General features: G+C 71.9%; 45 protein-coding genes (1 of these 45 running past the window's edge). 23 read left to right on the plus strand and 22 right to left on the minus strand.

The window, feature by feature from the left end; translation table 11 throughout:
* Nucleotides 1-561: 561 nt before the first annotated feature.
* Both ACIRL2_RS39500 and ACIRL2_RS39505 read right to left on the minus strand, forming a co-directional pair.
* Nucleotides 562-1,923, minus strand: a complete 1,362-nt coding sequence (locus tag ACIRL2_RS39500) for a sensor histidine kinase (protein WP_395869260.1) — start codon at nucleotides 1,921-1,923, stop codon at nucleotides 562-564.
* A gap of 143 nt (nucleotides 1,924-2,066) precedes the next feature.
* Nucleotides 2,067-2,744, minus strand: a complete 678-nt coding sequence (locus tag ACIRL2_RS39505; protein ID WP_395869052.1) for a response regulator transcription factor — start codon at nucleotides 2,742-2,744, stop codon at nucleotides 2,067-2,069.
* 87 nt (nucleotides 2,745-2,831) lie between these two features.
* Here ACIRL2_RS39505 and ACIRL2_RS39510 point away from each other — a divergent pair, with 87 nt between their 5' ends.
* On the plus strand, nucleotides 2,832-3,401 hold the full coding sequence (locus tag ACIRL2_RS39510; protein WP_402238917.1) for a hypothetical protein: 570 nt from the start codon (nucleotides 2,832-2,834) through the stop codon (nucleotides 3,399-3,401).
* Nucleotides 3,402-3,434: 33 nt separating this feature from the next.
* On the opposite strand, the gene ACIRL2_RS39515 is transcribed toward ACIRL2_RS39510, so the two are convergent.
* The 5 genes from ACIRL2_RS39515 to ACIRL2_RS39535 form a co-directional block, all read right to left on the minus strand.
* A complete protein-coding gene (locus ACIRL2_RS39515) occupies nucleotides 3,435-3,983 on the minus strand; it encodes a type 1 glutamine amidotransferase domain-containing protein (protein WP_395869262.1) in 549 nt (182 codons plus the stop codon).
* Nucleotides 3,984-4,118: 135 nt separating this feature from the next.
* On the minus strand, nucleotides 4,119-4,793 hold the full coding sequence (locus ACIRL2_RS39520) for a hypothetical protein (RefSeq protein ID WP_395869056.1): 675 nt from the start codon (nucleotides 4,791-4,793) through the stop codon (nucleotides 4,119-4,121).
* A 30-nt stretch (nucleotides 4,794-4,823) separates the two neighbouring features.
* Nucleotides 4,824-5,525, minus strand: coding sequence for a lactate utilization protein C (locus ACIRL2_RS39525; RefSeq protein WP_395869058.1), 702 nt, complete (start codon nucleotides 5,523-5,525; stop codon nucleotides 4,824-4,826).
* Nucleotides 5,522-7,093, minus strand: coding sequence for a lactate utilization protein B (locus ACIRL2_RS39530; protein WP_402238919.1), 1,572 nt, complete (start codon nucleotides 7,091-7,093; stop codon nucleotides 5,522-5,524). Before ACIRL2_RS39530 ends, ACIRL2_RS39525 begins: the two co-directional genes overlap by 4 nt.
* Nucleotides 7,090-7,830 (minus strand): (Fe-S)-binding protein, encoded by a 741-nt coding sequence (locus ACIRL2_RS39535; protein ID WP_402238922.1) that lies wholly within the window; start codon nucleotides 7,828-7,830, stop codon nucleotides 7,090-7,092. Before ACIRL2_RS39535 ends, ACIRL2_RS39530 begins: the two co-directional genes overlap by 4 nt.
* A 253-nt stretch (nucleotides 7,831-8,083) precedes the next feature.
* Here ACIRL2_RS39535 and ACIRL2_RS39540 point away from each other — a divergent pair, with 253 nt between their 5' ends.
* Both ACIRL2_RS39540 and ACIRL2_RS39545 read left to right on the plus strand, forming a co-directional pair.
* The gene (locus tag ACIRL2_RS39540) at nucleotides 8,084-8,827 is read left to right on the plus strand and encodes a FadR/GntR family transcriptional regulator (protein ID WP_402238923.1); all 744 of its coding nucleotides are present in this window, start codon (nucleotides 8,084-8,086) and stop codon (nucleotides 8,825-8,827) included.
* 314 nt (nucleotides 8,828-9,141) lie between these two features.
* Nucleotides 9,142-10,329, plus strand: coding sequence for a phytanoyl-CoA dioxygenase family protein (locus ACIRL2_RS39545; protein WP_402238924.1), 1,188 nt, complete (start codon nucleotides 9,142-9,144; stop codon nucleotides 10,327-10,329).
* Between the two features lie 168 nt (nucleotides 10,330-10,497).
* Here the strand turns inward: ACIRL2_RS39545 and ACIRL2_RS39550 are convergent, their stop codons facing one another.
* Nucleotides 10,498-10,893, minus strand: coding sequence for an STAS domain-containing protein (locus ACIRL2_RS39550; RefSeq protein WP_395869068.1), 396 nt, complete (start codon nucleotides 10,891-10,893; stop codon nucleotides 10,498-10,500).
* A gap of 280 nt (nucleotides 10,894-11,173) precedes the next feature.
* Here ACIRL2_RS39550 and ACIRL2_RS39555 point away from each other — a divergent pair, with 280 nt between their 5' ends.
* Both ACIRL2_RS39555 and ACIRL2_RS39560 read left to right on the plus strand, forming a co-directional pair.
* The gene (locus ACIRL2_RS39555; RefSeq protein ID WP_395869070.1) at nucleotides 11,174-12,904 is read left to right on the plus strand and encodes a PP2C family protein-serine/threonine phosphatase; all 1,731 of its coding nucleotides are present in this window, start codon (nucleotides 11,174-11,176) and stop codon (nucleotides 12,902-12,904) included.
* Nucleotides 12,901-13,896 (plus strand): B12-binding domain-containing protein, encoded by a 996-nt coding sequence (locus ACIRL2_RS39560; RefSeq protein ID WP_402238926.1) that lies wholly within the window; start codon nucleotides 12,901-12,903, stop codon nucleotides 13,894-13,896. The genes ACIRL2_RS39555 and ACIRL2_RS39560 overlap by 4 nt, the downstream gene beginning before the upstream one ends.
* Before the next feature lie 501 nt (nucleotides 13,897-14,397).
* On the opposite strand, the gene ACIRL2_RS39565 is transcribed toward ACIRL2_RS39560, so the two are convergent.
* The 3 genes from ACIRL2_RS39565 to ACIRL2_RS39575 form a co-directional block, all read right to left on the minus strand.
* On the minus strand, nucleotides 14,398-14,778 hold the full coding sequence (locus tag ACIRL2_RS39565; RefSeq protein WP_395869074.1) for an STAS domain-containing protein: 381 nt from the start codon (nucleotides 14,776-14,778) through the stop codon (nucleotides 14,398-14,400).
* 340 nt (nucleotides 14,779-15,118) lie between these two features.
* Nucleotides 15,119-15,793, minus strand: coding sequence for a peptidyl-tRNA hydrolase (locus ACIRL2_RS39570; protein ID WP_402238929.1), 675 nt, complete (start codon nucleotides 15,791-15,793; stop codon nucleotides 15,119-15,121).
* A 179-nt stretch (nucleotides 15,794-15,972) separates the two neighbouring features.
* Complete coding sequence (locus ACIRL2_RS39575; RefSeq protein ID WP_395869078.1) at nucleotides 15,973-16,851, minus strand: alpha/beta hydrolase; 879 nt, start codon at nucleotides 16,849-16,851, stop codon at nucleotides 15,973-15,975.
* 323 nt (nucleotides 16,852-17,174) lie between these two features.
* On the opposite strand from ACIRL2_RS39575, the gene ACIRL2_RS39580 reads away from it, so the two are divergent.
* Nucleotides 17,175-20,687, plus strand: coding sequence for an ATP-binding protein (locus ACIRL2_RS39580; protein WP_395869080.1), 3,513 nt, complete (start codon nucleotides 17,175-17,177; stop codon nucleotides 20,685-20,687).
* A 112-nt stretch (nucleotides 20,688-20,799) separates the two neighbouring features.
* A complete protein-coding gene (locus ACIRL2_RS39585; RefSeq protein WP_395869082.1) occupies nucleotides 20,800-22,062 on the plus strand; it encodes a phytanoyl-CoA dioxygenase family protein in 1,263 nt (420 codons plus the stop codon).
* A gap of 40 nt (nucleotides 22,063-22,102) precedes the next feature.
* Here the strand turns inward: ACIRL2_RS39585 and ACIRL2_RS39590 are convergent, their stop codons facing one another.
* Together ACIRL2_RS39590 and ACIRL2_RS39595 are read right to left on the minus strand one after the other, a co-directional pair.
* Nucleotides 22,103-23,230, minus strand: coding sequence for a hypothetical protein (locus ACIRL2_RS39590; RefSeq protein ID WP_402238930.1), 1,128 nt, complete (start codon nucleotides 23,228-23,230; stop codon nucleotides 22,103-22,105).
* Between the two features lie 201 nt (nucleotides 23,231-23,431).
* Entirely contained in the window at nucleotides 23,432-23,926 is a 495-nt protein-coding gene (locus ACIRL2_RS39595) for a hypothetical protein (RefSeq protein ID WP_395869086.1), read from the minus strand.
* Nucleotides 23,927-24,183: 257 nt separating this feature from the next.
* Between ACIRL2_RS39595 and ACIRL2_RS39600 the strand changes: the two genes are divergently transcribed.
* The 4 genes from ACIRL2_RS39600 (at nucleotide 24,184) to pssA (ending at nucleotide 29,034) form a co-directional block, all read left to right on the plus strand.
* The gene (locus ACIRL2_RS39600) at nucleotides 24,184-25,071 is read left to right on the plus strand and encodes an NAD(P)-dependent oxidoreductase (protein WP_402238933.1); all 888 of its coding nucleotides are present in this window, start codon (nucleotides 24,184-24,186) and stop codon (nucleotides 25,069-25,071) included.
* A 367-nt stretch (nucleotides 25,072-25,438) separates the two neighbouring features.
* Nucleotides 25,439-27,139 (plus strand): amidohydrolase family protein, encoded by a 1,701-nt coding sequence (locus ACIRL2_RS39605; RefSeq protein ID WP_402238935.1) that lies wholly within the window; start codon nucleotides 25,439-25,441, stop codon nucleotides 27,137-27,139.
* Nucleotides 27,140-27,533: 394 nt separating this feature from the next.
* Entirely contained in the window at nucleotides 27,534-28,199 is a 666-nt protein-coding gene (locus tag ACIRL2_RS39610; protein ID WP_395869264.1) for a phosphatidylserine decarboxylase, read from the plus strand.
* On the plus strand, nucleotides 28,186-29,034 hold the full coding sequence (gene pssA, locus ACIRL2_RS39615) for a CDP-diacylglycerol--serine O-phosphatidyltransferase (protein WP_395869092.1): 849 nt from the start codon (nucleotides 28,186-28,188) through the stop codon (nucleotides 29,032-29,034). Before ACIRL2_RS39610 ends, pssA begins: the two co-directional genes overlap by 14 nt.
* 88 nt (nucleotides 29,035-29,122) lie before the next feature.
* Here pssA and ACIRL2_RS39620 read toward each other — a convergent pair whose 3' ends face one another.
* Nucleotides 29,123-31,357, minus strand: a complete 2,235-nt coding sequence (locus tag ACIRL2_RS39620) for an ATP-dependent RecD-like DNA helicase (protein ID WP_395869266.1) — start codon at nucleotides 31,355-31,357, stop codon at nucleotides 29,123-29,125.
* A 181-nt stretch (nucleotides 31,358-31,538) separates the two neighbouring features.
* On the opposite strand from ACIRL2_RS39620, the gene ACIRL2_RS39625 reads away from it, so the two are divergent.
* The 3 genes from ACIRL2_RS39625 to ACIRL2_RS39635 all read left to right on the plus strand — a co-directional run bounded on the left by ACIRL2_RS39625 (nucleotide 31,539) and on the right by ACIRL2_RS39635 (nucleotide 34,846).
* Nucleotides 31,539-31,967, plus strand: coding sequence for an SRPBCC family protein (locus tag ACIRL2_RS39625; RefSeq protein WP_395869094.1), 429 nt, complete (start codon nucleotides 31,539-31,541; stop codon nucleotides 31,965-31,967).
* 177 nt (nucleotides 31,968-32,144) lie between these two features.
* Nucleotides 32,145-33,482: a M16 family metallopeptidase gene (locus tag ACIRL2_RS39630; protein ID WP_395869096.1), complete on the plus strand. Its 1,338-nt coding sequence runs from the start codon at nucleotides 32,145-32,147 to the stop codon at nucleotides 33,480-33,482.
* Nucleotides 33,479-34,846: a M16 family metallopeptidase gene (locus ACIRL2_RS39635; RefSeq protein ID WP_395869098.1), complete on the plus strand. Its 1,368-nt coding sequence runs from the start codon at nucleotides 33,479-33,481 to the stop codon at nucleotides 34,844-34,846. The genes ACIRL2_RS39630 and ACIRL2_RS39635 overlap by 4 nt, the downstream gene beginning before the upstream one ends.
* Before the next feature lie 32 nt (nucleotides 34,847-34,878).
* Here ACIRL2_RS39635 and ACIRL2_RS39640 read toward each other — a convergent pair whose 3' ends face one another.
* Both ACIRL2_RS39640 and ACIRL2_RS39645 read right to left on the minus strand, forming a co-directional pair.
* Nucleotides 34,879-35,550, minus strand: a complete 672-nt coding sequence (locus ACIRL2_RS39640) for a hypothetical protein (protein WP_395869099.1) — start codon at nucleotides 35,548-35,550, stop codon at nucleotides 34,879-34,881.
* A gap of 77 nt (nucleotides 35,551-35,627) precedes the next feature.
* On the minus strand, nucleotides 35,628-36,041 hold the full coding sequence (locus ACIRL2_RS39645; protein ID WP_395869101.1) for an ankyrin repeat domain-containing protein: 414 nt from the start codon (nucleotides 36,039-36,041) through the stop codon (nucleotides 35,628-35,630).
* A gap of 168 nt (nucleotides 36,042-36,209) precedes the next feature.
* Here ACIRL2_RS39645 and ACIRL2_RS39650 point away from each other — a divergent pair, with 168 nt between their 5' ends.
* Both ACIRL2_RS39650 and ACIRL2_RS39655 read left to right on the plus strand, forming a co-directional pair.
* Entirely contained in the window at nucleotides 36,210-37,055 is an 846-nt protein-coding gene (locus tag ACIRL2_RS39650; RefSeq protein ID WP_402238940.1) for an arylamine N-acetyltransferase, read from the plus strand.
* Between the two features lie 4 nt (nucleotides 37,056-37,059).
* A complete protein-coding gene (locus ACIRL2_RS39655) occupies nucleotides 37,060-37,731 on the plus strand; it encodes an O-methyltransferase (protein WP_395869105.1) in 672 nt (223 codons plus the stop codon).
* A gap of 84 nt (nucleotides 37,732-37,815) precedes the next feature.
* On the opposite strand, the gene ACIRL2_RS39660 is transcribed toward ACIRL2_RS39655, so the two are convergent.
* Nucleotides 37,816-40,632, minus strand: a complete 2,817-nt coding sequence (locus ACIRL2_RS39660; protein ID WP_402238942.1) for a DUF6493 family protein — start codon at nucleotides 40,630-40,632, stop codon at nucleotides 37,816-37,818.
* Nucleotides 40,629-42,026, minus strand: a complete 1,398-nt coding sequence (locus tag ACIRL2_RS39665; protein ID WP_402238945.1) for an SWIM zinc finger family protein — start codon at nucleotides 42,024-42,026, stop codon at nucleotides 40,629-40,631. Before ACIRL2_RS39665 ends, ACIRL2_RS39660 begins: the two co-directional genes overlap by 4 nt.
* Nucleotides 42,027-42,512: 486 nt before the next feature.
* Between ACIRL2_RS39665 and ACIRL2_RS39670 the strand changes: the two genes are divergently transcribed.
* Nucleotides 42,513-43,379 carry a helix-turn-helix domain-containing protein gene (locus tag ACIRL2_RS39670; RefSeq protein WP_395869111.1) on the plus strand — a complete coding sequence of 289 codons (867 nt, stop codon included), beginning with the start codon at nucleotides 42,513-42,515 and terminating at the stop codon, nucleotides 43,377-43,379.
* Nucleotides 43,380-43,439: 60 nt separating this feature from the next.
* Here ACIRL2_RS39670 and ACIRL2_RS39675 read toward each other — a convergent pair whose 3' ends face one another.
* The 3 genes from ACIRL2_RS39675 to ACIRL2_RS39685 form a co-directional block, all read right to left on the minus strand.
* Nucleotides 43,440-43,676, minus strand: a complete 237-nt coding sequence (locus ACIRL2_RS39675; protein ID WP_020554482.1) for a DUF397 domain-containing protein — start codon at nucleotides 43,674-43,676, stop codon at nucleotides 43,440-43,442.
* Between the two features lie 419 nt (nucleotides 43,677-44,095).
* The gene (locus ACIRL2_RS39680) at nucleotides 44,096-44,551 is read right to left on the minus strand and encodes an ATP-binding protein (protein WP_402238949.1); all 456 of its coding nucleotides are present in this window, start codon (nucleotides 44,549-44,551) and stop codon (nucleotides 44,096-44,098) included.
* A 385-nt stretch (nucleotides 44,552-44,936) separates the two neighbouring features.
* A complete protein-coding gene (locus ACIRL2_RS39685; RefSeq protein ID WP_395869115.1) occupies nucleotides 44,937-46,007 on the minus strand; it encodes a hypothetical protein in 1,071 nt (356 codons plus the stop codon).
* A gap of 288 nt (nucleotides 46,008-46,295) precedes the next feature.
* Here ACIRL2_RS39685 and ACIRL2_RS39690 point away from each other — a divergent pair, with 288 nt between their 5' ends.
* The 6 genes from ACIRL2_RS39690 to ACIRL2_RS39715 all read left to right on the plus strand — a co-directional run bounded on the left by ACIRL2_RS39690 (nucleotide 46,296) and on the right by ACIRL2_RS39715 (nucleotide 56,682).
* Entirely contained in the window at nucleotides 46,296-47,315 is a 1,020-nt protein-coding gene (locus ACIRL2_RS39690; protein ID WP_402238951.1) for an acyl-CoA dehydrogenase family protein, read from the plus strand.
* Complete coding sequence (locus ACIRL2_RS39695; RefSeq protein ID WP_395869119.1) at nucleotides 47,315-48,472, plus strand: acyl-CoA dehydrogenase family protein; 1,158 nt, start codon at nucleotides 47,315-47,317, stop codon at nucleotides 48,470-48,472. Before ACIRL2_RS39690 ends, ACIRL2_RS39695 begins: the two co-directional genes overlap by 1 nt.
* Before the next feature lie 167 nt (nucleotides 48,473-48,639).
* Entirely contained in the window at nucleotides 48,640-51,078 is a 2,439-nt protein-coding gene (locus ACIRL2_RS39700; RefSeq protein ID WP_395869121.1) for a serine/threonine-protein kinase, read from the plus strand.
* Nucleotides 51,079-51,247: 169 nt separating this feature from the next.
* Nucleotides 51,248-52,861: an extracellular solute-binding protein gene (locus tag ACIRL2_RS39705; protein ID WP_402238955.1), complete on the plus strand. Its 1,614-nt coding sequence runs from the start codon at nucleotides 51,248-51,250 to the stop codon at nucleotides 52,859-52,861.
* Between the two features lie 294 nt (nucleotides 52,862-53,155).
* Nucleotides 53,156-54,319, plus strand: a complete 1,164-nt coding sequence (locus ACIRL2_RS39710; protein WP_402238957.1) for a globin domain-containing protein — start codon at nucleotides 53,156-53,158, stop codon at nucleotides 54,317-54,319.
* 86 nt (nucleotides 54,320-54,405) lie between these two features.
* Nucleotides 54,406-56,682, plus strand: a complete 2,277-nt coding sequence (locus ACIRL2_RS39715; protein WP_395869127.1) for an FdhF/YdeP family oxidoreductase — start codon at nucleotides 54,406-54,408, stop codon at nucleotides 56,680-56,682.
* A gap of 76 nt (nucleotides 56,683-56,758) precedes the next feature.
* Here the strand turns inward: ACIRL2_RS39715 and ACIRL2_RS39720 are convergent, their stop codons facing one another.
* Nucleotides 56,759-57,671, minus strand: partial view of an FAD-dependent oxidoreductase gene (locus tag ACIRL2_RS39720; RefSeq protein ID WP_395869129.1) — the 3' portion only. Its footprint extends 275 nt past the window's final position; only the last 913 of its 1,188 coding nucleotides appear in the window; the start codon falls outside the window, past its right edge; the stop codon is at nucleotides 56,759-56,761.

Below are 57,671 nucleotides of genomic sequence, written 5' to 3' on the forward strand. Positions count from 1 at the left end.
GCGGAGCCGCAGGTGTGGACGGTGTGGCCCGGAGCGAAGCGGAGGGACACACCGTCCCGAGCGAGGCGCCGCTTTTTCTTGGAGGAGCGAAGCGGGGGAAAGAAAAAGCGGCGCCTCGCGAGCCGGCGACGAAGTCGCCCAACAAGCAACCCAACAAAAAAGACCCGACCCGAGAGTTTTCGCTCTCGGGTCGGGTTGCCGTCGTGCCCCGGGTGGGGGTGGGGACACGAGCGGCCGGGGATGCGAGATCCCCGAACGGCTACAGACCCTGGGGGGGATTGGGCTGCGCCTGGGCCATTCGGAAAGGGGGGAGTCCCGTTGGTTCCGAATGGACCGCTGTTCTGAAGGCTAGTGAAAACCGTGGCCGAAGAACACCTGTCCACCCAACCCGATTCGACCCGAGGCAAGGGTTTAAGGCCCACATAAGGTTGGATCAAGGTCCAGGTGCCGGCCGGCACACGCGCCGTGACTCACAGTGAGAAAATCCCCGTTTCGCCACCCACCCGAACGAGCACCGCAGCACCGCAGCGCACCGCAGCACCGCCGCACCGCCGCAACCCCTCACCCCGCCCCCGGCCGCCGTCGCCCGCGCCGGCTCTTGCCCGCCCGCCGGCTGCGCCGAACGACCGACTCCGTCGTACCCCCGCCCAGCCGCACGCTGATCTCCGCGCCGCCCAGTACCGAGCGACCCAATCCCACCTCGCCGCCGGTGGCCTCCGCGAGCCGCCGGACGATGTCCAGGCCGAGCCCGGTCGAGCCGTCACCGCCCTGGCCGTGTCCGCGCCGCAGGGCGCTCACCGGGTCGGCGATCCCGGGCCCTCCGTCGGCCACCAGCAGGATCACCGCGTCCCGGCCCGAGTGCAGGGTCACCGAGAACGGCACGCCCTCCTCGGTGTGCCGGAACACGTTGCCCAACATCGCGTCCAAGCCGGCCGCCAGGTCGCCCCGGGGCACCGGGACCCGCACCGGTTCGGCCGCGCCCACCAGTTGCCACGGTCGGTCCTCGTCCTCGGCCAACGCGGACCAGAAGTCCATGCGCTCGCGCACCACTTCGGCCGCATCGCAGCCCACCGCCTCGATGGACGCGCTCGATCGCCGTGCGGTCCGAATCAGTTCGTCGACCTCGCGCTCCAACTGCGCCACCGCGTTGCGGGTCTGCTCGGCCACCGGGTCCTCGCCCAGCGCCGCCGCGTTCAACCGCAGCGCGGTCAGCGGCGTACGCAGTCGATGCGACAGGTCGGCGGCCATCTCCCGTTCGTTGGCCAACAGTTGCTCGACCCGATCCGCCATCGTGTTGAACGACGTGGCGGCCTCCTGGAGTTCGGAAGGCCCCTGGGGTGTGATCCGCGCCGCCAGGTCGCCGGTACCCAACGAGCGGGCCGCCACGGCCAGCCCCCGGGCCGAGCGCACCACCTGCGCACCGAGCCGGTCGGCGACCACCACCGAGCCGCCGACCAGGACCACGGCCACCCCGGTGAGCACCAGCCAGGCCGTATTCACGCCGTGCTCCAGGTCGTCGTCCGGGACGTACACCTCGATCACGGTGATTCTGCCCTGGTCCAACAACAACGGTTGCAACAGCGCCCACCCGCCGCCCGCGCGGACTCGGAACGAACGGGCCGACTCGCGCGCGGTGGCCACGCTGTGCTCGCTCGCGCGCGGCCGGCCCAGGACCGACCCGTCCGGCAGATGGATCGCGATCCGGCCGCCGGAGCCGGCCGGCACGCTCGCGATGGCCGGCTCCAGCGTCGCCCGGTCGGTGGTGATCACCAGCGCCGGCTGCAGCGCGGCGGCCTGCCGCTCGGCGTCGGTGAAGGTGCGGTCCGCGGCGATCTCCCGGATCACCAGGACCAGCGGGATCAAGAACGCGAGAGCGACCATCGTGGTGACCGCCAACGAGACACGCACAAGCGTGCCCCGCACGCCCTTCGGCGCCCGCGGCGGCTTCACCTCCCGCCCCGCGGCACCACCGACCCGACCCGAGCCACCCGCTCGACCCGGCGCGCCGGCCCGATCCGCCGCATCCTCCCGCCGCCCGGCCTTCCCGCCCCCGCGCGGGCCGGGCCTCACGCCGGCGGCTCCAGTTTCACCCCGACACCCCGCACGGTATGCAGATACCTCGGCTCCCGCGCCTTCTCGCCCAGCTTTCGGCGCAGCCAGGACAGGTGTACGTCGATGGTCTGGTCGTCGCCGTACGACTGGCCCCACACCTCGGCCAGGATCTCCCGGCGCGGCACCACCGTCCCGGCCCGCGCGGCCAGGAACGCCAGCAGGTCGAACTCGCGTCGGGTCAGTTCCAGCTCCCGGTCGTCCAGCCGTGCCTCCCGGCGCCGGACGTCGATGAGCAGACCTCCGACGCTGAACACGTCCGCCGTGGTCCGCCCACGCGCACGGCGCAGCACGGCGGACAACCGCGCGCCCAGGTGTTCCCCGGAGAACGGCTTCGTCACGTAGTCGTCGGCGCCCGCGTTGAGCAGCCGGACCACCTCGGCCTCGTCGTCCCGGGCGGTCGCGATGATCACCGGGACGTCGGATATACCGCGAAGCATCTTCAACGCCTCGGATCCGTCCAAGTCCGGCAGGCCGAGGTCCAGAATGACCACGTCGAACGGGTAAAGGGCTACTTCGCGCAACGCCTCCAGGGCCGTTCCGACGCTGCGCACCGCGTGGGAGGACGACGTGAGGTATCGGATCAGCGCCGAACGTACGAATTGATCGTCCTCGACCACGAGCACCTGTGCCATGGTTCGGAACCGTACCCGTACTCTCCGCCCCGGCCGGCCCGGGAGGGGAAACACCGGGCCGGGAACGCAGGCGAGAGGATAGGGCTCGTGCGGAGGACCATCACGTCGATATCGGTGTGGCTCGCGGTCACCGCGATGGCCGTCGCGCTGTCGTGGTGGGGCGTGCGCAGCGTGCTGCGCGACACCGTGTTCGAGCCGCCGCGGGCGCCGACCCTGGTCGCCGGGGACGAACCGCCGCCGCCGGTGGACACCCCGTCGACGGCGTCCGGCGCGGTGCCGAGTACCGAGGAGCCGGACCTGATCTCCGCCGTCAACCGCACGCCGCCACCGACCTCGTCGTCCCCGTCGCCGTCCGCGTCCTCGGCTCCGCCGTCGCCCAAGGCCGCGACGACACCGGCCGCGCCGCCGGTCCGGCTCCGGGAGGGCCCGCCGGTCGCCGCGGTGCAGAGTTTCGAGGTGCGCGGCGGACGGGCCTCGTTCCGCTACCAGGGCACCACCGCGACCCTGATCGCCGCGACGCCGAACTCGGGGTGGGCGGTCAAGGTGTGGCCGGGCAACCAATGGATCCGGGTCGACTTCGTCAGCCGTGGCCGGACCTCGTCCGTGTTCGTGGTCTGGAACGGGCACGACCCGATCGCGTCGACCTACGAGGCCTGAGCGCCCACCGCCGTGCCCGGGCGGACCCGTGCGCTACCGGCTCTTCCCGGCCCGGGCGAATTCCGTCACCAGCGCCTTGTCGAACGCCGCCAGGTCGTCCGGCTTGCGGGAGCTGATCAGCGTGTTGGTGCCCGCCGTGCACACCACCACCGCCTCGTCGACCCAGAGGGCACCCGCGTTCTCCAAGTCGGTGCGCAGGCTCGGCCAGGAGGTGAGCTGCCGCCCGCGCACGACGTCGGCCTCGACCAGGATCCACAGCGCGTGGCAGATCGCCGCGACCGGCTTGCCCTCCGCGAAGAAGCGCCGGACGAACTCCACCGCCTTGGGCTGGGTCCGCAGGAAATCAGGGTTTGCCACCCCTCCGGGCAGCACGAGCGCGTCGAAGTCGCCCGACCCGACCGCGTCGATCCCGGCGTCCACGTGGAAGGTGTCGCCCCGGTCGTAGTGGTCGAAGCCCTGCGCCTCGCCGGCTTTGGTGGAGATCAGCTTGGGTGATCCGCCGGCCCGTTCCACGGCCTGCCACGGCTCGGTCAGCTCCACCTGCTCGAAGCCCTCGGGGGCGACGAGGAATGCCACGGTCAAGCCCTCGAGCTCGGATGCCATGCGGGCACACCCCTCCGTACGGAACGGTTGCGACGGTCGGGTCTCCGCCTGCCCGACCACCCCGGCCGTAAACCCGGCGCGGCACCGGCGCCGGCAGGACCGGCGAACCCCGTCCTAGAGGTCTTCGAGTACCTCGGCGGCGGTCGCCCGCAGGCCCCGGGCGGCCCGCGTGGCCGTGTTGTACGCCTCGTCGCCGCGCCCGTCGGTGAACGCGTTGGCCGCCTGGATCAGACCCTGGGCGCCCTTGAGCACATCGACCGCCGCCGCGAGCAGTGCTTCGCCGCGCGCGTCCCGGCCGGCCTCGCCCGCCATCGCGGCGAGCTGCCGGGTGAGCACGGTCAGCCGCATGTCCACACCCCGCGCACCGGACAGCGGAGCCGGACGCGGATCGCGCACACTCGGCACACCCTGACGCGGGGTCGACCCGCCCTCCGGCCCCCCGCACAGCGCACACACCTCGCCCAACGCGAGCAGCCCGCGCTCCGGGTGCCTGGGGCACGGCGCCGAGCGCGGCCGCGCGTCGGCCGCGTCCCGGGCCCGACCACGCCGCCTGCGGTTCTCGCAGAACAGACACTTGTCCCGCGCATCCTCGTCGACCGGACCGTACGGATGCTCGTTGCACAAGGTGGTCGGTACGGGCGCGGCCAACTGGCCGAGGAGTCGGCGGGTGTTCGCCAATTGCTCGGCGATCGCGTCGTATGCCTCGGGCGGGCTGGTGTTGCCCAGGAGGTCGACCATCTCCATCAGGTTCTTGGTCGAGCGGACGAGTGCCTTCGTATCAGGTGCCACGCCTATGGACTGTAAATGATCGGCGGGACATCACCGCACGATCAGGACTTCGAGGGTCCTGGGCCCGTGTACACCCTCGACCCGGTCCAGTTCGATGTCGCTGGTCGCGGACGGGCCGGAGATCCAGGTCAGCGGTCGGCCCGGGGTCAGCCGCTCCAACGCCTGCGGCACCGACGCGACCACGTCCCGCGCCCGAACCACGCACAGGTGCCAGTCCGGCACCAGGGTCAGCGCGCGCCGCCCCTGCCCGGGGCCGGCGTCGAGCACGATCGTGCCGGTCTCGGCGATCGCGACGGCCGACGCGGTCAGTACGCCGTCGGCACCGTCCAACTCGGCGGTCGTGAGGTGGTGAGCTTCCGTCGGAGAAAGCGACAGCGGCCTGTTATTTATAGGATCATCTGACAATTCGCCGATCGGGCCGTACGTCCAGCCATCCGGTACACACACCCCCGCCGCCAACCCGGCCGTCCACGCCGCCGGCAGCCCGGCCGGCGTCACCACGCGGTGGGCCCCGCGTCGCTCGACCGCGCCGGCGACGGCATCCGCGAGCCCGCCCTCCGCGACCTCGTGCACGATCGCCCGGTAGTCGCGCAGGTGCTCGACGAACAGTTCGAGCACACCCTCGACCACGTGGGCCCGCGCGTAGTCGCGCGGCACCGGGAACACCTCGTCGCGCGGCACGTCCACCAGCGCCCGCCGTACCCGGGCCAGAATCACCTCGCGCGAACTCATCGCCCCTCCCCCTCGCTCTCGTCCGCCTCGACGCCCGGAGCAACCTCGCCACCCGGAGCGGCCTCGACGCCCGGGATCGCCTCGACGCCCGGCGCCGACGAAGGCACCGGACCCGCCGGACCGCTCCGCTCCCGCACCCACCAGTCCCGGAACGACTCCGCCGGCACCGCCGGGATCGACCGGCTGTCCGTCCAGGCCGCGCCCGGGCCGGGCGCCCGCTTGGGGATCAGCCTGCGCGAGCGGGACGCGGCCCGCTGTACCCGGCGCAGCCGGCCCGGATCGTCCAGCACCCACTCGGCCGCCCGCATCGCCGCCCGCTCGGCGCGGTGGCCGCCGCCTTCGACCACCTGCTCACGCAGATGAACCAGCACCTCGGGGATGTCGATCGCGACCGGGCACACCTCGTAGCACGCGCCGCACAGCGAAGAGGCGTACGGCAGGGACGCCGTCTGCTCGTCCACCCGGTGCCCGGCGATCCCGCGCAGCTGCGGCACCAGGATCGCGCCGATCGGCCCGGGATACACCGACCCGTACGCGTGTCCCCCGGTGCGCTCGTACACCGGGCACACGTTCAGGCAGGCCGAGCACCGGATGCAGCGCAGCGCCTGCCGGCCGGTACGGTCCGCGAGCACGTCGGTGCGGCCGTTGTCGAGCAGGACCAGGTGGAAGTCCTGCGGCCCGTCGCCGGGCGTCACCCCGGTCCACATCGAGGTGTAGGGGTTCATCCGCTCACCGGTCGAACCGCGTGGGAGCAGTTGCAGGAACACCTCGAGATCGGCCCAGGTCGGCACCACCTTCTCGATGCCGACCACCGAGATCAGCGTGTCCGGCAGGGTCAGGCACATCCGCCCGTTGCCTTCCGACTCGACCACCACGAGCGTGCCGGTCTCGGCGACCACGAAGTTCGCGCCGGAGACCGCGACCCGCGCGGACAGGAAGCGCTCGCGCAGGTGGCGGCGCGCGGCCTCGGCGAGCGCGGCCGGGTCGTCGGTCAGGCCGGCCGGCGCGGGGACGCCCCACTCGCCCATCTCGCGCACGAAGATCTCCCGGATCTCGGCCCGGTTGCGGTGGATCGCGGGCACCAGGATGTGCGACGGCAGGTCCTCGCCCAGTTGCACGATCAGTTCGGCCAGATCGGTCTCGTAGGCCCGGATGCCCTCGGCCGCGAGCGCCTCGTTCAGCCCGATCTCCTGGGTGACCATCGACTTGACCTTGACCACCTCGGTCTCGCCGGTGGCCTTGACCAGGTCGGCGACGATCCGGTTCGCCTCGGCCGCGTCGGCGGCCCAGTGCACGGTGCCGCCGGCGGCGGTGACCGCCGCCTCGACCGCGAGCAGGTGTTCGTCGAGTCGGCGCAGCGTCCGGTCCTTGATCGCCGCGCCGGCCGCGCGCAGTTCGGCCCAGTCGTCGAGTTCCTCGACCACCAGGGCCCGCTTGTCACGGATGGTGTGGGTGGCCTTGCGCAGGTTGTGCCGCAGTTGCGCGTCGCCCACGGCGGCCCGGGCGGCCCGGGGGAAGGGGGGCATGCCGACGAACGTGGCGCCCGTCGGCGGGACGGCCTTGCTCATGCCGGCTCCTTCTCGGTCGAGGCGAGGATTTCCGCGAGGTGCAGGACCCGCATCCCGGTGCGCTGACGGTCCATCAGGCCGCCGATGTGCATCAGGCACGAGTTGTCCGCCGCGCACAGCACCTCGGCGCCGGTGCCGGCCGCGTGCCGAACCTTGTCGGTGCCCATCGCCGTGGACACGTCCGGGTTCTTGACCGCGAAGGTGCCGCCGAAGCCGCAGCACTCCTCCTCGCCGGGCAGGCCGAGCAGTTCCAGGCCGCGCACCTCGCGCAGCAGCGCGGTCGGACGGTCGCCGAGCCCCATCAGGCGGCGCGAGTGGCAGGTGGGGTGGTAGGCGACTTTGTGCGGGAAGTACGCGCCGACGTCGGTGACGCCGAGCACGTCCACGATGAACTCGGTGAGGTCGTACACCTTCGGAACCACCGCGGCCACATCGGCCGCGAGGGTGGGGTCCTCGGCCCGGGCGGCGGCGCGCGGGTGGTTGTCCCGGATCATCGCGCCGCACGACCCGGACGGGGTGACCACCGCGTCGTAGCCCGCGAAGGTGTCCGCGAACCGGCGGACCATCGGCTCGACGCGGGTGCCGTATCCGCTGTTCCAGTGCATCTGTCCGCAACAGGTCTGGGCGAGCGGGAAGTCCACCGCGCAGCCCAGCCGCTCCAGAAGACGCACGACGGCCCGGCCCGTGCGGGGGTACAGCGTGTCGTTCACGCAGGTGATGAACAGCCCGACGCGCATGCGGGCGGCCTCCTCGCGGATCGGCGGGTCCGGCTCGAAGCCCTGGGAGGAGTCCGAGGCGGAATCCGACGCCGAGTCCGACGCCGAATCGTGTGGTCTGACCACACTGTGGTGTGCACACGCTAAGGGCATGTCATGCTGTGCCACAAGACACGGGCGGCGTCCCCGAGCCCGAAGCTCCGACGTAACCCGTCGATCCGCCGAAGCCGTCCGAAACCAGTCGAAACCCCCGAAATCGCCGAGGAGCCTCCCAGTGAACGACGGTCCGGACTGGCGCCCGGTCAAGCGCGTGCGCGCGTTCGAGGAGGTCGTCGCGCAGATCGAGGAGCAGATCGCGACCGGCCGACTGCGCGCGGGCGACAAGTTGCCCGGCGAGCGCGCGTTGGCCGCCGCGCTGGGGGTCAGCCGCCCGTCGGTACGCGAGGCGATGCGGGTCCTGGAGGCGATGGGCGTCCTGGTCGCCAACACCGGCAGTGGCCCGGAGGCGGGCGCGATCCTGGCCGGATCCGCCGGGCCGGCGCTGACCGGCGTCCTCGGCCTGCACCTGGGCCTGGCCAACTTCGCGGTGGACGATGTGGTGGAGACCCGACTGCTGATCGAGTCCTGGGCGGTCGAGGCCGCCGCGCGGCACGCGAGCGAGGCCGATCTCGACCGGCTGCGCACGATCGTGGCCGCGATGGACGGTCCGGATGTGTCGGCGGAGCGGTTCAACGAGCAGGACACCGAGTTCCACACCGCGATCGCCGAACTGTCCGGGAACGCGCTGGTCGCCACCTTCATGCGCGCGCTGCGCGACACGGTACGCCGGCACCAGCGCCGCGCCGTCGCCGAACTGGGCCCGGACACCGGGGCGTTGCGCGCGGACCACCGGGCGATCCTGGCCGCGATCGAGGCCCGCGACCCACGCGCGGCGGCCGAGGCGTTGGCCGTGCACCTGCGCCGCGCGTATCCGAACGTGGCCCGGGTGCGTCGGGACGCGAGCCCCGACGAGGGCTGACGGGTCGCCGTACGCCCGCCTCGGAGTGCACGCCTCGTCCCGCGCCCCGTCGGGAGCCGACGCCTCGTCCAGCCTCCGTCCGGGGCCGAGCCGTCCTCGCGCGATCGTCGGCGGCTCGTCCCCGCCCGGTCACCCGGAGCTGACGAATCGTCACCCGCCTTGTGCGTCAAGGTGATTTGCCCGAACGCGGCGGCGCGCCCGGCGCGATCCGCCCGCCTCGGACACTCGTTCGGGCAAACCTCGAAACGCTCTGGTAACCCACCGCGTTCGCCCGGCATACTGCGCGGCAACGTACAGCGCAGGAGGTCGCGAGGATGCTCGGGCACGACCGGATCGACGCGGAGACGTACCACCGGGACATCGTCCCCGGATTGCTCATCGGCGAGCACGGCAGACGGGCCGAGGCGGGCCTGGCCGGGCTCGACCCGATCGGCATGCGGATCGGGGACGGCGCGTGGACGTATCGCCCGCACGACTCCCGGTTGCGGATCGTGGAGGGAATCGACGCGGACGCCGGCTGCGTGATCCGGTTGTCCCCGGACGCGTGGACCGATCTGGTCACCCTGCTGCGCACCGCGGCGGCACTGGCCATCGCGGGCGACGTGGACACCGAACGCGGCAGCCTGGTCGACCTGTTCCGCTGGGAACCGGCGCTGCGGGCGCTCTATCAGGGCATCGAGATCTATCTCCCGCACAGCACCGAGGTGTTCGACCGACAGGGCCGAAAGGTGGACCCGGCCGCCGAACTGACGCTTGATCACTCCGACCGCGAACTCGCCGAACACTTCACGGCTACCGGGGTGATGCGTGTACGCGGGGTGTTCTCCGCCGCCGAGATCGCCACGTTCGAGGCCGAGGTGGACCGGCTCGCGGCCGAGGCCCGCCCGGACGACGACCGGTCCTGGTGGGCGGAGCGCGAGAACGGCGAACCGGTGTTGTGCCGGATCGTCTACGCGAGCGAGCGTTCGGCGCCGATCGGCGCGCTGGCGCGCGATCCGCGCCTGGTCCGCCTGGCCACGCTGATCCACCCGGACCTGGCCGCGTCCACCGACCGGATGGAGGGCATCTCGGTCCTGCTCAAGCCGCCCGGCCGACTCAAGGGCCTGGCGAACATCCCGTGGCACACCGATTGCGGGCTGGGCGGCCACCACATCATGTGCCCGTCGGTGGCGATCGGCATCCAACTGACCGGCTCCAGCGCCGACAACGGCTACCTGGAGGCGATCCCGGGCTCGCACGGCCGCACCTGTCCGCAGCCGAGGGCCGAGGACCTGGCCGACCTGCCCTATCTCGCGGTGCCCACCGATCCGGGTGACGTGACGGTGCACATGGCCGACGTGCTGCACGCCTCCCCCGCTCCGGCCGGCATGGGCGGACGGCGCACGATGTACGTCACCTTCCACCCGCCGACGCTGTTCGAGCACGTCGGTCCGGGCGAGGCGGTCAACGACCTGATCCGCAGTCGAACCGCGAGCGAGTTGGACGCCGGGCTGGGCCGCTGAGCCCGCCCGCGTCGGCTCCGGCGCGGGCGGCCGGGACGGCCGCGAGGGGATCGGCGCGGCCGACCGGGGCAGCCGGGACGGAATCCGCATGCGACACGAACGCGCGTTCGGAGCAACCGACTTCGCCGTCACAGGATGCGCCCGCGGCCGGATCCGCGGCGGCCCCGCTCAGCGGTTCGGCGTAGCGTGCACGGTCGCGCATTCCACCCGGAGGATGCGGTCCAGATGGGTGATCCGCAACACCCGTGCGGGTTGCGGTCCGACGCCGCACACCACGATGTCGCCGTCGCGATCGCGTAGGCGGCGGTAGCCGTACACCAGACTGCCCAGACCGGACGAGTCGATGAACGGCACACCCGTCAGGTCGATCCGCAGGCTGTGCGCGCCCTCGTCGACGAGGCGGTCCACCGCCTGCCGGAACATCGGCGCCGCCGTCATGTCCATGTCGCCGTGCACGGACACCGTGCCGCCCAGGTCGGCCTCCAGCGCGACGTGCACGACGCATGGTCTGGCCGAGAACGATGTGTGATCGACGTCGTCCGGTGGGAGATCGTCAAGGCTCATATGGAGCACTCCACCTGATCAAGTGTCGGTTTCGGTCGCGCGCCGCACGACCGCTCGGTACGGTTCGCACGTCTCGGGAGAAACCCCACATCCGTCCCGAAACAACAAGACCGCATCGGCACCCTACTCGCCGAGTCGGTCCCTCGTGGACCGTCTTCCCCTATAGGTGTGATTCCGCTGGAACCCACACATCGGCGGCCGTCGCGGTCGTACCTTGAAGGTTGCGCGAGGGCCGACGCGAGCCGGCTCGAAACGCACGGACGCAAGGGATTCCGTAGCCATGACCGGACAACGCCCCTCCGGCGACGAGCGGGGCAGCGACACGCAGGAGCCGACCGCCCGTCGACGAACCAACGGCTTCAAACCGCCGGGTGCCCCGGACGAGCCCGCGCCGCCGGCGTGGTCTCCCGCCGAGGTGCTGGACGAGAGCGACACCGGCGTGGTCGTGTTCACAGCCGAGGGCACCGTGCGCTATCTCAACGCCGCGGCCGCACGGCTCCTGCCGGAATGCCTTCCGGGCACCGCCTATCCCACGCTGCCCGCGACCGGGACCGCCTGGCACGGCGAGGTGGACGACCGGCGCGTGCGCGGCCGACGCGCGGTTCTGGGCGACGGCCACTACGTGTGGTACGTCCAGGACACCACCGCCGAACGGCGGCGCGAGGACACCCTGTTGGCCGAGCGCAGGCGCAAGGTCTTCCTCGCCGAGGCGGGCCGGGTGTTATCCGCGACCACCAATCCGCGCCGGCTCACCGATCTGGTCACCACGCTGCCCGCGGGCGAACTGGCCGACTGGGTCGCGCTGTCCGTGCCCAGCATGGAGGACGGCCGGCTGCGCACGACGTACGCACCCGGCTCCGGCACCCCGATCGCCCGGGTGACCAGCAGCCTGGGCACCGCGTGGACGGCGCCGGCGGGAGTGGGTCGGGTACTGCGCACCCGGCGCCAGGAACTGCATCCGCTGATGGACCGCGCGTTGCTGCACCGACTGGTGCCCGACGAGGCGGTCGCGGGCCTGATCGCGGTGGACGCCCGGTGCGCGCTGGTGGTTCCGGTGCCCACCGACGACGACGCGCCCTCCGTGCTGACGTTCGTGCGCTCGGCGACCTCCGACCCGTTCACCGAGGAGGAGATCTCGCTTGCCGTCGACTACGCCGAGCGGGTGGGCGTCGCAGTGCGCACATCGCGCCTGTACGTCGAACAGGACCGGCGCACCATGCTGTTGGCCCAGGCGCTGGTGCCGGGCCCGTTGCCGGAGGTGCCCGGCGCACGCATCGCGGCCCGCTACCGGCCGGTCTCGCTGACCGACGGCCTCGGCGGCGACTTCTACGCAGTGCACCCGACCCCGGTCGACGGTACGTGGGCGTTCTCGGTCGGCGACGTGTGCGGACGCGGCACGCCCGTGGGCATGTTCAGCTCGCGATCGTTGCTGATCCTGCGTACGGCGGCGAGCGCCGGTTGCGCACCCGCGCATCGCATGGCGTTGCTGGACGCGGAGTTGACCCTCGGCGACCCCTCCCTCGTGCTGACCGCGATCACCGGCGACTGCTCGGTGCACCCGGACGGTTCGGCGCTGATCCGGTTGACCTGCGCCGGGCATCCGCCGCCGCTGTGGATGGATCCGGCGGGTCGGGTGCAGGCGATGGAGTTCACCGATCCGCTGGTCGCGGGCATTCCGGGCACCGTGTTCGGGATGCACGAACTGCCGCTGGCGCCGGGCTCGACGCTGCTCCTGTACAGCGACGGGGTGACCGAGGCCCGCGATCCGGACGGCGAAGCCTACGGCGTACGGGCGTTGCGGCACGACCTGGCGTCCTGCGCGGGCATGCCGGTGGACGCGCTCGTGGAACGCCTCGAACAACGGTTGATGGCACACCTGGGCGACGCCCCCGTCGTGGACGACGTGGTCCTGCTGGGCATTCACATCCCCTACCGGGACGACGACGAGACCTTGCCGAACCTGGTCGAGCCCGACGGCCCGATCCCACCCGAACACCCGGACGGCGAATGACACATGTGGTCTCCAACGAACTCGACCTGTTCCTCGCCTACCTCGGACAGGCGGACGAGGTCGAGGCACTGACCCTGGTCCGGAACCTGCTCGGCAAGGGCGTGCCCGGCGATCGGGTACTGACCGACCTGGTGATCCCGGCGCTGCGCGGGGTGGGCGATCGGTGGGCGACCGGGGAGTGGACGGTGGCGCGCGAACACTCCGCCTCGCACGTCGCCGGTCGTGTCGTGCACCTGATCACGGACGCGACGCCGCGACCGCGATCCGAGGCCCGGGTCGTGGTGTGCTGCGCGCAGGGCGACTGGCACGGGCTCGCGTCCACGATCCTGGCCGCGCTGTTGCGGGTACGCGGCATCGACACGACGGTCCTGCCACCGGGCACCGGCGCGGGCGAGTTGGCCCGCATGTTGCCGGATTCGGGGGCGGGTTCGGTCGCGCTCGGCTGTACGGTCTCCACCGCGCTGCCGGGCGCGCGGGCGATGGTCGAGGTGGCCCGCCGCGTCGGGGTACCGGTCCTGGTCGGCGGCCCCGGCTTCGGCCCGGACGGCCGCTGGGCGGGCCTGATCGGCGCGAACGGCTGGGCGGCGGACGCCCGAGGGGCCGCCGACACGCTGGCCGGCCCGGACTGGCCCGCGGTCACCACCCCGGCCCCGCGGTTGCGCCACCTCCCGGACGCGGCGCACGACGGCGTCGGCCTGCTGCGCACACCGCTGGTGGCGGCGGGCATGTCGGCGCTGGTGCCGATCGAGGGCGAGCGCTCGGACACCACGATGCGCGACGGCCTGGTGACCGCGGTCGACGCGCTGGCGGTCTCCCTCTTCGTCGACGACCACGCGCTGTTCGTCGACTTCACCCGATGGTTCGCCGACGTCCTGGACCACCGCCGCGTCCCCGGGGAGGCCCTCGCCGCCGCGTACCGCGCCTTCGCCGCGCGCCTGACGCACGTCCCCGGAGCCGACGCCACCCTGACAGCGGCGGGCGCGGTGTTGTAGGCCGGACCGACCGCCCCATCGGCGGGCGTACCGGCCGGTGACCTCCCGACAGGATGGCCGCCGCCGTGCGGGACGGGCTGGACTGGCTCGACTCCTGGAGTGCGACGGACCCGGACGACGGGGGGATCCCGGTCCCGGCGGTCTTCGGGCCCGGTGACGGCGACCTCGCCGACTACCTGTGGGACGGCGTGCGGGTACGCGTCGTCGACTTCGAGGACTCGGGGCGCAGCGACCGCGCGTTCGAGCTCGCGGAGATCACCGAACATGTGTCGGGCCGGGTGACGGGGATCCTGGATGTCCCGCTGTTCCTGAGCCACTTCGACCTCACACCGGCCGAGGCGCCCGGCTGCCGGAGTATCGGCGGCTACTCGCGGTGGTCTGGCTCTTTTCTGCTGTCGATGGACGATCCGGAGAACCCTCGGAATCCGCCCGGAACCGCGGCGCGCCGGGCGCGGCGTCTGCGCGACCTGCTCGGCCGAGCGACGCGTCGGCGGCGTCGGGTCAACCTGCGGCGCTCAGGTCCTCGTCCGTCGGGGCGTCCTCGCACAGGGCCTCGTCCAGGTCGGGGTGCACGTCGAAGAGTCGGCGCAGGCCCAACGCGGTGAAGACGCGGTTGACGTGGTGGTCGTTGTTGCTGGGCATCACCAGGCGCAGGCTGCCTCCGGTGGAGCGGAGCAGGCGGCGGGCGGCGACGAGCGTGCCGATGCCGGTGGAGTCGAGGAATTCCACTTCGGTGAGTTCGAGGACGATCCGATGGTCGCCGTCGGCGACCGCGTGTCTGACGTGTTCGCGAAGCTCGGGCACGACCGCGTAGTCGACCTCCCCGAGCACGTGCAGCACGGTCCAGCCCTGGAGATCTTCCTTGATCACCTGAAGAGTCACGCGCCGGCAGTCCCCTCGCCCATGGTGTCCCGACTCGCGCGGCAGGATGCCCGGAACGCTCGGCGACCCGTCCCCCATCGGATGCGCCGACGGATCCGGGAGGGTCCTGGACGCGGCTCGGGAGCCGGGTGGTCGGCCCGGCCTGTGACCTACCGTAGTGGGCCGCGGGAGTTGGGGCAGTGACGATCCGGTCACGTACGGGTCTCGGTTGCAGCGTACACGGATCATCCGACGCCGCCTCGGAGTAGCGTCCCCCGCTCCATCGATACGCGTGATGACGCAACGTCACATTCGACTACACGTCGGCAAGCGCCGCCCGACGCACGCACGACGGCACGGCTCAGCGCAGCGGCCACGGTACGTCCGCGACCACCGTGCAGGAGCCCGGCGCGATCTCGGTGAAGCCCGCGTCCCGGACGACGGGCCGACCGCTCGCGGTCAACGCGGGCCACGCGGCCGGGGCCGCGGTCCGCACCGCGAGGTCGAAGTCGCGCGCCGCCCACTCCTTGCGCCCGGCCGAGTCCAGGCCCAGCCACGCGAGGTGGCTGCCGTGCCCCACCTGCGCCATGGCCTTGCCGGCGGTCATCTCCAGCGCCGGGTTCAGCCACAACACCGGCTGCCCGGGCTCGGCGGGCGGCGGTGCGGCGGGCTCGTCCAGGTCGGTGCCGGAGACCTGCAACTTGGCCAGGTCCTTGGGCCACGCGTCCAGCGGGATCGGCGGGTACACCCGAACCTCCGCCGTACGCCGGGCCACCGTGATCCCCGGCAGCGTGTTCGCCCGCCGCCACTCGCCGCCCCGGGCCCGCCGAACCACCTTGCGGATGCGGTGGCCCTGCCAGGCCTCGACCACGTCGTGCCACTCGCCTTCGGGGTCGGTCGACCTCGGGTCCGCCAACAGGACCAGGACCGCTCGCGCGGCGGCCTCCAGGGCGTCGGTTCGGGCCGGCGGGTCGTCCTTCTCGATGTGCGCCACGAGGGGGAGGACGTATTCGATGGTGCTCACGGGGTCGATCATGCCTTGCTCGTGGCCACATGGCCTCGTTGGGAGTCCTGAGTCTCGTGGACGGGTTGCCGGTGCGGATTGGGTGCGTCGGGTGTCTTTCGCCCAACCGCCCACCCGTTGCGTTGGGTGTGGATGGTTGGGTTCTACCGGCCTCGGGGCCGACTGGTGGCGCCCCGAGGCCGGGAGGCCGGTCAGGCTTCGAGGGCTCTGGTGGTGAGGAAGCGGGCGATGGTGCCTATGGCCTCTTGGGATTCGGGCATGGTCGGGTCGATGGCGGGCCAGGCGTGGGGGACGTCGGGGACCAGGTGGGCCTGGACCGGGACGCCGGCCGTCGCCGCCCTGCCGGCGAAGGCGGTGGCGTCGCCGAGCAGCGCCTCGTGGCACGAGGCCAGGAGCAGCACCGGCGGGAGCCCGGACAGGTCGGCGAACAGCGGGGACGCCAACGGGTCTCCCGGATCGTGCAGTTGCAGGTAGATCTCGGCGGCCTCGCGCAGCGACTTCTTCGAGATCAGTTGGTCGGTGGACGCGTTCGAGTCGTACGTGGGCTTCGTCACGGTCAGGTCCAACCACGGGGACAACAGGACCATGCCGGACGGCAGCGGCACCGGGGCGCCTCGGGCCGCGACCGTCAGCGCCGCCGCGAGCCCGCCGCCCGCCGAGTCGCCGCCCACGAACGGGGCGAGGTCGCCGTCCTCGCCCGCCGCCACGATCGCGTCGTACACGCCCGCCACGTCGTGCAGCGCGGCCGGAAACGGATCCTCCGGCGCGAGCCGGTATTCCACCAGTACCACCCTGGCCCGCGCCGCGAGCGTGATCCGCGAACCGAAGCCCAACCAACCCGCGGCGTCGCCCATCCGGTAACCGCCGCCATGGAAGTAGAGCAGCGTCAGCGCGGGATCGGGCACCTCCAGGAACGTGCACGGCACGCCGCCCACCAACTCCTGACGCACCGTCACTCCGGGCTCCGGGTCCTGCCGATACGCCGCCGTGCCGCGCCGCCGCGCGTCCAGTTCGTCCGACGCGGCCCGCCCGTCGCGCACCGGCGGCAGGTTCCAACCGTCCAGACTCATTCGTGCCCCTCCCCAACCGAAATCCGGGTGCCCACGCGCCCGATGCCCACCTGACGGGTGCCCCGATACCGGATCACCCACGCCCCCGGGACGATCGGTTGCCCCGATCGGCGCGCGAGAAGTCCCGTGAGGCTGGAAGCCTCCGGCAAACCCGGGTACGGATCAAGCGATTCGCCGGGTTGTGACATGGGGCCGGCGCAATTGCCCGCCGGGTGCACCGTTCGGTTCGTACCATGTGGCGCGCGGGGTCCTTCGAACCGCTCCCGGACAGGCGCCGGGGAATCGGTTGTCGCGAAGACGACAGCAGGAGGGGGGTCCGTCACATGGTGGTCCGGGTACGTGTTCTCGGCCATGTCTGCGTAGACGGCCCCGCGGGCCGCGCCGCGGAGGATCTCCTGGGCGGACCGCAGGCCCAACTCGTATTCGCCGCGCTGGCCCTGGGCCGCCGGCATCCGGTGCCGCGCGAGGAGTTGGCCGCGCTGTTGTGGCCGGAGCAGGCGCCCAAGTCGTGGGAGGGCGCGCTGCGCGGTGTGCTCAGCCGGGTCCGCGGCTTCCTGGGCCAGGCCGGGTACGACGCGTCCTCGGTGCTGCGCCACCGGGCCGGCTGCTACGTACTGTCCCTGCCCGAGGGCACCGAGGTCGACGTGGAGGCAGCCGAGAGCGCGCTGATCGAGGCCGAGGCGCTCGCCGTGCACGGCGCGTTCGCGCAGGCCCGATCCCGGGCCCACGACGCGCACGAGATCCTGGCGCTGCCGTTTTTGCCCGGACAGGACGGCGACTGGGTCAACGAGCGGCGCACCCGCTGGCGCTCGGCCCGGCTGCGCGCGCTCGCCGTGTCGGTGACCACCGAACTGCACCTGGGCCGGGCCGACGCGGCGGTGACCCGGGCCGCCCAACTCGTCGACCTGGACCCCTTTCGAGAGAGCAGCCACCGCCTGCTGATGACCGCGCACGCGGCCGGCGGCGACCGGGCGGCGGCGCTGCGCGCGTACGAACGATGTCGACGGCTGCTCAACACCGAGTTGGGGGTGGGGCCGTCGCCGGAGACCGAGTCGGCCTTCCTGCGCCTGCTCGGCGACGCCACGCCGCAACCGCTGCCGGTGCCCGCGCCCGCCGCGCGCTTCGCGTCGCCCACGCCCGGCGGGGACGCGCCGCCCGCTCCTGCCCCCACCCGCTCGGCGCACGACGTGTTCCCGCACGGCGCGCCGGGGCCGATCGTGGGCCGCTCGGCCGAGTTGCGCCTGCTGGAGGAGTCCGTGCGGGCCGAGGTCGGCTCGCGCGTACTGCTCGTCAGCGGCGACGCCGGGATCGGCAAGTCGTTCCTGTTGAGCGAGTTCGCCACCCGGGCCGGCCGCGACGCGCTGGTGCTGACCGGGCGCAGCGACGAGGGCGTGGCCGCGCCGTTCCAACCGTTCGTGACGATGTTGCGCGCGCATCTCGCCGAGGTCGCGGCCGAGGAGTTGCGCGAGCGGGTCGGCGACCTGGGCGGCGAGTTGCACCGGCTCCTGCCCGAACTGCCGCTGGAACCGGCCGGCCTGATCCAGCCTCAGGGCCCGCCCGACTCGGACACCGAGCGTTACCGGCTGTTCGAGGCGGTGGCCGGGGTGTTCCGGCACGCGGCGACCGAGCGCGATCTGGTGCTGCTGCTCGACGACGTGCACTGGTCCTCGACCTCGACCATGCTGATGTTGCGGCACGTGGCGCGGGCGCTGGTCGGCACCCGCGCGGTGATGGTGATCGCCTACCGCGACACCGGACTCGGCTCGGTGCATCCGATGACCCGGCTGATCGCCGACCTCTACCGCGACCTGCACCCCGTGCACGTGCCGCTGGGCGGCCTGGACGTGGCGGCCCTGGTCGAACTCGCGCACGTGCTGGCCGGCCCGCTGCCGCCGCGCGCCGAGGGTGTACGGGCACACGTGCTGCGCGAGCTCAGCGACGGCAATCCGCTGCTGGCCACCGAGTTGCTGCGCCAGTGGGCGGATGTCAGCGACTGGTCGGCGCTGGGCAAGAGCGTGCCCGCGGACGTCCCGCGCCGGGTGCGCAACGTGCTCCGGCAGCGGCTCCTGGGCCTGCCGCAGTCCACCCTGGAGGCCCTCACCGTGGCCGCCGTGGTCGGCCCGGCCTTCGACATCGACCTGGTCGCGGCGGTGCACCCGGGCGGATTCGACACCGTCGTGGACGCCCTCGACGACGCGGAGCGCGCCCACGTGGTGCGCGCCGAGGAGACCGATCGTCCGGGCCGCTTCACCTTCGTCCACGCGCTGGTGCGCTCCACGCTCTACCAGGAGTTGCCCACCGCGCGTCGGCTGCAACTGCACCGCAAGGTCGGTCTGGCCCTGGAGGCCCGCGGCGACCGGGACGCGCATCTGCCGGAGTTGGCCCACCACTTCCGGCTGGCCTGCCGGTTCGGCGAGGCCCGGCGCGCCTTGGACTACGCGTGGCGCGCGGGCGACGAGGCGCGGGACGGCGGCGCGTTCGAGGTCGCCGCCGAGCACTACCGGCAGGCGCTGGAGGTGTTGCCGATGGTGAGCGATCCGGCCCCGGAGACCCGCTGCGACCTGCTGCTCTCGCGCGGCGCGGCGCTGGATCGGTGCGGCGATCGGCGCTGCCGGGAGGTGCTGCGTCGGGCCGCGGAGGAGGCCCGAGCGCTGGCCGATCCGCGCCGGCTGGGCCGGGTCGCGCTGGCCATGGTCCGCCTCGGGCAGGTCTATCAGGTGGGCGTGGACCTGGAGTTGGTCGCGCTGTTGCGCGAGGCGCTGGCGGCGTTGCCGATCGCGTCCGGGCTGCCCGCCGACAACGCGCTTCGCTCGCTGCTGCTGGCCGCGCTCGCGGTGGCGCTCACCTTCGGGCACGATCGCGAGGCCCGGCTGACCATGCTCTACGAGGCGCTGGACGCGGCCCGCGAATCGGGCTCGCACGACGCGCTGGCGCAGGGCTTGGAGGCGCATCACCTGGCCGCGTCCGGGCCGGACCTGGTCGACGAGCGGCTGCGGATGAGCAGCGAGTTGACCGTGCTCTCCGGGCTGACCGGGGATCAGGAGTCGCTGTTCCGCAGCCACTTGAACCAGGCCTACGACCTGGTGGTGTGCGGGTCGATCCCGGCCGCCGAGCGCGAGTACGCGCAGGCGCAGCGGGTGGCCCGGCGGTTGCGACACCCGTGGTTCACGTGGGAGGTGCTGATCTACCGCTGTGGCCTGGAGTTGCTGCGCGGGCGGACCGCGCGGGCGAGCGACGTGCTGGCCGAGGCGCTGCGGCTGGCCCGGCGGTCGGCGCTGCCGCGCGAGGCGGTGCGCTCGTTCAACCTGTCGCAGATCCTGGCGGTGCGCTGGGAGCAGGGCCGGTTGGGCATGATGGCGCGCCGGACCGGGGTGGCCGCCGGGTGGTCGCGGGACGTGTCGTGGTGGCGGGTGCAGGCGTGCTGGGCGGCGTCCGCGTCGGCCGATCCGAAGTCGGCGCGCGAGGAGTTCCACACGTTGTGTGTGCCGGGCTTCGCGACGATACCGGTGGACCTGTTGTGGACCGGGTCGCTGATGCGGCTGGGCGAGGTAGCGATCGAACTGGGCGATGTGGAACGCGGGCTGCTCGTGAGCGAGGCGCTGACCCCGTACGCTGAACATCTGGACTGGACCGGCTCCTCGCTCGGCCCGGTGCGCCGGGTGCTCGGCGGGCTGGCCGCGATCGTCGGCGACGGGGTCGCGGCCCGCGCGCAGTTCGAGGCCGCGTACGCCCGATGCGTCGAACTGGGGCTGCCCGGGCACGCTGAGCGAACACTCGGGGACGCCGTGCGATTGCTCGGTGAGCCGTTGGACACCGGCACCTCCCCGCTTCGCTGACTGGCTGTCACCTTGCGCTTTCGCGCTGCTCTGACGCTGTTCTGACGCTGTTTGCCTACCGTTGGTGACGACCCGGCCGGTGTGCCGGGTGCGGAACGGGGAGGACGGGGCAATGGGGATTTCGGGCGCCGGATCGGCGGTGGCGCACGACGCCGACCGCGGCACGTTCAGTGTGTTGGGTTGGCCTGTCGTGTGCTTCGAGTCGTTCCATCGTGTGGAGTTGCCACGCCGGCTGGAGGGCGGTCTCGGCGAGCGGGTCGCGTGGGACGTGGCCGGCCGGGCCCCGATCGCGCTGTGCATGCCCAACGGCCAGGCGTACAGCTATGTCGAGGATCGCGGCGAGGTGCGGATCGTGCCCGGGGTGAGCGCGGACGCCGAGTTGGTGGTCGAGCTCGAATCCGGCGCGTGGCAGGACTACCTCTACGAGCTGCGCACCAGTCGGGGGCTGGTCGAGTCGCACGCGGTGCGGTTCGTGCGCGGCGAGTTCGCCGACTGGGACGTGTGGGAGCCGGCCATCCGCTGCATGTACTCGGGCACCCCCATCTATCACCCCGAGACGTTGGACCTGCGCGACCTCGCCGATCGTCCGATCGACCTGCACCGCGACTTCACCACCCGGGACGAGCCGGACGACATGGCGCATTTCCTGCGCGCCACCGGCTACCTGGTGGTGCGTCAGGTCTTCGACGCGGACCGGGTCGAGGAGTTGGCGGGCGAAGTGGACCGGATCCGGGGCCTGTGCCGCGAGGGCGACCGCGGGTCGCTGTGGGCGGACGGCCCCAACGGCCTGCGCTCGCCGTACCGGTTGACCTATCTGGGCATGCGCTCGCCGCGGATCGCCGCGCTGGCCGACGACCCGACGGTGCGCATGTTGTGCGGCCTGGCGGGTCAGGACGTGGTCGCGGTGACCGACCGCGACTCCGGACAGATCGCGGTTCTCAAGGAGTTCGGCACCGCGCCCGAACCGCTGTCCGTCCCGGACCTGCCCTGGCACAAGGACTGCGCGCTCGGCGGTTGTCCGATCACGTGTCCGCGGGTGCACGTGGGCATCCGCCTGGACGCGGTGAGCCAGGACAGTTCGCAGTTGTACGCGCTGGCCGGCTCCTGGGGCACGGTCGCGCACGAGCGGTATACGCCGGCCCAGTGGGAGAACCTGCCGGTGGTCGGCATCACCACCGAACCGGGCGACGTGACCGTGCACATGGGCTGCGGCCTGCACGCGGGCCCCGCCGCCACCGGCACGGCCCGCCGCCGCACCCTCTACGTCCAGTTCGACAACCCGCGCATCTTCGACGTCACCAACCCCTACGAAACCTACGAACAGGTGATCCCCGGCTACGGCAGCGGCGACCTGCTGACCATGTCCCGGATGTAGCCCGCGCACGGGCTCGCGGGCGATGCGGGCCGGGCGGTGGTCAGCGGGGGTGGCGGACGGTGATCCTGGCCTGGGCGTCGGCTTCCAGGGAGGCTTTGGCACCCTCGGCGTCGGTGACCGAGACGTGGATGGTGAGCACGCCGGGCTTCGGGGCGGGCTCGAAGGTGATGCGCCAGGAGGTGGGATTGGTGATGCCGAGTTTGGTCCGGGCCACGCCGACCAGGCCGGGCAGGCGTTCGTAGGGGACGGCGTTCAGGTCGATCGCCGTCCCGGGCGCGGCCGGAGTGCCCAGGATGCCGCGTACCGCCATGACGTGTTCCTCGATGGTGAGTTCGGCGGCGCTGCTCGTGCGCATCCCCTTGATCAGCGATTCAGCCGCGCGCCGCATCTCGCCATCGCTCAGCATCGCCTCCGAACTCGCCGTCCCGCTGACCGTCGAGGTCGTCGTCGAGGTCGTCGTCGAGGTCGTCGGCCACGAGAAGCCGTCGGACATGGTCGTGGTCGTGGAGGACGAGGAGGACGTCGTCGTGGACTCGTCGACCGCGGCGAACAGGTCCGCGCGGAACGGCAGGACCACGAGCGCGGCGCCCAGCAGCAGGCCCAGCGTGCCGAGCAGGCAGAACGAGCCCTCGTCCTTGGGGCCGGCGAGCAACGCGGACTCCGGGGCGGAGTCCACCGATTCGGTCGCCGCCCGGCGTGCCCACGCCTCGGTCGGCTCGGTGACGATCTCGACGTCCCACGGCTCGTCGGGGCGGTACCGCACCACCACGACATCGCGTGGCCGGTAGTCGGGGATGTCGACCAGGTTGATGTCCTGGCGCGTCTCGACCCGGTACGCCGACCGCTCGTCCGGTGCCACCGTCAGCACGAACTCGACCGGCACGTTGGCCGACTCGCCGCTGATCGCCCGGCGACTCTCGATCACGGCCAGCGCGGTCCGGGCCGGCGTGCGCGGGTTCCGTGCCCGGTGGAGGCGACCCGCGACGGAGACGACGATCACGTTGAGCACCAACAGCGCCACACCGATCGCCGCCACGAGCCAACGTTCGAGAATCGCCCCGACCACGAAGCAGGCCGGCGCGACGCCGATCACCCCGCCGGACAGGAATCCGGACACGGCGGCCTTGAGCCGCACGCGTGCGGTACTGCGGGTCTCGACGATCGCCATGGCGGCGATTGTGCCGGGCTCGGATGGACGGGAAAAGGCGGCCGGGCGAAATGCGGATCGGGGTTCCCGGGACGTGGGGAGATCCCCCGATTCGGCCCCGGGCGGCGGCGAGCCGGCTCACGAACTCGTCGACGTCCCCGCTCTCCGGTCGGCCGCCGCGCCGCTCACCATGCGGCCGGGAACCTCACCCGCCGCCCCGGCTCAGTGCCGGACCGCGTGGCCGATCTCCGCCTTGTTCGGGTCGGTCAGCTTCCGATTGCTCTTCGCGGTGCCCTTGGCCTGCGTACCCGCCTCGACGTCGTCGATGTTCATCACGATCGTGTCCAGCAGCTTGCCGCCCGCGTCGCGGAACTCGACCGAGAGCGTGTAGTCGACGGTCTTGGAGGTGTTGTTGACGACGGTGACCTCGGCTACGGTGCGGTCGCCGTCGGCCCGGATCGACCCGACCGAGGCGTCCGCCGTCGCGTCCAGGCCGCCCTTGATCTCCTTCAGCTTCGAGGCCGCCGCGGCGCTCGCGGAGGACAGCGCGTCCCTCGCCTCCGAGCCCGCCGAGTTCAGCGCCGACGAGATCGCCGCCGTGGGCACCGACTTGCCGTCTCCGTTGCCGTCGTTGTCGTCGCTGCACGCCGCCGAGGTCAGGGCCAGCGCGGCGGCGATCGAGAGCGCGCCGACGGTACGCACGTACTTGCTCGCCATGTTCGTCGCTCCTCGCGTGGGTCGCGGAGGTCGACTCGGACGCCCGCGTACGAACAGCACGAATGTCCGCGTATCGGGCCGGCTAAACGCATGGCCGGGTTGCCGGGCTTTCGATTCCGCCTCTGAGCAGGATGCTTACCTATTTGCCAGTACCTGACTTATTAGTAGGTACTTGTAGGAAGGAGTGTGCCGGTCAAGCATGGTGTCAGCGGCGGACACCACGCCTGCCCCACCCCTTCGAAGCTTGGAGAAACCCTGTGAGCGAGCAGCACCGGACCCCCGTGACCGTCCTCGGCCTGGGCGCGATGGGTCGGGCGATCGCCGACACGATCCATCGGGGCGGCCACCCCACCACCGCCTGGAACCGCACCGCCGGCCGGGCCGATTCCCTGGTCGCCAAGGGCGTCGCCCTCGCCGCCGACCCGGTCGCCGCCGTCGAGGCGTCGCCGGTGGTCGTGGTGTGTCTGCTCGACGACGAGTCGGTACGCGGCACACTGACCCCGCTCGTCGACGCGCTGGCCGGCCGACTGGTGGTCAACGTGACCACGGTGACCCCGAAGCAGGCCCGACAGACCTCGGCCTGGGCCGTCGAGCACGGCATTCATTACCTCGACGGCGCGATCATGGCGACCCCGGAGATGATCGGCCTGCCGGTCGCGTCACTGCTGTACAGCGGCTCGCAGGAGGGCTTCGACACCCACCGCGAGCTGCTGGAACTGCTCGGCGGTGCTCGCTGGTTCGGCACCGACGCGGGCCTGGCGTCGCTGTACGACCTGGCCCTGCTGGGGTCGATGTACTCGATGTTCGCCGGTGTGGCGCAGGGCGCCGCGATGGTGGCGAGCGAGGGCGTTGCGGCGGCCGAGTTCGTGGCGATGGCCGGACCCTGGATCGACGCGATGCTCTCGGCCCTGCCGTACCACGCCGAGTACTACGACAGCGGCGACTACACCACCGAGGTACAGAGCCTGGACTTCAACAAGGCGGCCGTCGACACCATCGCCGAGGCCGCCCGCGACCAAGGCGTCGGCACCGACGTGGTCGCCGCCGTGCAGACCCTGATCGACCGCCAGGTGGCGGCCGGCCACGGCAAGGACGGCTTCGCCCGGATCTTCGAGAGCATCCGCCGCCCGATTCCCCCCGCCTGACCCGACACGGCACCGGCGGGTCCGGCGGGCCGGTCGACACAGCGACCCCGGAAACACCCACCACGCCTGGCCCGACACGCCCGACCCACCACGCCCGATCCACCGCGTTCCGGCCACGCGGCGGGATCGGGCTTCGTCATGCCCGGCCGAGCCCGCTCCGGTCGACTCCGGCTCGGGCCCGACGCCCATGCCCCCTTCCAACCCGACACTCCCCTTGAATAGTTCACCAGGTTAAGTTACAACACGTAACGTAAATCCCGAGGAGCGCGCCCGTCCCCGAGACTCGCCGCCGGCACTCGCCCGCCCTGAATCGGCCGCGCCGATCCGGCATTCGTGATTCCGGCACAAGTAATAGGGAGAACAGCCCATGGCCGATCTGCTGGTACGCGGAGGAACCGTCGTGGACGGAACGGGGGCGGCCCCGATCCGAGCCGACGTGCGGATCACGGACGGGGTGATCGTCGAGGTCGCCCCCGACCTGGCCCCGAACGGCGGCACCGAGCGCGTCGTCGAGGCGGCCGGCGCCTACGTCGCCCCCGGCTTCATCGAGGCCCACACGCACGTCGACGGCGCCATGTGGTGGAACCCGGACCTGGACCCACTGCCCGCCTACGGCACCACCACGGTCGTCTTCGGCAACTGCGGCATGTCGGTCGCACCACTGCGGGAGAGCGCGCGCGGACCCGTGCTCGACCTGTTCTGCTTCCTCGAGGACCTCCCGCTCTCCGCCTTCCAGGACAAGGTGCCGTGGACATGGGAGCGCTGGCCGGAGTACAGCAGCGCGGTCAAGGGCCAAGCCGTCGCGGTCAACGTGGCCGGATTCGTCGGGCACCTGGCCCTGCGCACCACGGTGATGGGCGCCGAGGCGTCCTGGTCGCGCGCGGCGACGCCGGAGGAGATCGCCGAGATGGCCGCACTGCTCGACGAGTCGTTGACTCATGGAGCAATCGGTTTGTCGACCAATGTGTTCGACAAGGACCGTTACCTCGAGCCGGTGCCGACCCGGCTGGCCGAGGACGACGAGTTCGAGGCGCTCGCCGACGTACTCGCCCGGCATCCCGGCGCGACGCTCCAGGTGATCACCCGGTTCAACGAGCCGGAGAGCATCGACGCCGATGTGGAGCGATTCGCCCGAATCTGCAAGCCGCGCGGGATCCGCGCCCAATGGACCGCCATCCCGTCCACCGTGCGTGAGGACTACCTGCGGGAACAGACCATCGCGCTGCATCGCCGGCTGCGCGCGGACGGCGTGGACTTCTGGCCCAATGTCCCGCATAAGCCGCTGGAGCCGTTCTTCAACTTCGAGCGCGCGCTCACCTTCCAGCGAGTGGCCGCCTGGAACCACTGGATCAACGGTCCGGCCGAGACCAAGCTCGCCACGCTGGCCGATCCGCAGTGGCGGGCGCAGGCCCGCGAGGACTGGGACAACCGGGTCTCGTCGTCGACATCTCGACTGGATCGCCCCGAGTCGCTGATCTTCGCGATCTCCGAGACCGGCCACGGCCCACTGGACATCTCGCTCAAGGAGTACGCGGACCGGGAGGGACTGCACATCTCCGACGCATTGGCCACCTGGATCGGCGACAACGGCATCCTGTCCTGCCTGCGCGGCATCCCCGACGCGTTCGACGAGCCGGTCGTGGCCGGCCTGTTCAACGAGCCGCACACGCTGACCAACATCAACGACTCCGGCGCGCACCTGCAGCTCTTCTGCGGTTCGGGCGAGAACGTGTACCTGCTCACCCGGTACGTGCGCGACACCGGCCTGATGCGGGTCGAGGAGGCGGTCCACAACCTGACCGGCAAGCTCGCGGGCTTCTTCGGCCTGGGCGACCGGGGCGTGATCGCGCCGGGCCTGGCCGGCGACCTGGTGGTGTTCGCGCTCGACGAGATCGAGGTGCGACCCGAGGAGAAGCGCTACGACAACCCGGACGGGTCGTGGCGGTTCACCCGGGGGCCGGCCGGCGTACGGGCCACCATCGTGCGCGGGGTGCCCACCGTGCTCGACGCCGAGCCCACCGGAGAGCGGCCGGGCACGATGGTGGGGCTCGTTTCGCGGCCCGACTGACGGAACGTCACACAAGCGCGCTTACCCTTGAGGTACGGCGGTGGGTTCACCGACCCACCGCCGTGTCACGTTTTTGTGACGATCCGCCCTAGGCGGTGTCATGCGACACGCGCCGACGGGACGCTACGGCCAACGTGATCGATGCCACGGACCGCGTACGGGGAGCGGACCTGGGGCCTCTTCACAGCAGGCATGCGCGGAGGGCAACCTTGTGGACACGGGCAACCGCTTCCACGGCCGAAAAAAGCTCGAACAGCGTCCGAATTGCGCTGTTTTGGGCGGGACCGGCACGCCAGGAGCGATCACCGCCGGAAGCGCGATGGCCCTCCGTCTAGGTAGCATCCGCCGAGTGCCGCCCGTTACCGACGGGCACGCCCCCCGACAAAGGTTCTCGATGAGTGACGATTCCCCCTCGCCGGCATCGGCGGGGTACGCGCAGAGGCAGCGGCCGCGCCTGGCCAAGGGAGCTTCTCCCTGGCTCGTGCCGACGGCTGTGACCGGCGCGTTGACCGGCTTGGCAGCACTGCGTAACCGGCGCTGGGCCTTCGCGGCCGTGCCGACGCTGGCGCTCACCGGTGGCATGCTGTGGTTCTTCCGTGACCCGGAGCGCACCATCCCCACCGATGGCGTGATCGCCTCGGCCGATGGTGTGGTCCAGAGCATCGACGCCTGGCCCGACGGCCGCACTCGGATCGCGACGTTCATGAGTCCGTTGAACGTGCACGTGAACCGTGCGCCGCTCGACGGCGTCGTGAAGTCCGTGGAGCACAAGGCCGGCGGGTACGTCCCGGCGTTCAACAAGGAAAGCGAGCACAACGAACGCGTTGTGTGGATCTTCGACACCGCGATCGGCGACGTGGAGCTGGTGCAGATCGCCGGCACCGTGGCGCGCCGGATCGTGCCGTACCTGGAGCCGGGTACCGAGGTCGCCTGCGGCGACCGGATCGGGCTGATCCGGTTCGGTTCGCGCGTGGACGTGTACCTGCCGCCGGGCGTCGAGCCCGCGGTGACCGTGGGACAACGGACAACGGCGGGAGAGACACGTCTTGACCGGGACTGATTACGACGATACGGCCGACCTGGAAGCCCCCGAACTGAACATTCTGGGCACCCCGGTCGAGGACGATCCGCAGGCGTGCCTGTCCGCGCGGATCTCGGTCGCGGACGTACTCACGCTGGGCAACGCGGCGAGTGGCTTCATGGCGATCTACTTCCTCGCCTGTTCGGTCATGGCGCAGCGCGGCGGCGACGTCGGTGTGTCGGCCGAGCGGAGCATGGCCGCGGCCGTGGTGCTGATGCTGATCGGCGCGCTGTGCGACCTGTGCGACGGCATGGTGGCGCGCAAGCTGCGGATGTCCTCGCTCGGCGCGCAGTTGGACAACCTCGCGGACGTGATCACGTTCGGCGTCGCACCGGCGTTCTTCGTGGTCACCTGGGCGGCCGTGCCGCTGAACACCGGGCAGGCGCCCGCAGCCGTCCTGGTGGCGCTGTCGGTGCTGATCGCGGGTGTACTGCGGCTGGCGAGATTCGCGACCACCCCGGGGCGTCCCGGGGTGTTCCAGGGCATGCCCATCCCGATGGCCGCGATGACGGTCGTCTCGATCGTGCTGCTCGACCTGCCGTTCACGCCCGCCGCGGTGCTGATCGTGGCCGTGTCCGGACTCATGGTGAGCCGGATCGAGTACCCGAAGCCGCAGGGCAACATGGCGATCCTGGTGATGGCCGGCATCGGTCTGAGCATGAGCTGCCTGATCGCCTGGGCCGCCGACGCGCCGGGCAGCGAGTGGATGCTCAACATGGGCGCCACCACCCAGGTCACCCTGGCGCTGCTCGTCCCCGCGATGGCGATGGCCCGCAAGGGCGTCGAGCGCATCGGCCTGCGGATGATCCGTTAGCCGTACCGCGACGAACAACGCGAAGCGCCGTCACCCTCCGGGGTGGCGGCGCTTCGCGTTGTCGGCCGGCGATCCGCCCGGGGCGGTGCTATCTCAGCCGGTGCGCCAGCCCGGTGAACCGTTTGCCGGCCGAGACGGTACGCACCGCCTGGCCGAGCGCGCGCCGCGATCCGACCAGGACCACGAGTTGCTTGGCGCGGGTGATCGCGGTGTAGAGCAGATTGCGCTGGAGCATCATCCAGGCACCCATGGTGACCGGGACCACCACCGCCGGATACTCGCTGCCCTGTGAGCGGTGGATGGTGACCGCGTAGGCGTGCGACAACTCGTCGAGTTCGGCGAAGTCGTAGTCGACCTCCTCGTCCTCCTCGGTGCGCACCACGAGCTTCTGCTCCTCGGGGGAGAGTGCGATCACCACACCGCCGGTGCCGTTGAAGACGCCGTTCGCGCCCTTGTCGTAGTTGTTGCGGATCTGGGTGACCTTGTCGCCGACCCGGAACGTGCGCCCGCCGAAGCGCTTCTCCGGCAGGCCCTCGCGGGCGGGGGTCAGGGCCTGCTGGAGCAGCAGGTTGAGCGCGCCGGCGCCGGCCGGGCCCCGGTGCATCGGGGCGAGCACCTGGATGTCGCGGCGCGGGTCCAGGCCGAATCTGCGCGGGATGCGGCGGGCCACCACGTCCACGGTGAGGCCGGCCGCGTCCTCGGTCTCCTCGGCGGGGAAGAGGAAGAAGTCGGTCAGGCCGTCGGTGATCGGCGGCCGGCCGGCGTTGATCCGGTGCGCGTTGGTCACCACGCCGGACTGCTGGGCCTGGCGGAAGATCTGCGTCAGCCGGACCCGGGGCACCCGCTCGGCGGCGAGCAGGTCGCGCAGCACCTCGCCGGCTCCCACGCTGGGCAACTGGTCGACGTCGCCGACGAACAGCACGTGCGCGCCGGTCGGTATCGCCTTGATCAGCTTGTTGGCCAGCAGCAGGTCGAGCATCGAGGCCTCGTCGACCACGACCAGGTCCGCGTCCAGCGGCTTGTCCTGGTCGTAGGCCGCGTTGCCGCCCGGCTGGAGCTGCAACAGGCGGTGCACGGTGGCCGCCTCACACCCCGTCAACTCGGCCAACCGCTTGGCCGCCCGGCCGGTGGGCGCGGCCAGGATCACCTTGGCCCCGCGCGCACGGGCGAGTTCGACCACGGAGCGCACGGTGAAGCTCTTGCCGCAGCCGGGGCCGCCGGTGAGCACCGCGACCTTGCTGGTCAGCGCGAGCCGGACGGCCTGTTCCTGTTCGGCCGCCAGCGCGGTGCCGGTGCGGGCGCGCAGCCAGGCCAGCGCCCGGGTCCAGTCCAGTTCGGCGAACGCGGCCAGCCGGTCCTCACGCGCGCCCAGGAGGGCGCGCACCCGGCCCGCGAGCGAGAGTTCGGCGCGGTGGAAGGGCACCAGGTAGACCGCCTGGACGGGATCGCCCTGGGTGCCGGAGACGGTGACCGGCCCGGGCAGTTCCTCGCACACCACCCCGTCCTCGCCCACCAACTCGTTCAAACAGCGCACTACGAGGTCGGAGGGCACGTCCAGGATCTTCACCGCCTCGGCCACCAGGACGTCGGCGGGCAGGTAGCAGTGGCCGCTGTCCGAGCCCTCGGACAGCGTGTACTGCAATCCGGCCTTGATCCGCTGCGGCGCGTCGTGCGGTATCCCGACGGCCTTGGCGATCGCGTCGGCGGTCTTGAAGCCGATCCCCCACACGTCGGCGGCCAGCCGGTACGGCTCGGTGCGCACGACGGTGATCGACGCGTCGCCGTACTCCTTGAAGATGCGCACGGCGGGTGACGTGGAGATGCCGATGCCCTGGAGGAAGACCATCACCTCCTTGATCGCCTTCTGCTCCTCCCACGCGGCGGCGATCAGCTTGGTCCGCTTGGGGCCCAGGCCGGGCACCTGGATGAGTTGCGTGGCGTCCTCGTCGATCACGTCGAGCGAGCGCACGCCGAAATGCTCGACGATCCGGTCGGCGGTCTTGGGGCCGATGCCCTTGATCAGTCCCGAGCCGAGGTAGCGCCGGATGCCCTGCACGGTGGCCGGCAGCACGGTGCTGAACGAATCGACCTGGAACTGCTTGCCGAACTGCGGGTGGCTGCCCCAGCGGCCGCGCATCCGGATCGACTCGCCCGGTTGGGCGCCGAGCAGCGCGCCGACCACGGTGAGCAGTTCGGTGCCGTGCCGGCCGGTGTCCACTCGGGCGACGGTCCAGCCGTTCTCGTCGTTCTGGTAGGTGATGCGCTCCAGAACGGCTTCGAGAACGGCCCCTCCCCCGGCCCCGCCATCGGCCCCGGGCGGCATGCCCGGCAACGTGCCTGTCATAGCGCCCGAGACTAGCCAACCGGGGTGACAGCAGAACTAGAACACGTTCTCTTTACGCTCGTCGACACCATTGACTGTGTCACATAACGGCGGTACGTTCCGAGGACTCCATGCTCCGAGCCGCAAGCTCCCGCAGCTCAAAGACCGTTAGGACACACGCATGCCCGTCATCAACGAGCAGGTCGAGATCGCTGCCGGCCCCGAGGCCGTGTGGGCGAAGCTGACCGACTACAGCGTCTTCGGCGAGTGGATGGTCCCGCACGTCGAGTTTCCGAACGGCGCCCCGGAGAAGCTCGAAGCCGGCGTGACGTACGACGAGAAGATGAAGCTGATGGGCTTCCCGGCGGACATCAAGTGGACGATCAAGGACGTCGAGGCGGGCAAGTCGCTGGCTCTGGACGGCAAGGGCCCGATGGGCGTCATCATGACCGAGGTCTTCATCGTCGAGGCCGCGGGCGAGGGCTCGGTGTTGCGGATCGAGTCCGAGGTCAAGGGCGGCGCGGTGCAGATGATGGCCGGCAAGGTCACCAAGGCCACCCAGGAGGCGCTGATCGAGTCGCTGGCGAAGTTCGCCGCGCTCGTCAAGTAACCCGCGCGCCGCGCGCGGCCGTCGCCGCCCACCCGGCGACGCCCCACGACGACCATCCCCCGGTGAGCACACCCGGGCGGATGGTCGTCGCGCGTACGGGGTGCGCCCGCTCGCCGCGTTCGCCTGGAACAATGGCGATCCGTCACCGAGCGCCGCGAACCCCTGGAGGAACCCGACGTGCCGTCGACTTCCGCCCACTTCCCGTGGGCCCTGCACCGGACCAGGCTCGACAACGGTCTGCGTGTGGTGGTCTGCCCCGACAGCACGGTGCCGCTCGCCGCGGTCAACCTCTGGTACGACGTGGGCTCGCGGCACGAGGTCGAGGGCAAGCACGGCTTCGCCCACCTCTTCGAGCACCTGATGTTCGAGGGTTCCGCGCACGTGGACAAGGGCGGTCACTTCGCCGCGATCGAGGGCTGCGGCGGCGACGGCATCAACGCGTCCACCAGCGCGGACCGCACGAACTATTACCAGACGGTGCCCTCGGGGCAGCTCGAACTCGCGCTGTGGCTCGAAGCCGACCGGATGGGCTCGCTCGCGCTGACCCAGGAGACCCTGGACAACCAGCGCGAGGTGGTCAAGAACGAGCGCAGGCAGCGCTACGACAACGTGCCCTACGGGACCTGGAGCGAGGAGATGATGGCCCTCGCCTACCCCGAGGGGCACCCGTACGCGACGTCCACGATCGGCTCGATGGCGGAGCTGGACAGCGCCGAACTCGCCGACTTCACCGCGTTCCACGAGACCTACTACGCGCCGGACAACGCGGTGCTGACCGTGGTCGGCGACGTGCGGCCCGAGCACGTGGTCGCCCTGGCCGAGCGGTACTTCGGCGGGATCGCCCCGCGCGGCTCGTTCCCGCAGCCCACCCCGGCGCCGCTGCCGCCCCGGTTCGGGACCGGCCGGCACGTGCGGGTGCACCGGGACGTGCCCGCGCCGCGCCTGTTCCTGTGCCACCGCGCGCCACGCTTCGGCAGCCCGGACGCGGCCGCCTCCAGCGTGCTCGCGACCGCCGTGGGCCGCGGCCGGGGCAGTCGGCTGTACCGCGAGTTGGTCACCGCGCGCAATCTGGCCCAGGCCTCCGGCGCGTTCCTGTCCGCGTGGGGCCACCTGCACTTCGAATCGGTGCTGATGGGCTCGTGCGCGCCCAGTGAGGGCGTCGAGCCGGGCGAGTTGCTCGACGCCTACGTCGCGGTCTGCGACCAGGTCGCCCGCGAGGGGGTGACCGAGGCCGAACTCGACCGGGTCCGGGCCGTGTTGTCCGGCGACTGGCTGCGCGAGCTGGCCACCGCGGGCGGCCGGGCCGACGCGATCGGCCGGTTCACCACCCGCTTCGGCGACGCGGAGTCGATCCGCGACCACCTCGACGAATTGCTCGCGGTCACCGCCGAGGACGTGCACCGGGTGGCCCGCGAACTGCTGCACCCGGACAACCGGATCGTGCTGGAGTTTCGGCCCGAGGCCGCCGAAGCCGGTGCCGACATCGACACGAACGAGCCGGAGGCCGCCGCATGAGCGAGCACGTCGCGACCCGCCACACCCTGGTCGCCGAGCGACCCGCCGGCGCGGACCCGCGCCCGTACCGCTTCCCGGAGGTGCGCCGGGTCGCGGTGGCCGGCGGCGAGGTGATCGGCGCGCACCTGCCCGGCCGCAGCCTGGCCTGGAGCAAACTGGTCATGGAGAGCGGCGCGCTGCACGAACCGGTCGGCCTGGACGGCCTGGCCCGGATCACCTGCTCGCTGCTCGACGAGGGCAGCCTGGACCGCGACGCGGACGCCTTCGGGCTCGCCATCGAGGCGCTGGGCGCGCAATGGCGGCTCGCGTGCGGCTGGGAGACCCAGGAGGTCGGCCTCGACCTGCCCGCCGATCGGCTCGGCGCGGGCCTGGACCTGATCGCCGAGGCGGTTCGCCGGCCGGCGTTCGCCGACGCGGACGTCGAGCGCTTCCTCGCCGACCACGTGCGCTCGATGAAGACCTCCTGGGCCCAGCCCGGCACCCGCGCCGGACTCGCCTTCCGTCGGGCCCTGTTCGGCGCCGACAGCCGCCTCGGCGGCCTGCTCGGCGGCACTCCCGACACGGCACAGGCGCTGGACGCGGAGGCGATCCGGGCCTTCCACGCGAGCCGGATGACCGCACCCGGCACCCTCGCGGTGGTCGGCGACCTGGACACGATCGACCTGGCCGCACTGGGCCGCACCGTCTTCGCGGGCGCCGGCGGCACCACCTCGCGTGCGGACCCGGCCACGTTCGCAGGCACCCCCTCGACCGAGCGGGCGATCGTGGTGGACCGCCCCGGCGCCGTGCAGTCGGTGCTCCGGATCGGGCACACCGCGGCCCCCCGCTCGACCCCGGACCTGATCGCCATCGAGTTGTTCGCCGACGTGCTCGGCGGCGCCTTCGGCTCCCGGCTCAACCACCTGCTGCGCGAGGTCAAGGGCTACACCTACGGCGCGCACGCGAGCTTCGGCCACGGGCGCCGCTCCGGTGCGTTCACGGTGTCCTCCTCCGTGCACACCGAGGTGACCGCCGCCGCGATCGTGGACGCGATCGGCGAGGTCCGCCGGATGCACGCCGACGGCGTCACGCCCGACGAACTCGCCGCCACCCGCGCCCACTCGCTCGGCAGCATGCCGATCAACCTGCAAACCCCCGCGGGCATCGGCGGCCGGCTGATCGAGGCGATCGTGCACGACCTGCCGGACGACCACGTCACCCGCGAGTACGCCGAGATCCTGGCCACGGACGCGGACGCGGTCAACCGCGCCGCCGGCACCCACCTGCGCCCCGACGAACTCGCGGTGGTCGTCGAGGGCGACGCCGCGCGCATCGTCCCGGACCTGCGCGCGGCGGGCTTCGACGTGGTGATGTCCCAGGTGTGACTCCCGGGCGGTCGCCCCTCGCGCCCGCCCGCTCACCCCTCCGCGACGAAGACCTGGCGATAGCCGCTCCACATCGCCGGCCCCAGATCCTGCGGCACGTGCGGGGGGAGCGGCCACATCGGGCCGCTCACCTCGCACAACACCACGTGCAGCCCCTCGCCCGCGTCGAACCAGCGCAGCCCCACCGCGCCGGGCGAGCGCAGCAGTTCGGCGACCGCCTCCTCGTGCAGCCAGCGCCCCATCGCGGTGCCCGAGCCGTGCGCGGTCAGGTGCAGCAATTTGTCGCCGGCCGGGAAGAGCCGGCCCGCCGACACGTTCGGCCAGCGCCGGATCTCCCGGCAGTCCAGACGCGACGAGGTGATCGCGCCGATCAGTTCGGGCGGCAGCGGGGTGCCCGCGGTGTCGTGCACGTCGCCACCGCCTGCGGCGGCGAGCACTCCGACGTGCTTGAGGTCGTACAGCGTCAGGTGGCGCGCGGCCGGCGGCCCCGCCTCGGCCTCACCGTTGCCGAACGCCCCGCACAACACGAAACGGCGGGCCCGACGGAAACCGGGCGTCCGCAACAGGTCGCCGTGGTGCCGGTCGCACCACGGGGAGAACGTCCCGTCCAGCGCCTCGGGCAGATCCGAGCGCAGGTGCAACAGGCCCACGCCGCTGGGGAATCCGTCCAGATCGAGACGCGGGATCGCGGGTCGCTCGGACATCGTTCGTGCCTCCCCCGGTGTCCTCACGTCCGGCCGGCCCTGACGCAGGCGGAAACTGACGGAGGGTCATCCATTTGTTACCCACCGGTCGGGGAAAGCATGTCCTCCTTGCCGAACATCCGGGCCGCCTCGCGCGCGCTCGGCGTGCCCGCGTCGGGATCGGCGCCGGCCGCGACCAACGCCGCGACCACGTCGCGCTCGCTCTTGAAGACGGCACCCGCGAGCGGGGTCTGGCCACGGTCGTTGGCCCGGTCCGGATCGGCGCCCCGGGCGAGCAACGCGCGTACCGCGTCGGCGTGTCCGTGATAGGCGGCGAGCATCAGCAGCGTGTCGCCCCGGTCGTTGGCCAGGTTCACCGGCAGGCCGGCGTCGACGTAGCCGCCGAGCGTCTCGGCGTCGCCGGTGCGCGCGGCCTCGAACAACCGCCCGGCCAGTTCCCGGATCCGCTCCTCGTCCTGCGCGGACGGCTGCTCCGGTTCCTGCTCGCTCATGACCTACCTCCGAGAACGTGACGCCGTGCGGGTGTGGCGGTCGAGCCGACACCGGGCCCGACCGGTTCCGAACCTATCGGGTGGCGCGCCGCGGCAGCGGTCCCGCCCGCGCCGGCGGGCGTGTGAGAATCGGTCCAGTTGCGGCCCCGGATCCGAAGGAGACGGCTCTTGCGCCATCTGCACCATCTGGACCTCGACGCCTACTTCGCCCGCATCGGCTGGACGGGCGAGCGGGCGCCCACGTGGGCCACGCTGCGCTCGCTGCACCTGGCGCACGTGGTCGGCATTCCGTTCGAGAACGTCGAGATCGTCCTGGGCGGGGTGCCCTCGCTGGCGCCGGCCGACCTGGAGGACAAGCTGGTCCGCCAGGGACGCGGTGGCTACTGCTTCGAGCACAACCTCCTGTTCGCCGGGGTGTTGGAGGCGCTGGGCTTCGGCGTCACCCGGTTGGCCGCGCGGGTGCGGATGGGCTCGGACGCGATCCGGCCGATGACCCACACGCTGCTCGCGGTCGAGGTGCCCGGCGAGGCGCACCCCTATATCGCCGACGTCGGGTTCGGCAGCGGCGGCCTGTTGGAGCCGCTGCCGCTGCTGCCGGGCGTGGCGAGTCCGCAGGGAGCCTGGCGGTTCCGGCTCGTGCGCGAGGACGATCTGTGGCTGCTGCAGACCGTGTACGGCGGACAGGGCTGGTTCACCGTGTACGCCTTCACCCTGGAGCGCCGCGAGTCGGTCGACTTCGAGGTGGCGAACTGGTACGCCGCGACGCACCCGAGCTCGCCGTTCCGGCATACCCTGCGAGTGCAGCGCAGCGGTCCGCACGAGCGCGCGTACATCGAGGACCGCCTGTTGACCGTGGTGCGCAGCGACGGCTCCCGGGAGGAGCGCGAGTTGAAGGACGACCACGAGGTACTTCGGCTCCTGGTCCACGACTTCGGCCTGTTGCTGCCCTGGGACACCGTGTTCCCCGCGCCGCCCGAGCGTGCGCGTCCACCCGCGCGACCAGAGGAGAGTTGAGGCAATGTCCTTCGACAAGCAGGTGCAGGTCACCGCCGAGCTGTACGACTACGTCCTCGACCACTCGATCGCACCGGACGAGGTCCAGCGCGGCGTGATCGAACGGACCAGGGAGATGGGCCGGTTCGCCGGCTTGCAGGTGCCCGCCGAACAGGGTGCGCTGTTGACCCTGCTCTCGGGTGTGGTCCGGCCGAAGGTCGCGGTCGAGGTCGGCACGTTCACCGGCTATTCCGCGCTGTGCATCGCCAAGGGCCTGGCCGAGGGCGGCCGACTGCTGTGCTGCGACGTGTCCGAGGAGTGGACCGCGATCGCCCGCGAGGCGTGGCGCGAGGCGGGCGTGGAGGACCGGATCGACCTGCGCATCGCGCCGGCGCTGGAGACGCTGGACGCGCTGCCCTCGCACCCGCACATCGACCTGGCGTTCCTGGACGCGAACAAGGACGGCTACATCTCCTACTGGGAGGCGCTGGTCCCGCGGATGCGCCCCAATGGCCTGCTGATCGTCGACAACGTGCTCTACAGCGGCCTGGTGCTCAAGCCGGGCGGCGACCCGACGCCGGAGGCCGTGCACGCCTTCAACGAACACGTGCGGGCCGACCCGAGGGTCGAGCCGGTGATGCTCCCGGTCGCGGACGGCGTCACGCTGGCCCGGGTGAAGGATCTGGACGAGTTGTGAGCGGCGCGCCGGACGGGCCGTCCTCGACCCGTCCGGCGCCCACGTGCCGGGCGCCCATCCACCGTACGCTCGGCCGTCGTGCCCTCAGCCCCCGTCGGCCAGGATCGCGCGCAACCGCTTCGCCTCGGTGACCGCGCGGGAGCTTCCCTTGCGGTCGGCCAGCGCGTCCAGCCCCGCGATCGACACCGCCCGCGCGCCGCCGCCCGCGGCGCTCTCCGCGGCCACCGCCAGCGCGTCCGCGAGGCCCGTGGTCTTGGTACCGGCGAGCAGGTCGGGCAGGAAGCCGCTCAACACGCCCCACACCGCCTCGCCCGCGCCGGCCCGGGACGCCTCGCGCAACGAGGCGACCACGCGCGTGGTCTTCAGACCCCGGGTACGGACCGCCTCGCCGATGTCGCGGCCCAGCCCGAGGGTGTCCCACGCGTCGCCCCTGGCCGCCAGGGTGACCAGCGCGTCCACTGCGGCGGTACGATCCTCGGCCGCCTGTGCGCCCAGCGCGTAGGCCAGCGCCAGCGAGATGCCGGATCCGAGCGGTCCGTGCGACTCGGCCAACGCGGGCAGGATCTCCGCGCCTCGGCAGGGCCCGTCGATCCCGCGCTGGGTCCGGATCGCCAGATGCGCGCCGAGCACGTCGCGGTCCCCGGGCAGCACGAGTGGCCAACAGTGCAGATCCGGCTCGGTGTTCTCGGACCATCCCGGCCTGCGGGCGGCGGCACCCGGGTCGGACAGGTCGTACATGGGCAGCGCGCTCTCGGGCACCGTGCCCTGCGGCCGCGTGTCGGGGTCACCGGGGGCGATCAGGGCCAGCGGGCCGTCGAAGTGCGTCCAGTCCCGGTCCCGATACGAGAACTCGCGGTGGATCCGGGCGAAGCGCCGGCGCTCGACGAACCCGGCCGGCGGACCGCCCGCGGCCAGCACTCGGGCCACCCGCAGGCCGGCGGGCGAGGTGAGCCGGCCGGCTCGGGCGAGCACCGCGGGGTCGATCTCGGCGGGCAGCCGCAGCAGTGCCTGGTCGACGTCGCGCCGCCAGGGGCTGTGCCCGGAGACCTCGTACCGTTCCAGGCCCGCCACGAGGGCCTCGGGGTCCACCAGGCCGGTGGCGTCGGCGATCTCGGCCAGGTGCGGGCCGCCGCGCGGCGTCCGCAGCCGGGTGCCCACCTCGTACAGGCGCGCGAGCAGGAAGCGCTGCACCGGTTCGAGTCGCTCGACGTCCACCCTGGAGCCGGGGATCAGGTCGTGGTCGGAGGCCTCGGTGCCCTTGCCGAACAGGCTGCGGAACCAGCCGGATCGGGAGCCGCCGTAACCGGTGGCGGCGGCCACCATCGCGCCGACCGCGCCCTGTACCTGATGGATGAACCACTGCTGTTCGATGATGTGCGCGTGCCGCTCGGTGAGCGGAAGCAGCGCGGTGTGCAACGCCTCGCGGTCGCGCTCGTGTTCGCGCAGCATCGCGGAGACGATCCGCTCCACCGCGAGTGGGTCGGTGTTGCGGCCACGCGGGCTCACCCACGGGTTGTCGGTGCGGGCGAACAACACCGCGAGTTCCTCGACCAGTTCCTCGAGCGAGCCGATCGGCGGCGGCAACTCGCGCACCGGCGGCGGCACGAGGGCGATCCCCCGGTCGGGCTCCACGACCGCGCTCTCGCCGACCAGCGCCGCCGCCTCCGGACGCAACGCGCCGCCGAGCAGCGACAGTTGCGCGCGCACCTCGTCGTATACGAGAGCGGCCTGGTCGGCCGGGAGCTTGCCGACGTGTTTGGTGATCAGCGCGAGCGCGCGCTCCTGGAGGTCGACGGCGACCGACCCGAAAGCGGTGCCCGCGGTGGCCAGCAGCATTCCGGCGTGATCCGGGTGGCGCTTGATCGCCTGGCCCAGCCAGATGAGTTGGGTGCGGACGAGTTTCTTCTCGGTACGAAACAGCACGCTCCGGGCCGCCTCGGCGATGCGCTCCGGGTCCAGTCGGTCCGCCGCGTCCAGCCGACGCAGCACGTCCTGGGCCAGGCCGGCCACCGGCGACGGCGCGTCCGGAAGCAGCCGCAGATAGGAGTCGACGCGGGCGGCGAGCTCGTCGTCGGTGGGCGCCATCGCGTCGTGCAGGCGGACGAATGCGCGCAGTGAGCCCGGGCGTTCGCCGCGCAGCAGGCGGGAGACGCAGCCGTCCAGGACGGTGTCCCGCTCGATCACCTTCGCGTCGGCGAGCTCGGCCAAGGTCGCGCCCCAGCCCGCGAACCCGGTCCGGCTCCAGGACTCGTGGTTCTCCAGGAGCTGTCCGACGCCGGGGACCTCGAACAGCGCAGGCAGCAGGTCGGTGAAGTAGGGGTCGGCGCGCAGCCGTTCCGCGAGCGCGGGTCCGGTGCCGAAGGTCTCCCGGCCCACCTTGTCCACCCAGCGGACCACGAAACCGGCCGTGGTCGGCGTGGGCAGGCCGCTTCCGCGCACCAGGGCGTCCACCACGTCCCAGTGGTTGCCCCAGGTGTCCACCGGCATCCTCGTGGCGAGCCGGTTCACGATGTCCGGTATCCAGGCCGGGTCGCGCTCGGCCAGCAGGGTGTGGACGGCCTGTTCGCCGGTGTCCGGGCCCGAGGGCCAGGTCATGTCCTCGCGGGAGAGCCACTGGGCGATCCCGGCGGGTCCACCCAGGCACGCGACGCCCACGTAGCGCAGCGTGCGCAGGCCGCGCGAGGAGTTTCGGAGCGAGCGGACCGCCTCCTTGTATCGCGGCACCAGCTTGCGGCGCTCGGCCTCGGTGCGCCCGGCGAACAGGGCCACGATCGGCGCCGGAGCCCCGCCCGCACGGTCCTGTTCGACCAGGGCTGCCTCGACCCGCGCCCAGGTGAGCGGCTCGCGGGCCTGCGATGCGGCGCCGGTCGTCGGCTCGCTCCCGGTCGTCGGCTCGGTCATCGGTTCGCCTCCTGCGGTGCGGGCGCCGTCGCGGTCGGGTCGGTGTGCGCCCGCCCGCGCACGATCTGCGTGGCGAGCAGATGCTTGCAGGGTCCGCGTCCGCCCCGGTATTCGGCCCACCACCGGCACGTGCAACTGCCCGCCCCGGCCAACCGCAACCCGTAGGTGTGCTCGCCGCTGCGCACGGTGGCGCTCTCTCCGGTCCCGGTCAGCGTCACGGCGCCCGCCGCGACCAACGCGTGCGCGTCCCGCAGCCGCGGGTTCATCCGCTCGACGCTGCCGGTGTCGTAGGGCAGCTCGCGGTGGTAGTAGGCCGCCTCCGCGACGTCGTAGCCGATCCGGCCGCCGGTGCCCAGGCGCACCAGCGCGGCCCGCACCCGCTCGGTGTCCAGCCCGGATCGTGCGGCCAACTCGCCGATCTCCACCCGGGGTTCCCAGGCCAGCAGGGCCGAGATCAGGTCGGCGTCCGCGGCGCCGGAGTCGACGGCCAGGCCGGTGAGCACCGCGCCCTCGCCGGAGAAGCCCCGGGCCGGGTCCGGGGAGAGCGTCAAGGTCAGTCGCATGCCCGGCAGTTCGATCTCCCACGCGGACGACACCGCGCTGCTGCGCGCGTGCACCGCGGGTCCGTACACGCGCAGCGCGAGGGCGTGTCGCAGCAGCCGGGTGAGCGCCTGGAGTCGGTCCGGCCCGGGCAGGCACACCGCGCCCGGCAGCGGGCGGGCGGTCAGCCGCAGCGAACGCCCGGCCGGGACCGCCCACAGCGCCTGCCGGGCGCCGCGCGGCAGGGCCCGCAGGAAGCGCACCGCCTCGCCCGCCGCGAGTTCGGCGCGCAGGTCGAACCCGCCCGAGATCACCTGGACTTCGGCGAATCCGCGCAGCCAGCGCTCGGGCAGCGGGACCTTCTTCTCCACGACCGGCCCGTCGAAGGTGGTCACCGTCACGTCGTCGGGCCCGACCGCCAGGTGCAGCGGATCCGCGCCGCCGACCTTCGCGAGCGCCTCGCGCAGCGGCGCGTTGACGTCCACGTTGGTGGTGCCGGTGCCGAACATCTCGCCGTCGATGCCGGCGGGCAGTACGTCCAGGCGCGCGTGCACGCCGCAGCACGCCGAGAACGACTCGAAGCGGAGCCGATCGCCGTTTCCGGTCACCACCGGGTCGAGCAGGCCCGGGCGCATCGGTTGGTGGTACCGCGCCGCCGCGACGTCGGCGACCGCGAGCAGCCCGCCCGCCGCCGCCTCCGGCGCGGTCAGGAAGCCGTCGAAGAAGCGCGGGAAGGGGGTCAGGCCGTGCGAACTCAGGCCGCCGCAGGTCTGCAGACCCAGCGAGCGTCCGCCGTCGACGGCGGCGAGCTCGGACGATCGCAAATAGGTGAAGGAGTGCACCGGGGAGGACATGTGGAAACCGTAGACACCGCGTCCGACAGCGGGAGTCGGGTCCGCTGCGCGTCGTCACGGGCCTCGACACCGCACGGACGGGCGTACTTTCACCGCGCCTTCGGGACCGCCCCTAAGCCCTCGTGGACGGCTTCGGCGCGCCGCGTGCGGGTGCCTCGCGGGTCACCCACACGGCGGTGGATACGGCACGTGTCACGGATCGCGCGCGGAGCGTGCGTATCGGGCCGTTCGTTCGTCGGAAACATCCGGATTACCGGACAGTAGAGGGGGATTCGCGGTGCCACGGCATCGATTAGGTGGTATCACCTGTGCGAGCATGGGCGGCTGGGGCCCGGGGCCTGAACGTGACAAGCCGAACTGCGGCACACGGACGACTCGGGTGGGTGGTGGCACATCGTCAAGAGAGTGCTGTTGTAACCATGATCCGAGGACGCGTGGCAACGCGCCGGCATACTATGCGCTGGTCCATTCAGCCGGAGGTAGCAGATGCCCGCAACGCAGCCGGGGAGCGGCTCGACGGTTCGCCGTATTCTCCTCGGTTCCCAGCTTCGCCGTCTGCGCGAAGCGAAGGGGATTTCGCGGGAGGAGGCCGGTTACGAGATCCGGGCCTCCGAATCCAAGATCAGTCGAATGGAACTGGGGCGCGTCAGCTTCAAGGAGCGCGACGTGGCTGATCTCCTCACGATGTACGGCGTGGGCGACGAGACCGAGCGGGCCGCCCTCCTGGGCCTCGCGGCGGAGGCCAACGCCCAGGGCTGGTGGCACAACTACAACGACATCCTGCCGAGTTGGTTCCAGGTCTATGTGGGCCTGGAGGAGGCCGCCTCGGTGATCCGCACCTACGAGGTGCAGTTCGTGCCCGGCCTGCTCCAGACCGCGGAGTACGCGCGGGCCGTGGTGATCGCCGGGCAGCCGTCCGCGTCGGCGGCCGAGGTGGACCGCCGGGTGGGTCTGCGGATGCAGCGCCAGTCGATCCTGTACCGCGACAAGCCGCCCAGGCTGTGGGTCGTGCTGGACGAGGCGGCCCTGCGGCGCCCGATCGGCGGTCGGGACGTGATGCGCGATCAGGTCCGGCACCTGATCGAGATGGCCGCCCTGCCGAACGTCACGATCCAGATCATGCCGTTCCGGTTCGGCGCGCACGCCGCCGAGGGCGGCCCGTTCCTGTTGTTGCGGTTCCCGGAGAGCGACCTGCCCGACGTGGTCTACCTGGAACAGCTCACGAGCGCGCTGTATCTGGACAAGCGCGACGAGGTCGACGCGTACACCGAGGTCATGGACCGGCTGAGCGTGGACGGCATGCCGCCGGACAAGAGTGTGGACCTGCTGCAGCGGATCCTTAAGGAGAACTGAGGATTCCGCTTGTGAACGCCCTCGGGCGGCCCACCCGGGCGGAGCGTCCCGGGCGGGTTTTCACGCGAGCAGGTTGTCGAAGTCCCCGTCCTTGACCCCGAGGATGAGCGCCTCGATCTCGGCGCGCGTATAGATCAGCGCCGGCCCGTCGGGGTGGCGCGAATTGCGGACCGCGACGTCGCCGTCCGGCAACGCCGCCATTTCGACGCAATTGCCTTGCGAGTTGCTGCGGCGACTCTTCTGCCAGGTGACCCCGTCGAGCGCGGTCGCCGATACCCCGTTGTGCGTTGCCTGCATGACGCTTCTCCTGGACCTCTCGCCGAGCGACCCGACGGCGGTCGCCCGCCCCCCGGTTGCGGCACGTGTCGTTCCTTCGTCCCGGTCCGTCGCAATTTCTTCCAGAACCGGTCCGACTTACGCATGCACGTGCATCTGACCATGCATATGCAGCGTACAACGGTGATGATAGCGCAGCCCGACTTCACTCACACGGGAGGGCTCATGCATTCCTCAAGGTTTCAAAGGAAGCGTAAAAGCTGCTTAAGCGGCGAGGGACGAAACGGGCGTAAGAATGCAGAAAACCCGTCGAAGGATCGACGGGTAAACGCTTGGCACCCTAATTCGGTTGCCGCTTCCGAATGTGAATTAGAACTCTCCACAAAGCTGCAACGCGATCCCGCAACGCAATGCTGTTCGCAAGCTGCGGAACGTGTTTGTCAGGCCGGTATCTCGAACATCGCCCAGACGACCTTTCCGGTGCGTCGACCCATGCCGTCGAGCGGGAACCAGCCCCACGAATCACTGAAACAGCCGACCAGGTACAGGCCCCGCCCGGACTCCTCGTCCTCGCCGCCGGCCTGGGTCTCCGGGAGGCTCTCACCGGGATCCTGGACCGCGCACATGACGCGCTCGCCCTTGCGCAGGAGCGCGAGTTGGATGTTGTGCGCCACGTCGGTCGCGTCGTCGCGGCCGGCGCCCAGTCCGTGGCACAGCGCGTTGGTGACGAGCTCGGACACGACCAGGGCGAGGTCGTCCTCCAGGCAGGCGGCGCCCCAGCCGGCGAGCACCGACTGGGTGAAGTCACGAGCGGCCTTGACCGACTCGCGGCGCGCGGCGAGGGCTTGTATCGCGATATCGGATGTTGGGCCCATATCCCCGGCCAGAGGCTCCATCCACTGAAACGTCGACGTCCGGAACCCTGCGGGACTCGCGACGGTCATCCGTGCCTCCGAGCGGGTACTGGTCCCCGGCCTGTTGGGAACGCCGCCAGAGGACTCGCCTCACAGAGCGTCCATGCACATGCGCGTGCACATGCACACACTTCATTATGAGGATGCCGACCCCAACTGCAAGACCGGATGCACGTGCATCGACGATTTCTGCGTCTGCACCGCGCCGATGCACGTGCATTTCGATCGACCAACGATCACTTTCCGTCCGGATCCCGGACATATCAGTGAACCGGTCTTTTCCTTCTTTTGGTCTTACCACAGGAATAATCCGGACATTCTACGCGCACGGCGGTCGGCCGACTCCCGACCGTGTGCGTTCGGGTGCTCAGACCGACGCGTCCGAGGGCTGCCGCGACGCGCCCACGCTCGGCTCGGCGGTGCCGTTGCCGCGTCCTGTGAACCCGGTCACCAGGGCCGAACCGGCGAGCAGGAACACCGCCAGACCCGGGCCGAACAGCAGCCACGGCATGACCGACACCTCGGTGTCCTTGTCCGGGATGCTGTCCGCGTTCTCGAAGGTGTCGATGTTCGCGCCGATGTTCTCCACGAGCGCGTCGAACTTGGCCAGGATGCGATCGGTCTCCACCAGCCCCTTGCCGACCTTGGGGTATTGCGTGGCCAACTCGGCGGTGAACTGCGGCACCGGCTTGCGCAGCAGCGCGGCCATCGACGGGATCGACTTCGTCTTCATCCCGACCGCCATCTTGCCCAGCGTGTCCAGGTCGTTGTGCGCCTGCTGGTAGCCGGCGTCGGTGAAGGTGGGCCGGAAGGCGGTGAACATCTTCTCGGACGCCTTGGTCTTGCCGATCACGCCGGTGGCGAAGACACCGATCACCATGCCGAGACCGACCACCGCCGCGAGCGCCAGACACACCGTGCTCAGCACCACCCTGGTGCCGACGAAGGAGAACAGCAGACCGCCCGCGCCGACCACGAGCAGCACGACGCCCGGGATCAGATAGAGGTACGTGACCGCGGTGTTGGGCGCGTGGGCCGTCGGAATGTCGTCGGCCTGGCGGAAGTTCCCGGCCTGCGCCTCCATCGTGCCCGCGAGCTTGTTGAACCGGGGCATGATCGTGGGCAGTTCCTTGAGGCCCTTGCCGACCTCGGGAGCGGTGACCCCCATCAGGTTGATCAACGCCGGCGTGGTGATCCCGGCCTGGCTCGCGAGACCGGGCAGCGTCTCCGCCTGGAGCTGCGCGAGCATCTCGTTCATCGTGACCAGGTCGGTCCGGCTCTGCGCGATCGCGGCCGGGGTGAAGGCGGGGCGGAAGTCATTGGTCAGATCGTCGACAGCCTGCGTCTTCTTCGGCAGGCCGGCGGCCAGCGGGAAGATGATCAGGGCCGCACCCAGCAGGGCGATCAGCACCAGCGCCACGTGGCGGTATGCACGCACAGCGGGTTCTCCCTTCGCTTTCCGTTATTCCTCGGATCGTATGGGTGATCATCGCGATCACCGGGGATCCGCACGGCGGAAAGCAACTGTTCTCGTTGTTTGTCACTCGGGCAGCCGATCTTCGCAAAGAGCAACCCGCCAGTCAGCTACTGGCAAGTAATGTCATGGGATCGAGATCTCCGGCACATCGGTCACTTCGACCGACGACGCCATGGATCGGTGTACCGCCAGGGGCTAGCGTGCGCTCGCCGGCTCGTGCGAGCGGCGAGGTGTGAACGGAGGTCGCCGGTGGATCTTGAACCGACGGAGGATCAAAAGGCGGTACGGGCCGCTTTTTCGGAGTTCTTCACGGACCGATGCCCGATTTCCGTGGTCCGCGCGGCCGAGCCGCTGGGATTCGCGGCCGACCTGTGGCGACGATTGGCCGCGATGGGCGCGCCCGGGATGGCGCTGCCCGAACGGGTCGGCGGCGGCGGGGCCGGCCGTCTGGATCTGACCCCGGTGTTGCACGAGGCCGGCCGGGCACTGGCGCCGGTGCCGCTGAGCGGCCACCTGGCCGCGTCCCGGCTGTTGCTCGACACGCCGTGGTGCGCGGAGGCGGCCGAGGGCACGTTGATCGCGGCGCCCGCGCTGCGCCCCGCCGTGGACGGTGTGGCCCGCCTGGTCCCCGGCGGCGCGGTCGCGCACATCGTGGTGGCCCTGGACGAGGACGAACTGGTCGCCGTCCGCGGCGAGCCGCCGATGACCGCTCCGGTCAACCACGCCTGCGCCCCGCTGGCCGACCGGTACGTGCGCGACGACCGGGGCGGGCGGGTGGTGCTGGCGACCGGTGAGGAGGCCGCGCGGCGCTACGCGGCGCTGCGCCGCGAGTGGCAGTTGTATACGGCGGCCACGCTGGCCGGGCTGGCCGAGCGCGCGTTGGAGATCGCCGTGGCGTACACGCTGGAGCGCGAGCAGTTCGGCAAGCCGATCGGCGCGTTCCAGGCGGTCCAGCAGGGGTTGGCCGATCTGGTCGGGCCGCTGGACGGGATCCGGCTGCTGGCCGCGCGCGCCGCGTGGTGCGCCGACGAGGGCGATCCGGCCGAAGCCGCCCGGCTCGCCACGATGGCGTTCCTGGCCGCGACCGACGTGGCGCGCACCACCACGTATCGCGCGGTGCACTTCCACGGCGGATACGGGGTGACCCTCGAATACGACATCCAGCTCTACTTCCGGCGGGCCCGCGGCTGGCCGCTGGTCCTGGGTGATCCGGACGAGGAGTACCAACGCCTGGCCGACGACCTCTTCGGACCCGTGGGGAGCCTCTGATGGACTTCGAGCCCAAGGAATCGGTCGAGGAGTTCCGGCGGTGGATCCGGGCGTTCGTCGCGGAACACCTGACCGAGGAGATGATCGAGCGGGCCCGGCGCACCGGCACCTTCCACGACTGGGAGTTCCATCGCGCGCTGGCCGCGACCGGGGTGATCGCCGAGGGCATGGCCGGGCCCGGGCGCAGCACCGGTCGCGATCCGTTGGAGTTGTACGTCTTCTTCGACGAACTGGGGCTGGCCGACGCGCCGTTCTTCGGGTTGGCCAACACGATGCTGGTGGCGGGCATCGTCGAACAGATCGGCAGCGCGTTCCATCTGGCCGAGGTGCTGCCCCGATTCCACCGCGGCGAGGCGATCGCGGCACTGGGCTACAGCGAGCCGGGGTCGGGGTCGGACGTGGCCGCGGCGGCCACCCGCGCGGAGCGCATCCTGGGACACCCCGAGGACGAGCCGGTGTGGCTGGTGAACGGGCAGAAGATGTTCACCACGCTCGTGCACGAGGCCGGCTACGTGATCCTGCTGACCCGCACCGACCCGGACGTGGCCAAGCACCGCGGTCTGACCATGTTCCTGGTGCCGATGGACCTGCCGGGCATCTCCTTCCAGCCGGTGGAGACGATGGGCGGGGACCGCACCAACATCACCTACTTCACCGACGTCCGGGTGCCCGACCGCTGGCGGCTCGGCGAGGTCGACGGCGGGTGGGGCGTGATGAAGGTGGCGCTGGCCTACGAGCGCGGCGTGTTCGGCAACATGAACCAGGGCGTGTCGCTGCTGCGGCGGTTCACCCGTTGGGCGGCGGAGACCGGGGCGATGGACGACACCTCGGTGCGCAAGCGGCTCGCGCGGATCGCGATCGACAACGAGATCACCGCGCTGCTCGCGTTGCGCCCGGCGCTGATCGCGAGCGCGGGCGGGTTGCCGACGACCGAGGGTTCGATCGCCAAGCTGTACGCGAGCGAGTCGTACAACCGCGCCGCCGAGGCGTGCCTGGACATGGCCGGACCCGAGGGGCTGCTCGGCGAACCGGGGGACGCGTGGTTCGTCGACCACGCCGCACGGGACGCTCCGGTGACCACCATCTACGGCGGGACGAGCGAGATCCAGCGCAACAACATCGCCGAGCATCGCCTGGGACTGCCTCGGGCCCGGTAGCGGACCGGTCGGCGCCACCGGGTGGCGCCGACCGGTGACGCGCTGCCCGGTGTTTACGGATATGGCGGGCACGGATGGCGGGCGGCCGAACGGGTGGCCGGATCACCGGCCGCTTCATGGCAGACTTCGGCACCGTTCACACCGGTGAGCGAAACGGAGTTTCAGCCATGCGGCCGCTGCACGACGAGGACCCTTCGAACATTGGCGCCTACCGATTGGTGGGCCGCCTGGGTGAAGGGACCACGGCTCGTACCTATCTGGGTGCCGCGCACGACGACGCCCCCGTCGTCGTGCGGGTGATCCGGGCCGACCTCGGGCGTGATCCGGCGTTCCGGGCCCGGTTCGCCGAAGAGGTGGACGCCGCGCGGCGGTTGGCCGGGCCGGGCACGGCGATGATCCTGGACGCCGACGTCACCGGCCGTCAGCTCTGGTACGCCACCACCCACCTCGCGGGCCCGACGCTGGCCGAGACGGTCCGCCGGCACGGCCCGCTGCCCGGTCATTCGCTGCGCGTACTCGCCGGTGAACTGGCCGCGCTGCTCGGCCGGTTGCACGCGGTCGGGCTGTACCACGGGCGACTCGACCCCGGTGCGGTGCTGCTCGGCCCGGACGGCCCCCTGCTGCCGCAACTGGGGATCGCGCACGGGTCGACCGGCTCGTCGGTGACCGCCGACGGCGTGGTGATCGGCACCGTGCTCGACTCCCCCGGTTTCCGTTCGCCCGAGCAGGTACGGGATCTGAGCGTGGGTCCGCCGACCGACGTGTTCTCGCTCGGGTCCGTGCTCGCGTTCGCCGCGACCGGCACGGGGCCCTTCGATCACGGCGGCGCGGGTTCCGCCGCCGACCGGGTCGCCGAAGGCGATCCCGAACTCGGCGACGTGCCGGCGTCGTTGCGCAACCTGATCGCCGCCTGCCTGGTCAAGGACCCGACCCGACGCCCCGACCCCGAGGAGGTGGTCCGGGTCGCGGCCGGCACCCCGGGGCCGACCTGGCTGCCCTCGGCGACCGCCGCGTGGGTGGCCGAACGGGTGGCCAACCCGTGGGAGCCGCCCGAGCCGATGCCCGGCAGCGAGCCGTACGCGGCGGGCACCGTGCCCGCCCCACCGCCCGGCAGCGAGCCCGCGCCTCCCACGCCCGCCGAACCCGAGCCCGCGCCGGCCGAGGTCCCGGCCCCCTCGGCGGCGCCCGCCACACCCGAGCCCGCCACGCCGCCCACCCGGGAGCAGCCGCCTGCCCGCACCCGCCGGGCCGGCTCCCGGGCCAAGTCCCGCCGCGGTTTCCTGGCGGTCGCCGCCGGCGCCGCCGTGGTCGGCGGCGGCGCGGCGGCCTGGGCGCTCGGCGGGGGCGGCGACTCGTCGCCCAAGGCCACGCCGACGCAGCCGGCGCCACCGTCCAGTCCGGCCCGCCCGTCCGGCCCGAGCGCACCCGCCGCGGTCCAGGAACTCACCGTCTGGACCACCGAGAACCTGCTGCCCGCCGCGATGCTCGGCGACCTGGGCCTGGAGTTCGGCAAGAGCGGCTCCGGGGTGCGGCTGGGCAGCCGGCTCCAGCCGAAGGCCGGCTACACCCAGGCCCTGGAGCAGGCGCTGCGCGCCGGTCGCGGGCCCGACGTGTTCGAGTTGGACCTGCTCGCGTTGGCCCGGTTCAAGGCGGCCGACCTGATCATGGACCTGACTCCGCATCAGAGCCGGTTGGACGCGGGCACCTGGTTCCCCGCCGTACGCGCCTCGGCCACCTCCGCGGGCCGGCTCATGGCGCTGCCGCTGGCCGCGAACGTACCGGTGGTGCTGTACGACAAGGGGCTGTTCCAGGCCGGGCAGGTGGGTGTGCCCACCGACCGGGTGAGCTGGGTCGCGGACTTGGAGAAGCTGCGCCTGGCCAACGCGACCAACCCCGACTACCGGGCGCTGTACGTACCCGGTGGGGCCTGGCCGATCCTGGCCTCGTGCGTGTGGGAGGACGACGGCACGATCGCGGTCCAGGAGGGCGACGCGTGGCGCGGCACACTCGACCTGCCGGGTTCGGTCGAGGGAGCCAGGTTCTTCCGGCACCTGCAGTCCTACGCCGCGGACGCGACCGGTGTGGGCAACGACGACCCGGCGGTCGCGGCCCGGGTCGCGAAGGGCAACATCGCGTCCGCGATCGCCGATTCCACGCTCTACGACGCCGTGGTGGCGGCGAATCCGGCGTTGCGCGCGGTGCTGGGCGCGTTCCCGATCCCGGGCCGCACCGCCGGCAAGCCGGCCGCGGTCGGGGTGCGCGGCACGGTGCTCGCGGTGAACGCCGCCAGTCTGTTCAAGGAGGCCGCGATCGATCTGCTGGCGCTGGTGGCCACCGAGCGCTGGCGCGCGCGGATCGCGGCCCAGGGTCGGTTGGTACCGGTGCGCACCGGTCTGGACCGGTCCGTGCCGCCGGACAACCCGATGATCCCGGCCTCGGTCACGGCGCTGCCCGTGGGCGGGCGGGCGTATCCGGGAGCCCCCGGGTGGTCCGAGCGCCCGCTGGCCGAATTGTCCCGGCAGACACTGGCCGGCAGTGATCCGCTGGCCGCGGCCGCGGCGGCGAACGCGATCGTGGCCCGCGAATTCGGGGTGACACCGGCCTGACGGATCTCGCGGGCGGTACCGGACGGCTCTCCCGGGTGGTTCCCCACGGATCCCCCGGGGGTTCCGACTGCCCCGGGCGGTTCCCAACGGATCTCCCCATCGGTGACGGAGAGTGCCCGGCCTAGGGTTTGCGCACGCCCCTGTCCCGCCAACTCGGAGGAGCCGCACCGTGCCGTCGTGGAACGACGACCCGCAGGCGTCATCGGAGGATGACCCGTCGGCCAACCCACCCCCTCGGCCCACGTACGCGCCGACGGCCGTGCCACCGCCCCCGCAGCACCGGCAGTACCAACATCCGCAATACCCGCAGCACCCGGGCGGGCCGCCGCCGCAGTACCCGAACATGCCGCCGCCGGGTTGGGGTCCCACTCCGCCGCCGCCCGGCGGCGGTTCGTCCCGGCGCAAGGTGATCGTGGCCGGCTCGGTCGCGGCGGCCGTCGCGGCCGGTGGTGGTGTCGCCGCGTGGCTGCTCACCCGCGGCGACGACAAGACGGCCGCGCCGACGGGGCCGGGGCCCGACCCGACCTCCGGGCCGCCCGCTCCCCCGGCCCCACCGGCCACCGCGGGGCCGCCCACCGCCGAAAGCGGCCCGTACACCCTCACGCTGTGGCTGGAGAAGCTGCTGACCGCGGGTGTCGACCAGGCCCGGACGAACACCGACCTGGCCGCCGCCCTGCTCAAGGCGGATCCGTACGGGACCGCCCGGGTCGAGGTCCAGGACACCATCGACGCCCGAAAACTGGACACCGCGATCGCGGCGGGCAACGGTCCCGACGTCTTCCAGGCGCAGACCCTGGGCCTGGCCCGTCGGGTCCGACGCGGTGATCTGCTCGACCTGACGCCGTATGCCGCCCGGTTGAACGTCGACGCCTGGCATCCCGCGGCCCGAGCCGCGTGTACGTTCGACGGCAAGCTGTACGCACTGCCGATGGACGTGTACGCGCCGGTGGTGGTCTACGACAAACGGCTGTGCGACCCGGCCGGGTTCGTGGTGCCGCGCACCCGCGACGAGTGGCTCGCCCAACTCGACAGGATCAAGGCCCACCACGCGGGCAACCCGAACATCGAGGCGCTGCACCTGGCCGGCAAGGCCTGGCAAACGCTCGCGGCCTGCCTGTTCGAGGACGGTTGCGAGATAGCCGTAGCCGCGAACGAGCGCTGGACGGGCCGGCTGGGCAGCCCGGCCGGTCGTGCGGGGGTCACCTTCTTCCGGCGGCTCCAGGCGTACTCCACCGCGGCCAAGGACGCCGAGGAGTTCCAGGACCCGGCGGGCTCGATCACCGCCGTGCTCGGGAGCGGCCGGGCGGCGATGATGATCCAGCCCGACTGGGTCTTCCCGTCCGTGCTGCGCACCGCGCCCGAGACGGCGCGCAACCTGGCCGCCTTCCCGATACCCGGCCGCGACCCGGGCCGGCCGGGAGCGGTCGGCGTGTGGGGCGGGGTGCTGGCGGTGTCGGCGAAGACCGCGCATCCGGCGGGGGCGGTCAATCTGCTCCGGGTGTTCGCCTCGGCGACCTGGCAGGAGCGCTGGGCGAACGAGAACGAGATGCCGCCCGCGCTGGCCGGCCTGACCACCACGTCCGGCACGGCGAACCCGATGCGGGCGGCCACCGTGGCGGCGCTGGCGCAGGGGCGGAAGTATCCGCAGGCGCCCGGCTGGTCGTCCGCCCCGCTCAAGACCCTCGCCGAGGACGTGCTGGCGAAGGGGGTCGACCCGGACACGGCCGGCAGGCGCGCGGACGCGATGATCGCCGCCACGTACGACAAGGACCTCCAGGTCTGATCGCGCGTCGGGCGCACGGGTCGCCCCGACCGTACGCGACGCCCCCCGCTTGATCGGAGCGTCGGGCGCCGGCCGCCGGCCCGACCGCGCCATCACCCACACGGCGCAAGAAATCCTCAAGCGTAAGCCCGCCGCGGCCACCCGCGGCGGGCTTCCCGCATTACCCACCCTCCGCATTCGAGCCGCCGCATACCGTCGGGTACTTCCCCTTTCGGGCGACCCGCGGTTTCCGGATTCGGCAGTACATGTCCCACCGCGGGGTCGCTCTCCGAGCACACGAGGATGCGGTCCGCCATGTCCGGAAGTCCCGATCCCTCCCGGGCCGATCTGCTCCGCGGCAGCCTCCGGGCCGTCGCCCCCGCCGCGCACGATCTGGTCTCGCACTTCTACGCCCTGCTGTTCCTGCAACGCCCCGATCTGCGCGCCCTGTTCCCGCCGGCCATGAACCTGCAGCGCGACCGCCTGCTCGCCGCGCTGTTGCGATTGGGCGCGGGCAGCGACGAGCCGCACGAGTTGCGCCGCTTCCTGCGCCAGTTGGGCCGGGACCACCGCAAGTACGGCGTCCTCGACGAGCACTACCACGCGGTCGGCAGCGCGCTGATCGGCGCGCTGGCCCGCTACCTGGGCACCCGCTGGACAGCCGAGCTCCAGGCCGCCTGGCTGGAGGTCTACACGTGGGCGGCGGAGGTGATGATCGAGGCCGCCGCCGACGACGCCGAGGAGGCGCCGCCCTGGTGGGACGCGGTGATCACCGCACATGAACCGCGCGGGCGGGACATCGCGGTGCTCACCGTCCAGCCCGATCACCCGCTGCCCTACCACCCGGGCCAACACGTCACCGTGGAGACGCCGTGGTGGCCGAGGATATGGCGGCACTACTCGATCGCGAACGCCCCGCGCGTGGACGGCCGACTCGAACTGCACGTGCACGCGGTGCCGGCCGGCTGGGTGAGCAACGCGCTGGTACACCGCGCCCGGGTCGGCGACCACATCCGCCTGGGCCCCGCGCGCGGCGGTCTGGTGTTGCGCGGCGAGACCCTGCGCCGCACGTTGTGCGTGGCCTCCGGGACCGGCCTGGCACCGATCAAGGCGCTGGTCCAGCACATGGCGCAGCGCCAGTTGGCGAACCGCGCCCACGTGTTCATCGGCGCGAAGTACGGGGTGGACCTGTACGACCTGAACGCGCTGTCCGCGATGGCGGAGATGTACCCGTGGCTGAACGTGATCCCCGCGGTCACCCACGACCGCTCGTTCGCCGGCGACCAGGGCGCGCTGCCGGACGTGCTGGCCCGGTACGGCCACTGGCACGACCACGACGTGTTCGTCAGCGGATCCGCGGCCATGGTCCGGGCCACCACCCACCGGCTGACCGGCGAGCTGGGCGTGGCGCCGCAGCGCCTGCACACCGAGAGCCTGGACGGGATCGCCCAGGGCCCCCGGCTGCTCCAGGGGTGCTGAGCTGCGGACACGCGGCGGTGAGGGCGTAACGTACGGCCGACAGGGTCGTATCGAAACGGCCGGTTTCGAGCAGCAGGAGCGCCCGCATGGTGAGCAAGCCGCCCGTGGACGACGTCGGGGACGAGGGCTTGGTGGTCGGCCCGCCGAAGGAGTACGCGGCCGGTCTGCCGGCCGTCGCCTGGTCGCTGCGCCATGCCGGTCGCCAGATGGGGGTGCGGCGCAGCCTGCTGACCCTGGTCCAGGTCAACCAGAAGCAGGGCTTCGACTGTCCCGGGTGCGCGTGGCCGGAACCGGAGCACCGCAGCGTCGCCGAGTTCTGCGAGAACGGCGCGAAGGCGGTCGCCGAGGAGGCCACCGTGCGCCGGGTGGGCGCGGACTTCTTCGCCGCGCACCCGGTCGCCGAGCTGGCCGGGAAGTCGGACTACTGGCTGGGCCAGCAGGGCCGGCTGACCGAGCCGATGTACCTCGCCGAGGGCGCCTCGCACTACGCGCCCATCTCGTGGGAGGACGCCTTCGGGGTGGTCGCCGAGGAATTGGCGGCACTGGACTCGCCGGATCAGGCGGCGTTCTACACGTCGGGGCGCACCAGCAACGAGGCCGCGTTCGTGTACCAGCTGTTCGTGCGCGCGTTCGGCACGAACAACCTGCCGGACTGCTCCAACATGTGCCACGAGTCGAGCGGCTCGGCGCTGACCCAGACGCTCGGCGTGGGCAAGGGCAGCGTGTCGCTGGAGGATCTGTATCAGGCGGATCTGATCTTCGTGGTGGGCCAGAACCCGGGCACCAACCACCCCCGGATGTTGTCCGCGCTGGAGAAGGCCAAGCAGGCGGGCGCCTCGATCGTGGCGGTGAACCCGTTGCCCGAGGCCGGGCTGCTGCGGTTCAAGAATCCGCAGAAGGTCACCGGCGTGCTCGGGTCGGGCACACAACTGACCGACGAGTTCGCGCAGATCCGGGTGAACGGCGACCTCGCGCTGTTCCGGGCCCTGAACCGACTGCTCCTGGAGGCCGAGGACGCCGCGCCGGGCAGCGTGCTCGATCGCGCGTTCATCGACGAATACACGCACGGCTTCGAGGAGTTCGCGGCGGACGTACGGACCACGCCGTGGGACGACGTGCTGGAGGCGACCGGGCTGACCCGCGACGGGATCGAGCGCATCCATCGGCGGGTGCTCGACTCGCAACGGATCGTGGTGTGTTGGGCGATGGGCCTGACCCAGCACAAGAACTCCGTGCCGACCATCCGCGAGGTGGTCAACTTCCTGCTCCTGCGCGGCAATGTGGGTCGGCCGGGCGCGGGCGTGTGTCCGGTCCGCGGGCACAGCAACGTGCAGGGCGACCGGACGATGGGCATCTACGAGAAGCCCTCGCCGGCCTTTCTGGACGCGTTGGAGAAGGAGTTCGGCTTCGCCCCGCCGCGCGCCCACGGGCACGACGTGGTGGACGCGATCCGGGCGATGCGCGACGACGCGGTTCGGGTGTTCGTCGCGGTGGGCGGCAACTTCGTCTCCGCGACGCCGGACACGGCGGCCACCGAGGCCGCGTTGCGGGCGACCCGGCTCACCGTCCAGGTGTCCACCAAGCTCAACCGCTCGCACGCGGTCACCGGGCGGCGGGCGCTGATCCTGCCCACGCTCGGTCGCACCGAGCGGGACCAGTTCGTCACCGTCGAGGACTCGATGAGCGCTGTGCACATGTCGCGCGGCAAGCTGCCGCCGGCCTCCGCGCACCTGCGCTCCGAAGTGGCGATCGTGTGCGGGCTGGCCGAACGTGTGCTCGGCGACCGGGTATCGGTGCCCTGGCGCGACTTCGCCCGCGACTACGACCTGATCCGGGACCGGATCGAGCGGGTGATCCCGGGCTTCACCGACTTCAACCGCCGGGTGCGCGAGCCCGGCGGGTTCGTACTGCCGCACGGGCCGCGCGACCAGCGCAGGTTCCCGACCACGACCGGCAAGGCCAACTTCTCCCGCAACGACCTCGCGGTGCTGCGGGTGCCGGCGGGCCGGCTGATCCTGCAGACGGTGCGCTCGCACGACCAGTACAACACCACGATCTACGGACTCGACGACCGCTATCGCGGGATCAAGCAGGGCCGGCGGGTGGTCTTCGTGAACCCGGCCGACCTGGCCGAACTCGGCGTCGCGGACGGCTCCCTGGTCGATCTGGTCAGCGAGTGGCAGGACGGCACCGAACGCCGCGCGCCGTCGTTCAGGGTGGTGTCCTACGACACCGCGGCGGGTTGCTGCGCGGCCTACTTCCCGGAGACCAACGTGCTGGTGCCGCTGGACAGCACGGCGGACGAGAGCAACACACCGACCTCCAAGTCGATCGTGGTCCGTCTGGAGCCGCACACGCACTGAGCCTCGGCCGTGCTCGCGTGCCGAACGAGCGCCGGGCGGACCCGGGTCCGCCCGGCGCTCGCCGGTGCCGCGTCGGCTATCCCTGGAAGCGCGCCGCGAGCACGGCCGCCAGTCGGCGAGAGGCGAAGCCGGTGCCGTGCACGAAGCGGACCACCGGGCCGAAGGTGGCTGCCGCGGGCGGGCCGCTGACGTACAGACCCGGCACGGTGGTCTCGAACGCGGCGTCCAGTGCGGGCAGTCCGGCCACCGTGGCGATCCGCCGCCGCACGTGCGGCGCGAGGAAACCCAGCGCGGCCAGGTCGACCCGATAGCCGGTCGCCGCGAGCACGTGGTCGGCGTGCACCTCGCGCTGATAACCGGTGCGGTCCCGGAGCAACATCCGCGCCCGTCCGTCCGGCTCGCGGCGGGCCCCGACGACCCTCTGCGCGTCCCGGACCGGGACCCGCCCGTCCAGACGGTCCCGCAGCCACCACGCGGCCGAGGGCCCCAGGATGCGCCGGGCCAGGTCGACCCGCACACACGCGGGCAGCAGCCGGAACGCGGCCGGTCCGTGCGCCGCGGCGGCCACCGACCACCCCTCGCCCAGCGGCGAGTCCGGGGTCAGCCGCCGGATCCGCCCCGGCACGGGCGGTGTGCCGAACCGCACCCGGTCCGCCCGGCCGAACACGCGCACCCGCACGGCGCCGCCCTCGTGCAGCAACGCGGCGCTCTCCAGCGCCGATTGGCCCGAGCCGATCACCACGATGTCCCGGTCCGCGCCCAGTTCGGCCAGGTCCGGGTGCTCGGCGGGGTGCGAGACCAGGTCGGTGCCCAGGCGTTCGAGCACGGGCGGCACGTAGCGATGCGCGGCGAGCCCGGTGGCCAGCACGACGGCGTCCACCTCGACCTCGGTACCGTCCTCGCGGCCGAGCACGAAGCCGTGCCCGGCCGGTTCGAGGCCGGTGATCCGCACCCGCTCCACATCCGGCACGAGGCGATCGGCGAACCAC

The organism is Embleya sp. NPDC127516, assembly GCF_044765325.1.
Classification (GTDB): domain Bacteria; phylum Actinomycetota; class Actinomycetes; order Streptomycetales; family Streptomycetaceae; genus Embleya.

Excerpts from the sequence above, each read along its gene's own strand:
- ACIRL2_RS39505 (WP_395869052.1), bottom strand. The coding sequence starts at position 2,744 with ATGGCACAGGTGCTCGTGGTCGAGGACGATCAATTCGTACGTTCGGCG.
- ACIRL2_RS39525 (WP_395869058.1), bottom strand. The coding sequence starts at position 5,525 with ATGAGTTCGCGCGAGGTGATTCTGGCCCGGGTACGGCGGGCGCTGGTG.
- ACIRL2_RS39530 (WP_402238919.1), bottom strand. The coding sequence starts at position 7,093 with ATGAGCAAGGCCGTCCCGCCGACGGGCGCCACGTTCGTCGGCATGCCC.
- ACIRL2_RS39535 (WP_402238922.1), bottom strand. The coding sequence starts at position 7,830 with ATGCGCGTCGGGCTGTTCATCACCTGCGTGAACGACACGCTGTACCCC.
- ACIRL2_RS39545 (WP_402238924.1), top strand. The coding sequence starts at position 9,142 with ATGCTCGGGCACGACCGGATCGACGCGGAGACGTACCACCGGGACATC.
- ACIRL2_RS39550 (WP_395869068.1), bottom strand. The coding sequence starts at position 10,893 with ATGAGCCTTGACGATCTCCCACCGGACGACGTCGATCACACATCGTTC.
- ACIRL2_RS39555 (WP_395869070.1), top strand. The coding sequence starts at position 11,174 with ATGACCGGACAACGCCCCTCCGGCGACGAGCGGGGCAGCGACACGCAG.
- ACIRL2_RS39560 (WP_402238926.1), top strand. The coding sequence starts at position 12,901 with ATGACACATGTGGTCTCCAACGAACTCGACCTGTTCCTCGCCTACCTC.
- ACIRL2_RS39570 (WP_402238929.1), bottom strand. The coding sequence starts at position 15,793 with ATGATCGACCCCGTGAGCACCATCGAATACGTCCTCCCCCTCGTGGCG.
- ACIRL2_RS39575 (WP_395869078.1), bottom strand. The coding sequence starts at position 16,851 with ATGAGTCTGGACGGTTGGAACCTGCCGCCGGTGCGCGACGGGCGGGCC.
- ACIRL2_RS39580 (WP_395869080.1), top strand. The coding sequence starts at position 17,175 with ATGGTGGTCCGGGTACGTGTTCTCGGCCATGTCTGCGTAGACGGCCCC.
- ACIRL2_RS39585 (WP_395869082.1), top strand. The coding sequence starts at position 20,800 with ATGGGGATTTCGGGCGCCGGATCGGCGGTGGCGCACGACGCCGACCGC.
- ACIRL2_RS39590 (WP_402238930.1), bottom strand. The coding sequence starts at position 23,230 with ATGGCGATCGTCGAGACCCGCAGTACCGCACGCGTGCGGCTCAAGGCC.
- ACIRL2_RS39595 (WP_395869086.1), bottom strand. The coding sequence starts at position 23,926 with ATGGCGAGCAAGTACGTGCGTACCGTCGGCGCGCTCTCGATCGCCGCC.
- ACIRL2_RS39605 (WP_402238935.1), top strand. The coding sequence starts at position 25,439 with ATGGCCGATCTGCTGGTACGCGGAGGAACCGTCGTGGACGGAACGGGG.
- ACIRL2_RS39610 (WP_395869264.1), top strand. The coding sequence starts at position 27,534 with ATGAGTGACGATTCCCCCTCGCCGGCATCGGCGGGGTACGCGCAGAGG.
- ACIRL2_RS39620 (WP_395869266.1), bottom strand. The coding sequence starts at position 31,357 with ATGCCGCCCGGGGCCGATGGCGGGGCCGGGGGAGGGGCCGTTCTCGAA.
- ACIRL2_RS39625 (WP_395869094.1), top strand. The coding sequence starts at position 31,539 with ATGCCCGTCATCAACGAGCAGGTCGAGATCGCTGCCGGCCCCGAGGCC.
- ACIRL2_RS39635 (WP_395869098.1), top strand. The coding sequence starts at position 33,479 with ATGAGCGAGCACGTCGCGACCCGCCACACCCTGGTCGCCGAGCGACCC.
- ACIRL2_RS39640 (WP_395869099.1), bottom strand. The coding sequence starts at position 35,550 with ATGTCCGAGCGACCCGCGATCCCGCGTCTCGATCTGGACGGATTCCCC.
- ACIRL2_RS39645 (WP_395869101.1), bottom strand. The coding sequence starts at position 36,041 with ATGAGCGAGCAGGAACCGGAGCAGCCGTCCGCGCAGGACGAGGAGCGG.
- ACIRL2_RS39655 (WP_395869105.1), top strand. The coding sequence starts at position 37,060 with ATGTCCTTCGACAAGCAGGTGCAGGTCACCGCCGAGCTGTACGACTAC.
- ACIRL2_RS39660 (WP_402238942.1), bottom strand. The coding sequence starts at position 40,632 with ATGACCGAGCCGACGACCGGGAGCGAGCCGACGACCGGCGCCGCATCG.
- ACIRL2_RS39665 (WP_402238945.1), bottom strand. The coding sequence starts at position 42,026 with ATGTCCTCCCCGGTGCACTCCTTCACCTATTTGCGATCGTCCGAGCTC.
- ACIRL2_RS39670 (WP_395869111.1), top strand. The coding sequence starts at position 42,513 with ATGCCCGCAACGCAGCCGGGGAGCGGCTCGACGGTTCGCCGTATTCTC.
- ACIRL2_RS39675 (WP_020554482.1), bottom strand. The coding sequence starts at position 43,676 with ATGCAGGCAACGCACAACGGGGTATCGGCGACCGCGCTCGACGGGGTC.
- ACIRL2_RS39680 (WP_402238949.1), bottom strand. The coding sequence starts at position 44,551 with ATGGAGCCTCTGGCCGGGGATATGGGCCCAACATCCGATATCGCGATA.
- ACIRL2_RS39695 (WP_395869119.1), top strand. The coding sequence starts at position 47,315 with ATGGACTTCGAGCCCAAGGAATCGGTCGAGGAGTTCCGGCGGTGGATC.
- ACIRL2_RS39700 (WP_395869121.1), top strand. The coding sequence starts at position 48,640 with ATGCGGCCGCTGCACGACGAGGACCCTTCGAACATTGGCGCCTACCGA.
- ACIRL2_RS39710 (WP_402238957.1), top strand. The coding sequence starts at position 53,156 with ATGTCCGGAAGTCCCGATCCCTCCCGGGCCGATCTGCTCCGCGGCAGC.
- ACIRL2_RS39715 (WP_395869127.1), top strand. The coding sequence starts at position 54,406 with ATGGTGAGCAAGCCGCCCGTGGACGACGTCGGGGACGAGGGCTTGGTG.